This is a genomic window from Nostoc sp. (assembly GCF_036917935.1).
In the GTDB taxonomy this organism is placed as follows: Bacteria; Cyanobacteriota; Cyanobacteriia; order Cyanobacteriales; family Nostocaceae; genus Nostoc.
In genome coordinates this window covers 115,343-173,013 of record NZ_JBALEL010000039.1, presented here as the reverse complement: position 1 = coordinate 173,013, position 57,671 = coordinate 115,343, and the positions used below count along the sequence as shown (strand labels likewise).

Annotated in this window: 48 protein-coding genes and 3 tRNA genes (2 of these 51 running past the window's edge); 27 read left to right on the top strand and 24 right to left on the bottom strand. The window is 41.9% G+C overall.

The features are described 5' to 3' along the window. Positions 1 to 402 carry the beginning of a DUF262 domain-containing protein gene (locus V7K62_RS18085; RefSeq protein ID WP_334866315.1) on the bottom strand. The gene continues 768 nt to the left of window position 1, outside the view, so the window shows 402 of its 1,170 coding nt (coding positions 1–402); the start codon lies at positions 400 to 402; its stop codon lies beyond the left edge, outside the window. A gap of 290 nt (positions 403 to 692) precedes the next feature. On the opposite strand from V7K62_RS18085, the gene V7K62_RS18080 reads away from it, so the two are divergent. Together V7K62_RS18080 and V7K62_RS18075 are read left to right on the top strand one after the other, a co-directional pair. Then, positions 693 to 1,523 (top strand): metallophosphoesterase, encoded by an 831-nt coding sequence (locus V7K62_RS18080; protein WP_334866314.1) that lies wholly within the window; start codon positions 693 to 695, stop codon positions 1,521 to 1,523. A gap of 219 nt (positions 1,524 to 1,742) precedes the next feature. After that, on the top strand, positions 1,743 to 2,576 hold the full coding sequence (locus tag V7K62_RS18075; protein ID WP_334866312.1) for a metallophosphoesterase: 834 nt from the start codon (positions 1,743 to 1,745) through the stop codon (positions 2,574 to 2,576). A 542-nt stretch (positions 2,577 to 3,118) separates the two neighbouring features. Here the strand turns inward: V7K62_RS18075 and V7K62_RS18070 are convergent. From V7K62_RS18070 to V7K62_RS18060, 3 genes are all read right to left on the bottom strand, one after another. Then, entirely contained in the window at positions 3,119 to 3,895 is a 777-nt protein-coding gene (locus tag V7K62_RS18070) for a hypothetical protein (protein ID WP_334866310.1), read from the bottom strand. A 315-nt stretch (positions 3,896 to 4,210) separates the two neighbouring features. After that, positions 4,211 to 4,417, bottom strand: a complete 207-nt coding sequence (locus tag V7K62_RS18065) for a WD40 repeat domain-containing protein (protein ID WP_334866405.1) — start codon at positions 4,415 to 4,417, stop codon at positions 4,211 to 4,213. 117 nt (positions 4,418 to 4,534) lie between these two features. Then, entirely contained in the window at positions 4,535 to 5,146 is a 612-nt protein-coding gene (locus V7K62_RS18060) for a DnaJ domain-containing protein (RefSeq protein ID WP_334866308.1), read from the bottom strand. 29 nt (positions 5,147 to 5,175) lie between these two features. On the opposite strand from V7K62_RS18060, the gene V7K62_RS18055 reads away from it, so the two are divergent. The 6 genes from V7K62_RS18055 to V7K62_RS18030 all read left to right on the top strand — a co-directional run bounded on the left by V7K62_RS18055 (position 5,176) and on the right by V7K62_RS18030 (position 11,132). Further along, entirely contained in the window at positions 5,176 to 6,273 is a 1,098-nt protein-coding gene (locus V7K62_RS18055) for a tocopherol cyclase family protein (RefSeq protein ID WP_334866306.1), read from the top strand. A gap of 33 nt (positions 6,274 to 6,306) precedes the next feature. Beyond that, positions 6,307 to 6,380: transfer RNA gene (locus V7K62_RS18050), tRNA-Arg, on the top strand. Between the two features lie 508 nt (positions 6,381 to 6,888). Further along, positions 6,889 to 7,434: a YdcF family protein gene (locus V7K62_RS18045; protein WP_334866403.1), complete on the top strand. Its 546-nt coding sequence runs from the start codon at positions 6,889 to 6,891 to the stop codon at positions 7,432 to 7,434. 416 nt (positions 7,435 to 7,850) lie between these two features. After that, positions 7,851 to 9,014, top strand: a complete 1,164-nt coding sequence (locus V7K62_RS18040) for a GuaB3 family IMP dehydrogenase-related protein (protein ID WP_334866304.1) — start codon at positions 7,851 to 7,853, stop codon at positions 9,012 to 9,014. A 327-nt stretch (positions 9,015 to 9,341) separates the two neighbouring features. After that, positions 9,342 to 9,665, top strand: coding sequence for a thioredoxin (gene trxA, locus V7K62_RS18035; RefSeq protein WP_104909616.1), 324 nt, complete (start codon positions 9,342 to 9,344; stop codon positions 9,663 to 9,665). Between the two features lie 654 nt (positions 9,666 to 10,319). Then, positions 10,320 to 11,132: a carbon-nitrogen hydrolase family protein gene (locus tag V7K62_RS18030; protein WP_334866302.1), complete on the top strand. Its 813-nt coding sequence runs from the start codon at positions 10,320 to 10,322 to the stop codon at positions 11,130 to 11,132. 207 nt (positions 11,133 to 11,339) lie between these two features. Here V7K62_RS18030 and fba read toward each other — a convergent pair whose 3' ends face one another. From fba to pdhA, 4 genes are all read right to left on the bottom strand, one after another. Continuing rightward, complete coding sequence (fba, locus tag V7K62_RS18025) at positions 11,340 to 12,419, bottom strand: class II fructose-bisphosphate aldolase (protein WP_194004712.1); 1,080 nt, start codon at positions 12,417 to 12,419, stop codon at positions 11,340 to 11,342. A 291-nt stretch (positions 12,420 to 12,710) separates the two neighbouring features. Next, positions 12,711 to 12,782, bottom strand: a tRNA-Lys gene (locus V7K62_RS18020). Positions 12,783 to 12,843: 61 nt separating this feature from the next. Then, entirely contained in the window at positions 12,844 to 13,713 is an 870-nt protein-coding gene (locus V7K62_RS18015; protein WP_334866401.1) for an aldose epimerase family protein, read from the bottom strand. A gap of 86 nt (positions 13,714 to 13,799) precedes the next feature. Further along, positions 13,800 to 14,834, bottom strand: a complete 1,035-nt coding sequence (gene pdhA, locus V7K62_RS18010; RefSeq protein ID WP_334866300.1) for a pyruvate dehydrogenase (acetyl-transferring) E1 component subunit alpha — start codon at positions 14,832 to 14,834, stop codon at positions 13,800 to 13,802. A gap of 766 nt (positions 14,835 to 15,600) precedes the next feature. On the opposite strand from pdhA, the gene V7K62_RS18005 reads away from it, so the two are divergent. After that, positions 15,601 to 17,898 carry an IMS domain-containing protein gene (locus V7K62_RS18005; RefSeq protein WP_334866298.1) on the top strand — a complete coding sequence of 766 codons (2,298 nt, stop codon included), beginning with the start codon at positions 15,601 to 15,603 and terminating at the stop codon, positions 17,896 to 17,898. Between the two features lie 486 nt (positions 17,899 to 18,384). On the opposite strand, the gene dhaL is transcribed toward V7K62_RS18005, so the two are convergent. The 3 genes from dhaL to V7K62_RS17990 form a co-directional block, all read right to left on the bottom strand. Further along, entirely contained in the window at positions 18,385 to 19,020 is a 636-nt protein-coding gene (gene dhaL, locus V7K62_RS18000) for a dihydroxyacetone kinase subunit DhaL (protein ID WP_334866296.1), read from the bottom strand. A gap of 54 nt (positions 19,021 to 19,074) precedes the next feature. Then, on the bottom strand, positions 19,075 to 20,151 hold the full coding sequence (dhaK, locus tag V7K62_RS17995; RefSeq protein ID WP_334866294.1) for a dihydroxyacetone kinase subunit DhaK: 1,077 nt from the start codon (positions 20,149 to 20,151) through the stop codon (positions 19,075 to 19,077). 187 nt (positions 20,152 to 20,338) lie between these two features. Then, on the bottom strand, positions 20,339 to 21,214 hold the full coding sequence (locus V7K62_RS17990) for an MBL fold metallo-hydrolase (RefSeq protein WP_334866292.1): 876 nt from the start codon (positions 21,212 to 21,214) through the stop codon (positions 20,339 to 20,341). 190 nt (positions 21,215 to 21,404) lie between these two features. On the opposite strand from V7K62_RS17990, the gene V7K62_RS17985 reads away from it, so the two are divergent. Beyond that, positions 21,405 to 22,769, top strand: coding sequence for a serine/threonine-protein kinase (locus V7K62_RS17985; protein ID WP_334866290.1), 1,365 nt, complete (start codon positions 21,405 to 21,407; stop codon positions 22,767 to 22,769). A gap of 122 nt (positions 22,770 to 22,891) precedes the next feature. Here V7K62_RS17985 and V7K62_RS17980 read toward each other — a convergent pair whose 3' ends face one another. The 4 genes from V7K62_RS17980 to V7K62_RS17965 form a co-directional block, all read right to left on the bottom strand. Beyond that, complete coding sequence (locus tag V7K62_RS17980) at positions 22,892 to 23,110, bottom strand: type II toxin-antitoxin system HicA family toxin (RefSeq protein WP_251957958.1); 219 nt, start codon at positions 23,108 to 23,110, stop codon at positions 22,892 to 22,894. Beyond that, positions 23,110 to 23,352 carry a type II toxin-antitoxin system HicB family antitoxin gene (locus V7K62_RS17975; RefSeq protein WP_292760790.1) on the bottom strand — a complete coding sequence of 81 codons (243 nt, stop codon included), beginning with the start codon at positions 23,350 to 23,352 and terminating at the stop codon, positions 23,110 to 23,112. Before V7K62_RS17975 ends, V7K62_RS17980 begins: the two co-directional genes overlap by 1 nt. Positions 23,353 to 23,496: 144 nt before the next feature. Continuing rightward, positions 23,497 to 24,450 carry a heme o synthase gene (locus V7K62_RS17970; protein ID WP_334866287.1) on the bottom strand — a complete coding sequence of 318 codons (954 nt, stop codon included), beginning with the start codon at positions 24,448 to 24,450 and terminating at the stop codon, positions 23,497 to 23,499. 234 nt (positions 24,451 to 24,684) lie between these two features. Further along, the gene (locus tag V7K62_RS17965) at positions 24,685 to 25,602 is read right to left on the bottom strand and encodes a COX15/CtaA family protein (RefSeq protein WP_334866285.1); all 918 of its coding nucleotides are present in this window, start codon (positions 25,600 to 25,602) and stop codon (positions 24,685 to 24,687) included. A gap of 404 nt (positions 25,603 to 26,006) precedes the next feature. Between V7K62_RS17965 and V7K62_RS17960 the strand changes: the two genes are divergently transcribed. From V7K62_RS17960 to V7K62_RS17930, 7 genes are all read left to right on the top strand, one after another. Further along, positions 26,007 to 27,098: a cytochrome c oxidase subunit II gene (locus V7K62_RS17960; RefSeq protein WP_334866283.1), complete on the top strand. Its 1,092-nt coding sequence runs from the start codon at positions 26,007 to 26,009 to the stop codon at positions 27,096 to 27,098. Between the two features lie 66 nt (positions 27,099 to 27,164). Next, positions 27,165 to 28,901, top strand: coding sequence for a cytochrome c oxidase subunit I (gene ctaD / locus V7K62_RS17955; protein ID WP_334866399.1), 1,737 nt, complete (start codon positions 27,165 to 27,167; stop codon positions 28,899 to 28,901). Between the two features lie 105 nt (positions 28,902 to 29,006). Next, complete coding sequence (locus tag V7K62_RS17950) at positions 29,007 to 29,633, top strand: cytochrome c oxidase subunit 3 (RefSeq protein ID WP_334866281.1); 627 nt, start codon at positions 29,007 to 29,009, stop codon at positions 29,631 to 29,633. Positions 29,634 to 30,751: 1,118 nt separating this feature from the next. Continuing rightward, positions 30,752 to 31,993, top strand: a complete 1,242-nt coding sequence (locus V7K62_RS17945; protein ID WP_334866279.1) for a serine/threonine-protein kinase — start codon at positions 30,752 to 30,754, stop codon at positions 31,991 to 31,993. Between the two features lie 170 nt (positions 31,994 to 32,163). After that, positions 32,164 to 33,240 (top strand): PstS family phosphate ABC transporter substrate-binding protein, encoded by a 1,077-nt coding sequence (locus V7K62_RS17940; RefSeq protein WP_334866277.1) that lies wholly within the window; start codon positions 32,164 to 32,166, stop codon positions 33,238 to 33,240. Beyond that, on the top strand, positions 33,209 to 33,337 hold the full coding sequence (locus tag V7K62_RS17935) for a hypothetical protein (protein ID WP_334866275.1): 129 nt from the start codon (positions 33,209 to 33,211) through the stop codon (positions 33,335 to 33,337). The genes V7K62_RS17940 and V7K62_RS17935 overlap by 32 nt, the downstream gene beginning before the upstream one ends. A 379-nt stretch (positions 33,338 to 33,716) precedes the next feature. After that, positions 33,717 to 34,487 carry a transposase gene (locus V7K62_RS17930; RefSeq protein WP_334866273.1) on the top strand — a complete coding sequence of 257 codons (771 nt, stop codon included), beginning with the start codon at positions 33,717 to 33,719 and terminating at the stop codon, positions 34,485 to 34,487. A 59-nt stretch (positions 34,488 to 34,546) separates the two neighbouring features. On the opposite strand, the gene V7K62_RS17925 is transcribed toward V7K62_RS17930, so the two are convergent. The 3 genes from V7K62_RS17925 to V7K62_RS17915 all read right to left on the bottom strand — a co-directional run bounded on the left by V7K62_RS17925 (position 34,547) and on the right by V7K62_RS17915 (position 40,650). Then, positions 34,547 to 37,435 carry a GUN4 domain-containing protein gene (locus V7K62_RS17925; protein WP_334866271.1) on the bottom strand — a complete coding sequence of 963 codons (2,889 nt, stop codon included), beginning with the start codon at positions 37,433 to 37,435 and terminating at the stop codon, positions 34,547 to 34,549. A gap of 169 nt (positions 37,436 to 37,604) precedes the next feature. Continuing rightward, positions 37,605 to 39,368, bottom strand: a complete 1,764-nt coding sequence (locus V7K62_RS17920) for a tetratricopeptide repeat protein (protein WP_334866269.1) — start codon at positions 39,366 to 39,368, stop codon at positions 37,605 to 37,607. Beyond that, entirely contained in the window at positions 39,358 to 40,650 is a 1,293-nt protein-coding gene (locus V7K62_RS17915) for an ATP-binding protein (RefSeq protein WP_334866267.1), read from the bottom strand. Before V7K62_RS17915 ends, V7K62_RS17920 begins: the two co-directional genes overlap by 11 nt. Before the next feature lie 531 nt (positions 40,651 to 41,181). On the opposite strand from V7K62_RS17915, the gene recQ reads away from it, so the two are divergent. The 4 genes from recQ to V7K62_RS17895 all read left to right on the top strand — a co-directional run bounded on the left by recQ (position 41,182) and on the right by V7K62_RS17895 (position 45,782). Further along, entirely contained in the window at positions 41,182 to 43,344 is a 2,163-nt protein-coding gene (gene recQ, locus V7K62_RS17910; RefSeq protein WP_334866265.1) for a DNA helicase RecQ, read from the top strand. Continuing rightward, positions 43,277 to 43,939, top strand: a complete 663-nt coding sequence (locus tag V7K62_RS17905) for a hypothetical protein (RefSeq protein ID WP_334866409.1) — start codon at positions 43,277 to 43,279, stop codon at positions 43,937 to 43,939. The genes recQ and V7K62_RS17905 overlap by 68 nt, the downstream gene beginning before the upstream one ends. 67 nt (positions 43,940 to 44,006) lie before the next feature. Beyond that, positions 44,007 to 44,579 carry a Uma2 family endonuclease gene (locus V7K62_RS17900; protein ID WP_334866263.1) on the top strand — a complete coding sequence of 191 codons (573 nt, stop codon included), beginning with the start codon at positions 44,007 to 44,009 and terminating at the stop codon, positions 44,577 to 44,579. Positions 44,580 to 44,591: 12 nt separating this feature from the next. Then, the gene (locus tag V7K62_RS17895; RefSeq protein ID WP_334866261.1) at positions 44,592 to 45,782 is read left to right on the top strand and encodes an MFS transporter; all 1,191 of its coding nucleotides are present in this window, start codon (positions 44,592 to 44,594) and stop codon (positions 45,780 to 45,782) included. 396 nt (positions 45,783 to 46,178) lie between these two features. Here V7K62_RS17895 and V7K62_RS17890 read toward each other — a convergent pair whose 3' ends face one another. Beyond that, positions 46,179 to 46,424, bottom strand: coding sequence for a hypothetical protein (locus tag V7K62_RS17890; RefSeq protein WP_334866259.1), 246 nt, complete (start codon positions 46,422 to 46,424; stop codon positions 46,179 to 46,181). A 244-nt stretch (positions 46,425 to 46,668) separates the two neighbouring features. Here V7K62_RS17890 and V7K62_RS17885 point away from each other — a divergent pair, with 244 nt between their 5' ends. After that, positions 46,669 to 48,645, top strand: coding sequence for an AMP-dependent synthetase/ligase (locus V7K62_RS17885; RefSeq protein WP_334866257.1), 1,977 nt, complete (start codon positions 46,669 to 46,671; stop codon positions 48,643 to 48,645). Positions 48,646 to 48,687: 42 nt separating this feature from the next. After that, a complete protein-coding gene (locus V7K62_RS17880; RefSeq protein WP_012412623.1) occupies positions 48,688 to 49,137 on the top strand; it encodes a YlqD family protein in 450 nt (149 codons plus the stop codon). Positions 49,138 to 49,178: 41 nt separating this feature from the next. Here V7K62_RS17880 and V7K62_RS17875 read toward each other — a convergent pair whose 3' ends face one another. Beyond that, positions 49,179 to 49,700 (bottom strand): hypothetical protein, encoded by a 522-nt coding sequence (locus tag V7K62_RS17875; RefSeq protein WP_334866255.1) that lies wholly within the window; start codon positions 49,698 to 49,700, stop codon positions 49,179 to 49,181. A gap of 407 nt (positions 49,701 to 50,107) precedes the next feature. Here V7K62_RS17875 and V7K62_RS17870 point away from each other — a divergent pair, with 407 nt between their 5' ends. Next, on the top strand, positions 50,108 to 51,412 hold the full coding sequence (locus V7K62_RS17870) for a dihydrolipoamide acetyltransferase family protein (protein ID WP_334866253.1): 1,305 nt from the start codon (positions 50,108 to 50,110) through the stop codon (positions 51,410 to 51,412). 148 nt (positions 51,413 to 51,560) lie between these two features. On the opposite strand, the gene V7K62_RS17865 is transcribed toward V7K62_RS17870, so the two are convergent. Both V7K62_RS17865 and V7K62_RS17860 read right to left on the bottom strand, forming a co-directional pair. Beyond that, positions 51,561 to 52,139, bottom strand: a complete 579-nt coding sequence (locus tag V7K62_RS17865; protein WP_334866251.1) for a hypothetical protein — start codon at positions 52,137 to 52,139, stop codon at positions 51,561 to 51,563. Between the two features lie 639 nt (positions 52,140 to 52,778). Further along, complete coding sequence (locus tag V7K62_RS17860) at positions 52,779 to 53,960, bottom strand: RtcB family protein (protein ID WP_334866249.1); 1,182 nt, start codon at positions 53,958 to 53,960, stop codon at positions 52,779 to 52,781. Between the two features lie 388 nt (positions 53,961 to 54,348). Between V7K62_RS17860 and V7K62_RS17855 the strand changes: the two genes are divergently transcribed. The 3 genes from V7K62_RS17855 (at position 54,349) to V7K62_RS17845 (ending at position 56,099) form a co-directional block, all read left to right on the top strand. After that, positions 54,349 to 55,236 carry a class I SAM-dependent methyltransferase gene (locus tag V7K62_RS17855; RefSeq protein WP_334866247.1) on the top strand — a complete coding sequence of 296 codons (888 nt, stop codon included), beginning with the start codon at positions 54,349 to 54,351 and terminating at the stop codon, positions 55,234 to 55,236. After that, positions 55,233 to 55,961 carry an HAD family hydrolase gene (locus tag V7K62_RS17850; protein WP_334866245.1) on the top strand — a complete coding sequence of 243 codons (729 nt, stop codon included), beginning with the start codon at positions 55,233 to 55,235 and terminating at the stop codon, positions 55,959 to 55,961. The genes V7K62_RS17855 and V7K62_RS17850 overlap by 4 nt, the downstream gene beginning before the upstream one ends. Before the next feature lie 65 nt (positions 55,962 to 56,026). Next, positions 56,027 to 56,099, top strand: a tRNA-Ala gene (locus tag V7K62_RS17845). 3 nt (positions 56,100 to 56,102) lie between these two features. On the opposite strand, the gene V7K62_RS17840 is transcribed toward V7K62_RS17845, so the two are convergent. Further along, positions 56,103 to 56,795: a M48 family metallopeptidase gene (locus V7K62_RS17840; protein WP_334866243.1), complete on the bottom strand. Its 693-nt coding sequence runs from the start codon at positions 56,793 to 56,795 to the stop codon at positions 56,103 to 56,105. Further along, on the bottom strand, positions 56,792 to 57,671 hold the 3' end of the coding sequence (locus V7K62_RS17835) for a type I restriction endonuclease subunit R (RefSeq protein WP_334866241.1). 2,585 nt of this gene lie beyond the right edge of the window; the window shows 880 of its 3,465 coding nt (coding positions 2,586–3,465); its start codon lies beyond the right edge, outside the window; it ends in the stop codon at positions 56,792 to 56,794. Before V7K62_RS17835 ends, V7K62_RS17840 begins: the two co-directional genes overlap by 4 nt.

The window sequence follows — 57,671 nt, the reverse complement described above, 5'->3', positions numbered from 1 at the left end:
GAGTTCTGGCCAAAGTTCTAATCCAGTTAATATGAGACGATTTTCATAAAAATCCCGAAGGGCTGTAATTCTCTGTTGACCATCCATTACCTCATAAAAGTTAAACTCCTTTTCATAAAGAACAATTGGAGGAACAGGAATGTTGATCAAAAACGACTCGATAAGTCGTGATTGCATCTTTTCATCCCACCGATCCCTTCTTTGGTAAAAAGGGCGCACATCCATATATCCAGGCTTCTTTAGTGCTTCAACAAAACTTGGAAGCTTTTCACGGTTCATTTCAGTGAGTATTCTTTGGTCTCCAGACTCATACTTATCGTTAATTTCACTATCAGACATTTGGATGCGGTTCTGGAAAGCTGATGCTTCCCACATCTGTTCTTCAGTTGGTGCAAGTTGCATTGACTACATCCTCTACAAGGACAGCGTGATAATATATTAAACTAGCTGAATATAGCCTAGCGCTTTCTTATGCAACAAAATTTTATTATAATTGGATGTTATGAGCAGCTTTAGGGACACTAGTATTTCTTCATATACATTGAATTTTTCTCGCCGACTTACTTAAGTATAAATACGCTAGAATCTACAGGTTTCATAAAATTTTCAATAATTTGCACTGGCCGCTACACACAAACCGACAATGTTTCGTTAAGCTGTAAGCGCTATGATTGAAGTTTATTGAACGTCTTATGCATTGGTTGTTATCTGGGCCGTTGAGTACAGAAGAATTGACGGTTAACATTGCAGGATTGCCTGCATCGTTACAAGGTAAGAAGCTAGTGCAGTTGTCAGATTTTCATTACGATGGTTTGCGGCTGTCGGAAGATATGTTAGAAAAAGCGATCGCAGTTACTAACGAAGCTGAACCAGATTTAATTTTATTAACTGGTGACTATGTAACTGACGATCCCACACCAATTCACCAATTCGTACTTCGACTCAAACATCTGCAAAGTAGGAGTGGTATCTATGCTGTTCTTGGCAATCACGATATACAGTACAAACAAGCAAAAGTAGAAGTTACAAAAGCCCTTACTAGCATTGGAATTCACGTTCTTTGGAACGAAATTGCCTATCCACTAGGAAAAGAATTACCACTCGTTGGACTAGCTGATTATTGGTCACAGGAATTCAATCCTGTACCAGTTATGAACCAGCTAAACCCCGACACACCCTGCATCGTTTTATCTCACAACCCAGATACTGCGGAGATATTACAAGCATGGCGAGTCGATTTACAATTATCTGGTCATACTCACGGTGGTCAAATCGTGATTCCCGGAATTGGCCCTATGGCGTTGTTTTATGAAAAGCTTGTAGAAAAAATACCCAGAACAGTGCGGCGTCGAGTCCCATTTTTGGAAATAAATGTTTCTGTAGTCAAACATTGGGAATGGGCGCAGGGTTTGCATCGGCTAGGTAAAAATCAGCTATATGTCAATCGTGGTTTGGGAACTTACCTCCCAGGACGCTTATTTTGCCGCCCAGAAGTTACTATAATCACCCTACAAGGTGAGTAGGTAAATTAAAAATTAAAAATAAAAGAACGCAATCACGGCAGGTATTCTGGCTAATGAGTGCCTACAAACTAAGGCAATACCTGCTTAGTTTCATCGCAAAATTGAAATCAATGAATTAATTGTATCTGGAGTAGATGACATAAATTATTGCATTTTATCAAGTTGCATTTTGATTTTTGGTAAGCTGTAAGCGCTGGTATGAGGAGTATCGGTTGTCTTATGCATTGGTTGTTTACGGGACATTTAAGAGTAGATAAAATAACGGTTAAGATTGCGGAACTTCCTGCATCTTTACAAGGTACAAGGTTAGTGCAGTTGTCAGATTTTCACTACGATGGTTTGCGACTGTCGGAAGATATGTTAGAAAAAGCGATCGCACTTACTAACGAAGCTGAACCAGATTTAATTCTATTAACTGGTGACTACGTAACTGACGATCCCACACCAATTCACCAATTGGTGCTTCGACTCAAACATCTGCAAAGTCGCTGTGGTATCTACGCCGTACTTGGGAACCACGATATCTATTACAGCCACTCCAAAGCAGAAGTTACACAGGCGTTAACTAGCATTGGGGTTCACGTACTTTGGAATGAAATCGCCTATCCATTAGGAAAAGAATTACCATTGGTAGGATTAGCTGATTATTGGTCACAGGAATTTTACCCCGCACCAGTCATGAATCAACTAGACTCAGTTACACCCCGCATCGTTTTATCTCATAACCCAGATACAGCCAAGATATTGCAACAATGGCGCGTAGATTTGCAACTATCTGGTCATACCCACGGTGGTCACATCGTAATTCCGGGTATTGGCCCTGTAGTACTCTATTATAAAAAACTACTCAAACAAATTCCCAAAAAATTACGGCGTTGGGTAACATTTTTCCTGGGAGACTGTTCTAAAGTAGTGCGATATTGGGAGTGGGCGCAAGGGTTTCACAAGGTGGAGAAAAATCAACTATATGTCAATCGGGGTTTAGGAACTTACCGCCCAGGACGCCTATTTTGTCCGCCAGAAGTAACTGTAATTACCTTAATTAGTCATTAATAATTCTGAACTTTTTAATTAACTCAACGCAGAAACCGCCTGAAGCTGCGATGGATAAATCTCAGCAGCTTGCGGCGGTTTCTTGAAGATTGGAGAATTCAGAAATAACTAACTCAACTATCTAAGGTGGACAGCATTGGCGCTCGCTCTACTCAGAATTGCACATCCTTATATTCTAACTAGGCAGGCATTTTCGGGCTGTGCGTTCTCAAACCTCCCAAACAACTCATTGAACTCAATGTAAAAATACATTCAATGGATGCCACAACTTCAGAGCGATGTCTACGACGGGCTATGCCTACGCAAGAACATTAGAGCAGGAGGCACAGGCTCTAACTTGAAAGTTTTTATTTAACTTTTAACCTGTTTGTACCTTGCTCTTAATCTAGCATTGTGTTTGTTTAGCTACAAGACACCTTTACTAAACTTGAACACCATTAACTTATCGCAACAATTCAGAAATATTGCTTAAAAATTGTCCCACTTGTTATATGTTGGCATTAATACCAGCATTACCAAGTGGGCTGAAAATTCAGAAGCCGTTATTGACCAGAACCCCCTGTAGTACTGTCACCTGCGCTAGAAGAACCGCTATTAGATGTACTGTTTGACTTGTCTACTCCTTGGGGTGGAGTGGTTTTAGAGGTGTCACTTTTCGTACTTGGAGCGACAGTATTAGTAGAACTATCGTTTTGCGAAGTCGGAGTATTAGTAGTTGGACTCGTCGCCGGACTTTGTGTCGCTTTAGGTGCTGGCTGGGTTACAGAAGGTGCTTTTTCTGCCGCAGGCTGCTGGGGTGGAATAGTAATGTTAATATTCGGTTGGCGAGGTACAGAGGGAGGTGTAACCTGCTGTTGTGGAACAGGAACAGGAACAGCAACCGGTACAGGTACTTCCCTAGTTCTTTCGATTATTGTCGTTTGTGGTTGAGGAGATGCACTGGGAGTTGGACTACTCTTACTCGGTACAGGAACCACGACCGGCACAGTATTGTTAACCGCTGCGTTATTCTGCTGGTTGAAGTACCAGACTCCACCTACAACCAAACCAAGCAGGGAAGTAATGATAATACCCAGCAGCAAACCACCACTAGCATTGTTATTGTCACGCTCGGCTAAATCAGCTTGCTGATTGCTACGCTCAGTATTTCGACCTTGTACGTAACCGTTAGTGTAAGAGTTGGGATTAGCTGCCCTGTTCTTGACTGTTTCAGTGGTTCGTGTCAAGTCAGTGTGAGTATTACCATTAATATCAGTGTAAGATTCTTGCTTGACTTCACTGTTTTTGCTTTCGCTTTCGCGTTCATTGGGAATAGACATAGCTGTTGATTTCACTCCTCAAACAAGATATTGACAAACTAAAGCTTTGTAAAAACAAGAGGTTTTAATGAACTGAAAAATATATGTTGCTGATTAGTATTGAGTTTCATTTGCTACTCAACTGTTGGTAATTATCAGGATAACCTCTGCGATCGGCAAGTGGCTCTATCTCCAGGCAGTCAATACTTAATCTTTAGGGAGTTAATACTTAATCAAAAGAAAGAGTATCCCAAAGATAGATGTTATTAAACTGTCAGATGATAATTTGATAAAAATCTCGTAATTTACTGAAATCATCTAAATTTTAATTTGTGGTTAGATATCGCATCGCCAAAGCTTGATTGTCATATCTCGACTACCACTAACCAAAGTTTTCCCATCAGGATAGAAAGCGACAGAGTTAACCCAATCTGAATGGTTATCCAAAGTGTAAAGATTTTGTCCCGTGTTAATATCCCATAGCTTCACAGTATGATCTGCACTACCACTAGCAATATGCTGACCATCGGGACTAAAAGCGATCGCTCATACTAAGAAATCAGCAGCAAATCTTACTACACTTAGTATTCCCCAGTATAAGTAGTATCTAACTCCTGGTCTGGTATCGCCGTCTGAAGTGTTTTAAACTATATTCGCTCCTTATCTCCAACGCCGATTTAGCCGCAGTAAGCTTTTTATTCTCTGACAAAATCTTTCTACCAGAGGTCTAGGTTTTGATACATATCTAGGTGAGCGTGATGTACGTGCAGCGCCCGGATTTCTTAATTCTTCTTCTATTTGTACAGCTTTATTTAAATCGGAAGCGGCTCTATATTCATATCCAAGTTGAGAGCAAACTAGTCCACGATATTTATATGCGTCAATGTAGTAAGGATTGAGACGAATTGCGTGGGTAAAATCTGCGATCGCATCCTCATATCTTCCTTGTGTAGCATTTTCTACCCCTAAAGTATAGAAAGTTTCTGCATCCCAACGATTGACAGATATTTTTGGGGGATTTTTAGGCGAAGATGAAGATGGATTTTCAGGAATGGGAGGCTCAGATGGAATTTCAGATTTGAGCCTGTTGTAAGCTGCGTTGATTGATTTGATTTTTTCCTCCGCTTCCTGTTTTTGCCTTTGATCAACAAAGCGATCGGGATGCCAAATTTTCACCAGTTTACGGTAAGCTCGTTTCACCTGTACTTGAGAGACACCAGGTTCCAACCCAAGAATTTCATAAGCATCATTGATATCGAAGCGATCGCGCATACTGAAAAAATCGGCAACTATATAGATATATGTTAACTATTCCCATAAATCTCCTCCAATCAACCCAAACGCCCCATTCTGGTTATCACTGGGATGGCAGTAGTCGCCGCTTCTTTGAAGGCTGGTATTACCGCATCACCTTACCGGAAATTGGGCAAACATTCGCCTTTATGTACTCCATTGAAGACCCCATCGGCGGTAAACCTTACAGTGGCGGTGCAGCCCAAATCCTCGGCCCGGATGATGAGTATTTATGCCGTACTTTTCCTGATGTCAACAAATTTTGGGGTAGTCGGGATGTTTTGGGTTTAGGTCATTGGGGTAAAAATAATTTGCAAGTTTCTCCCCTATACCTCCTGCCAGAAGAGTTTGAGTATCATGTCCAAGAAGGCTATCAAGCTACAGCCACCTTGAATCAGGGAATAATTCGCGATCGCGCCACTAATAATTATTGCCGTTGGCAGTATGAAATTCAACCACTATACGGTTGGGGCAATCAAAATAGTATTCAGCAATCAACCGCAGGCTGGCTATCATTCTTGCAGATTTTTGAACCTGGATGGCAAATTTTGATGGCTCACGGTCTAGCCACCGGTAAGATTGACTGGAATGGCAAAATCTACGAATTCACCAACGCCCCAGCCTACGGCGAGAAAAATTGGGGTGGTGCTTTTCCGCAAAAATGGTTTTGGATAAACTGTAATTTATTTGAAGGCGAACCCGACTTAGCATTAACTGCTGGCGGTGGACGGCGGGGTGTGCTGTGGTGGATGGAATCTGTAGGGATGATTGGACTGCACTATCAAGGCAAGTTTTATGAATTCGTTCCCTGGAATTCCCAAGTAGACTGGGAAATTCAGCCTTGGGGTAGATGGCAAATGAAAGCTAGTAACTCCAATTACGAAATTGAATTGACAGGAACCAGCCTTTTACCTGGTACACCTTTACGTGCGCCCACAGCAGAAGGTTTAAGATACTGTTGCCGAGACACCATGCAAGGAAAACTAAATTTAGAGTTACGAGAACTAAATGGGAGAAAATCTCAAATAATCCTAAAAGCAGAAAGTTTTCTTTGTGGTTTAGAAGTAGGCGGGGGCCCTTGGGATAATTGTTGGCAGTCTCGCTAAAATTACTGCTATAATTATATATGCTTCGTAGTTGGGGTTGTAGCTCAGTTGGATAGAGCGGACGCCTCCTAAGCGTCAGGTCGTGCGTTCAAGTCGCACCAGTCCCGTTATATTGTGACAATTCATATATATATGACAATTTATAGGGTAACAGCATTGCTGTGCCCCTACCAGTGGTACGCCAGTTCGCACCAATACAGTTTGGTTAAGCCCAAAAAATAAAAATGTGTCGGTTGGGTTGAGGCAATGCGTTACCCAACCGACAAATATTCTTAACCGAAGCGTATTGCAGTTCGCCCAAGTCGAAATACCCGCCCACACGACTGGCTCCTGTATTCCATACAATTGAGAACTGCTATATAAAGTGGTTAGAACCCTTTGATGAATCGTCCGATAAAGGTTAGGATAATCCATCAATTAGAGGAAAAACTCCAGGCACGCTTAATCGCGCTGTTACACAAAAATCAACCAATTTTATATTTGGGCAGATTCTTTGGAAGTTTGCTAATCTACTATCAATTGTTTTTTCTTCTAGTCAGAGAAAATTTTGGACTAAGTAAATTAAGTTATTGAGCCTTGAATAAGCTACTCTTTACAGGTAAATCTTTTCGTTTTATGGCTTTGGTCTTACCCCTAATCATCTGGTGGGGATACAAAGAAGTACAAAACCAATTTGTGCAGCCGCAAGCAGTTGTAGTGTTGGGTGGTTCAACGAGACATTTAGAGCGGGAGAAGTTTACAGCAAAATTCGTTCGCGAGCATCCAAATATACCGATTTGGATTACGGGCGGTAGTCCACGTACATTCACCCAACGAGTGTTTACCAAAGCTGGTGTTGATCCTCAACGTTTACACTTGGATTATGAAGCAGTAGATACAGTTACTAATTTTACTACGTTGGTAGATGATTTGCAAGCTCGCGGCATCAAGAGCGTTTATTTGATTACTTCAGACTTCCACATGCGCCGGGCTTGTGTCATCGGCGAAATTATTTTGGGTAGTCGGGGTATTTATTTAAAGCCAGTGCCAGTTCCTTCAGAAAAACCCCCTGAATCTATCGAAAAATCTGTTCGTGATGGAGCTAGAGCCATAATTTGGTTGGCAACTGGTTACACTGGTGTGGATGCCGCTAAAAATAAACGTAAATCAAATCAATTTTAGATTTTGGATTTTGGAATTGAAAATCTTCAAATTCAGAAGGTTTATTGATTTGAAACGATACAAACTATTCCAAGTTGGTATCATTTATGAGAAATTGCCTGATCTTGACCTAAATCAATCCAGGCAAATTAAGAGAACGAAATGTCAATAATCTTGATATTAACTCAGTAAGAATAAACACATCAAAGTACAATTGCCGAAAAACTAGCGCAACACTAACCTGCAAATAACACAGTATAAAAACCAGTCAACAGTTTTTGCTCATTTGGTTACTTGGTGAATACTTTGCGTCTACCCAAGCTTTAAGCGGCGGCTTGGGTTACTCAAATTTATCTGTGTAATTCAGGGAAAAAAACGCCCCAATCCCGCCCACAATTTGATACCCTAGCTTAAACAGATTTGAGAAAAGTTAAAGCGTGGAAATTCAACTTGGGCGGGGAAAAACAGCTCGCAGAGCTTACGGAATAGATGAAATTGCTCTAGTCCCCGGTAACAGAACACTAGACCCCAGTTTGGCTGATACTAAGTGGCGTATTGGCAATATTGAGCGAGAAATCCCGATAATTGCTAGTGCTATGGATGGCGTAGTAGATGTTCGCATGGCTGTACGTTTGTCACAGTTAGGAGCATTAGGTGTCCTTAATTTAGAGGGTATTCAAACTCGCTATGCCGACCCAGAACCAATATTAGATCGGATTGCCTCTGTGGGGAAAGATGAATTTGTTGCCCTAATGCAAGAACTCTATGCCGAACCAATAAAGCCGGAATTAATTGAACAACGTATTCAGGAAATTAAACAACAAGGTGGCATTGCGGCGGTGAGTGCGACTCCAGCCGGTGCAAGTAAATACGGTGAGGCGGTGGCAAAAGCTGGGGCAGATTTATTTTTTGTCCAGGCTACGGTAGTTTCTACTGCACATCTGTCACCAGAGTCTTTAGTACCACTTGATTTAGCAGAATTTTGTCGTTCCATGCCCATCCCCGTGGTGTTGGGGAATTGCGTGACTTACGAAGTTACTTTAAATTTGTTGAAAGCTGGGGCGGCTGGGGTACTGGTGGGAATTGGGCCTGGTGCGGCTTGTACTTCTCGTGGGGTGTTGGGTGTGGGTGTACCACAGGCGACTGCGATCGCAGATTGTGCCGCAGCACGAGATGATTACTACAACGAAACTGGCAATTATATCCCCATTATTGCTGATGGCGGTTTAATCACCGGTGGCGACATTTGCAAATGTATCGCCTGTGGTGCTGATGGTGTGATGATTGGCTCCCCCTTTGCCAGAGCCACAGAAGCCCCAGGACGAGGTTATCATTGGGGTATGGCGACTCCTAGCCCAGTCTTGCCCCGTGGCACCCGCATTCGCGTTGCCACCACTGGAAGCCTAGAGCAAATACTCATTGGCCCAGCAGGACTAGATGATGGCACTCACAATCTTTTAGGAGCCTTAAAAACCAGCATGGGCACTTTAGGAGTGAAAAATATTAAAGAAATGCAGCAGGTGCAAGTTGTGATTGCACCTTCTTTATTAACTGAGGGCAAAGTTTACCAAAAAGCTCAACAATTAGGTATGGGGAAATAGAATTGGGCATCGGGCATGGGGATAAGGGAGACAAGGACAATAACCAATGCCCAATTCCCAATCCCCATTCTTGAATAAATTTTTCTAGCCCCTAAACAATTGCTGGAAAAATCCGATATGTCGCTTACAATAGAGATAGCGGAGACGCATGTTTCCGTTCACTCCTCACACCACACTCCGCCCGGACTACTGTTCGGGCGGTTCCTTATGTTTATAAATAAATTCTAGAGCTTCTTTGCAAATGTACATCCTCGCACTCCCAAGCTCAGGTTTTTGCTATGGTAGAATTTTCACCAAGTTCAGATATTATTGGCGAAGGTTTTAGGCATGTCAACAGCCGCACAAGTTACCGATTCTAGTTTCAAGCAAGAAGTACTCGACAGCGATGTACCTGTTTTAGTTGACTTTTGGGCACCCTGGTGCGGACCATGCCGTATGGTAGCTCCTGTTGTCGATGAAATCTCCGAACAGTACAAAGGTCAAATTAAGGTCGTAAAAGTCAATACAGATGAAAATCCGAATGTTGCTAGTCAGTATGGCATCCGCAGCATTCCCACATTAATGATTTTTAAGGGTGGACAAAAAGTGGATATGGTGGTCGGCGCCGTGCCTAAAACTACATTAGCTTCCACCCTCGAAAAGCATCTTTGAAACTCAATCGGCAATAAAATCCTCTTGAGTTATCCATTTTGTTCTAACTTTAAGTTAATTTTTATAAACAAGTTTGAGAGGCACGAATTTCTTGTCTCTCAAGCTTGTTTACATTTGTATACAGTTTCAGAATATTTTTAGGAGTTTTCTACCTCAAAAATAATTTCCTAATTCCCGCACTACCAATTTATACTGCTCGTGCCGCCAACAGAAAACCCAAAAGCTCAGTCTAAATCGTTTTTCTAGAATACGCTGTGCGTAGCTTGCTTAAGAAAAGGGGTAACTCTGAATTCAACATTTAAATTAACAATCCCCATAAATAAATTTATACCAATTTGAAAAATGATTGCAACAGATGAATTCACACCAAGCCAGATGCACCAATACGATTTCCAATCAAAAATCAAAAATAGTATAGTTACTCTGTAAGAGAGAAATATTCCCACCAGACAGCTTTTATCAGGGTTTGCTCACAACCTAATTGTCATCTTGCTCAGTTTCGTAGAACCCAGAGGCAGATTAAAATCAGCAATAAAACAAGTCTTTTAAACAAAAGCAACGCTGATGCATTTCTAATTAAGTTCCACAGATGTTGAAGTAGCGATATATTTTGATAATCTATCTTCCATAAATCAACTGTTCGTTGTTGAATCTATGAAGTCTTATTTAGCCGCCGCTATTCAATTGACCAGTGTGCCCGATCTAGACAAAAATTTGGCACAGGCAGAAGAATTAATAGAGCTTGCCGTGCGTCAAGGTGCTGAATTGGTAGGTTTGCCAGAAAACTTTTCCTATATGGGAGAAGAAAAAGATAAACTCGCACAAGGGGATGCGATCGCTCTTGAAAGTGAAAAATTTCTTAAAAAAATGGCTCAACGCTTTCAAATTACCATTTTGGGCGGCAGCTTTCCAGTTCCGGTAGACAATACAGGCAAAGTTTATAACACTACTCTACTCATCGATCCCAGCGGTGAAGAACTTGCCCGCTACTACAAAGTACACCTATTTGATGTTGATGTCCCCGACGGCAACACCTATCGCGAATCCAGCACAGTTGTGGCTGGTACGCAACTACCCCCCGTCTATTTTTCAGAAAAACTCGGTAATTTAGGGCTTTCTATTTGTTATGATGTCCGCTTCCCGGAACTGTATCGTCATCTGGCAGATAAGGGAGCCGATGTGATCTTTATTCCCGCCGCCTTTACCGCCTTTACAGGCAAAGACCACTGGCAAGTACTACTACAAGCCAGAGCCATCGAAAATACCGCCTACGTCATCGCTCCTGCCCAAACAGGCAATAACTACGCCCGCCGTCTAACCCACGGCCACGCCGTTATTATCGACCCTTGGGGTGTAATTTTAGCCGATGCTGGGGAAAAACCGGGAATTGCGATCGCAGAAATCAAGCCCACCAGACTCGAACAAGTCCGCCGTCAAATGCCCTCTTTACAGCATCGGGTGTTCTAGGGATTGGGGATTGGGGACTGGGGAAGAAGCAAGGCAGAAGAGTTTTCTAGTTTTCCCCTGTGCCTCTTTTCAATGCCCAATGCCCCATTCCCAATCCTTATGAATAAAACAAAAAACCGGGTGTTTACCCGGTTTTTGACAAGATTAAAATCTTCAGTTTTTTAGGAGCATAGCAGCACTGTGCCCCTATTTATTTAGTTGTCAAAATTAAACTTTAGCCGCTGCTTTAGTAACAACGTTAAGTTCACCTTTAGCATACTTAGCAGCAAAATCTTCCAAAGAAATTTGCTTAATCTTGCTTGCGTTGCCAGCTGTGCCAAATTGCTGATAGCGTTCAGCACAGACCTTCTGCATGTATGTAATAGAAGGCTTGAGGAAGTGACGGGGGTCAAACTCCTCTGGTTTTTTAGCCAAAGCTTCACGTACAGCAGCAGTAATAGCTAAACGGTTGTCGGTGTCAATGTTTACTTTACGTACACCGCTCTTGATGCCTTTTTGAATTTCTTCTACAGGTACACCGTAGGTTTCAGGAATTGCACCACCATACTGGTTAATCAGTGCAAGCAAATCTTCAGGTACAGAAGAAGAACCGTGCATTACCAAGTGGGTGTTAGGCAGACGGCGGTGAATTTCTTCAATGCGGCTGATGGCTAAAATTTCACCAGTCGGCTTCCGGGTAAACTTGTAAGCACCGTGGCTTGTGCCAATGGCAACAGCCAAAGCATCTACTTGGGTTGCTTCTACGAAGTCAACAGCTTCATCGGGGTCGGTTAGCAGTTGTGAGTGGTCGAGTGTACCCTCAAAACCGTGACCATCTTCAGCTTCGCCAGCACCAGTTTCTAGAGAACCCAAACAACCGAGTTCACCTTCAACGCTGACACCCAAAGCATGAGCTACATTTACAACTTCGCGGGTAACGTTGACGTTGTACTCGAAGCTAGCGGGAGTCTTAGCATCAGCTTCTAAAGAACCATCCATCATCACGCTGGTGAAGTTGTTCTTAATTGCTGAGTAGCAGGTAGCAGGGGCATTCCCATGATCTTGGTGCATGACAATGGGAATCTGAGGATAGGTTTCTACCGCTGCCAAAATTAGGTGGCGTAGGAAGTTTTCTCCAGCATAAGCACGAGCGCCACGAGAAGCTTGCAAAATTACCGGGCTATCTGTCTCCACAGCAGCCTTCAGGATCGCCTGAATCTGCTCCAAATTGTTAACGTTGAAAGCTGGGATGCCGTAACCGTTTTCAGCTGCGTGATCCAACAGCAGCCGCAGTGGTACAAGCGCCATAGATAGTCCTCCTAATGTGGTTGTCAGCTAGTCGGTGTGAGAGAAGCGTAATTATTACGCTAAATCTTAAGAGTTTTTTCAACTTATAGGAAATTATAACTAGTGTCGCGTGTCTATGTTGAAAAAGTTTACGCCATAGTTACTATAAATATGTTCTATAGTTGCTCTCTACTACTGTACATTTAGCTACCCTACAATTAGTAGCTCTGGTAGCCAAGTATTCAAAATGTTCCTTCCTACAATTACAAAGAGCTGCGATCGCGCCTTTACATCATTTAATAAACTTCTATATGGGTCGCCCGGGATTCGAACCCGGAACTAATCGGTTAAAAGCCGAGTACTCTACCGTTGAGTTAGCGACCCTTTCGCTGCATTTCGCAACTTTGCCATCATAGCATATACATCTGTAGATTTGTAAAGGGGTTTAGAAAAAATTAGCAGTCAACCTTATAGATGCTGTGTGGCTAGCTCCTGGTGCTAACACAGTCAGGTTATCACCAGTATTGAGAGAGTTACGGGTGGCACTCCACGGTTCTAGACAGTAGAATTCTTTGCCTTTGACTGTCCAAAAGACCACGTAGGTAGAGAAATCATCATAATCCAAGGTGAGTTTTAACTTCCGCCTGCGATCTATCGCAGTGGCCGATTGACTCGTTAATTGTCCAAAGGCAAAATCAATTTCATCACGGCTAAAGTCAAAATTGCCGTCAAAAGAGTGAATTTCCTTAGTTTGATTGTCTTGATACTGCTGAGAGGGAATTTCAAGCTCTAGCTGAGTTTTATCACCACACAGAAAGTAGGGATGGAAACCAGCCGAAAAGGGCATTGGTGTGGATGACAAGTTTTTATACTGCTGGCGGACTTCTAGGGTATTACCTTGAAGTTCGTAGGTGAAAGCTAGCTGAAAATCAAAAGGATAAACTGTCTTGGTTTGCTCATTGCTATCCAGAACGACAGTCAGACTAGCTTTATCTTCAGTTTTTTGTTCTGTTGCTGACCACGGCAATTCACGGGCAAAACCGTGTTGTTTGAGAGTATATTTTTGCCCGTTGTGAGTATAAGTATTATCTGGTAGATTGCCACAAATAGGAAACAAAATTGGATTCCCACCTCTGACACTCAAATCAGGATGAGTAAAGCGTTCAGTATCCAGATAGAAAATTTCATGCCCTTGAATCCGCCACCGGGTGATGATACCACCGCGTTCGGGTACGACTTCCAATTGAGAACCAGCGGCTTCGTCAGAAAGAATGTAGGTCTTGTACTGTTGCTGTTGAACTGCAATGGTAAACACAAATTTTAGTCCTGGGTAAGGTGGAGTGCCGAGTGCTGAGTCCTGAGCAGAATAAAAAGTACTCAGCACTCATAACTCAGCACTGTTTATTCGTCTTCTGCAAAAACGAAACGATATAACTCGCTGGGGTCTGGTTCAGGGCTGCTTTCGGCGAATTTAACCGCTTCGTCGATTACATCCTGAATTTTACGATCAATTGCTTTGATTTCTCCCTCATCTGCAAGATTTTGCTCCAGCAAATAAGCTGCCAACTTCTTAATTGGGTCACGGGCGAACCAAAATTCTTTTTCCGCTTTGCTTCGCATTTCATCTGGGTCAGCCAAGGAGTGACCGCGGAAGCGGTAGGTAAGTGCTTCAATTAATGTTGGGCCTTCACCTGCACGGGCACGGGCTACAGCTTCTTGGGCCACGGCTCTGACTGCTAGTACATCCATACCATCTACTTCCACGCCCACCATGTTAAACACACTGGCTTTTTTATAAATCTCTGGCTGGGAAGTCGCTCGTTCGTGAGACATCCCAATGGCCCACTTATTATTTTCGACCACAAACAGAATTGGCAGTTTCCATAAAGCTGCCATATTTAGTGTCTCGAAAAACTGACCGTTGTTCGCTGCACCGTCACCGAAAAAGCAAGCTGTCACTTGGTCAGCACTTTTATCTCCCAGCACTTCGCGGCGGTATTTGCTTTGAAAAGCCGCTCCAGCTGCTACAGGAATTCCCTCAGCCACAAAAGCATAGCCACCCAGCAAACGATGTTCAGCAGAAAACATGTGCATGGAACCACCGCGCCCTTTGCTGCAACCTGTGGCTTTGCCAAATAATTCTGCCATTACCTCTCTTGCTGGTACACCCGCACTCAGAGCATGAACGTGGTCGCGGTATGTACTACAAACGTAATCTTCACCCGGTCGCATTGACTGTACAACACCACTGCAAACGGCTTCTTGACCGTTGTACAAATGGACAAAACCAAACATCTTGCCTCTGTAGTACATTTCAGCGCACTTGTCTTCAAACAAGCGCCCTAATACCATATCCTCATACAGCCGTAACCCTTCTTCCTTAGTGATATGCGTAGTAGCAGGATTAAAAGTGGGTAAAGTACGCTCTTGAACCATTATTTTTGAGTATCCCTGTTGTACAACTTAAAGTTACGGTCTTAAATAAGTTGGTCTGATAACACCTCGGCTTTTAACAGGCTAGCGTTTGTAAGACTCAACAATCAAACTTTATTTATGCACCAAAAAAGGGTCTTAGGGAATAGCTGAATTTTTAATTTTTTATTTTTAATTTCTCAGCCCATGCCCCATGAGGATTTGACTCTAACGACAATATCTGCCGCTTTGGGTTTTTATCTCTCACTATTCCCCTTCATAGACTAGCAATCAAGATAGATTGCTTTCTGCATATCCATTAACAATTTAAAAAAAAGGAAGCAAAAGTTTATATACCCAAATAGGTAATTGTAATTAAAGGTTAATTATGATATGATTTTTTTCTCCAGTTATCAGGGTAAATCCCCAATAGTAGTATTTTTGTTACCACCTACTGGGAAAATCCCGAAAAAATCAATCATCAATAGATTCTTGCAGCCACAACATTTATGCCGTTACTAAAAGCGGTAGTTGTGGTTTATGCTATCGAAGGCTGATAATAGTTGTGTTAAACAAAAATACTAAGAATTAAGACAGAAAATTGAGGCTTTCTAGGCGAAAACAAAAAATTAGTACTAGAATGTGACTCAAAATTTCGGGAAGATACAAAACAAGTTGTTGCAATATACACTTGTAGAGTAAATTCTATACGGCACTGTTATGGCACGGTTTTACAGGCCTGGAACGCTCTAGGTGAATTATGTTGATCACGGTGCAGGGGAAGTAGGCTGTGCGAATTCCGCTAGATTACTACCGAATTTTAGGACTACCGTTAGCGGCAAGTGAAGAACAATTGCGACAGGCATATAGCGATCGCATTGTACAATTGCCACGACGTGAGTATTCTCAGGCTGCAATTTCTTCTCGCAAACAACTCATAGAAGAAGCTTACGTGGTTTTATCAGATCCAAAACAACGCAGTACCTACGATCAGCTTTATCTTGCCCACGCCTATGACCCTGATAACCTTGCTGCTGCCGCAGTAGCACTGGAAAATCGTCCAGAAAGCACCAAAAGGGGTACTAGTACCCAGAGTCTGGGTATCGAAATTACTCAAGACGAATTGGTTGGCGCTTTATTAATTTTGCAAGAGTTGGGAGAATACGAACTTGTACTAAAACTAGGTCGTCCGTACCTGGTAAATAAAAATGGTGCTACAAGTGCAAGAAAAGGCAATAATTTAGCAGACGAAGAAATACACGAAAGTGCTGAACATCCAAATGTTGTTCTCACTGTTGCCCTTGCCTGTTTAGAATTAGGTCGCGAACAGTGGCAGCAAGGTCACTACGAAAATGCCGCCATATCCCTAGAAACCGGTCAAGAACTGCTAGTACGCGAAGGGTTGTTCTCTAGTGTCCAGGCGGAAATTCAGGCGGATCTTTACAAATTGCGACCATATCGAATTTTGGAGTTGTTGGCACTACCTCAAGAAAAGACTGCCGAACGAAGCCAAGGCTTGGAATTATTACAAAACCTTTTAGAAGATCGTGGCGGGATTGATGGCACGAACAATGATGACTCTGGTTTAAATATAGATGACTTTCTGCGGTTTATTCAGCAGTTACGCAACCACTTAACAGTTGCAGAACAGCACAAGTTATTTGAAGCCCAAAGCAAACGTCCTTCTGCTGTTGCCACTTACTTGGCTGTTTATGCCTTGATAGCGCGGGGATTTGCTCAACGGCAACCTGCTTTAATTCGTCAAGCAAGGCAAATGCTTATACGTCTGGGCAAGCGCCAAGATGTACATTTAGAACAGTCGCTATGTGCGTTACTCTTGGGACAAACTGAAGAAGCAACTCGTGTTTTAGAACTTAGTCAGGAGTACGAAGCTTTAGCTTTTATTCGGGAAAAATCTCAAGACTCTCCAGATTTGTTACCGGGGCTGTGTCTATATGCAGAACAGTGGTTGCAACACGAAGTATTTCCCCATTTTCGAGATTTAGCAAACCAGCAAGCTTTCCTAAAAGATTACTTTGCGAACCAACAGGTACAAGCTTATTTAGAAGCACTGCCAACTGATGCAGAAACAACTAATGAATGGGCTGTAATTAACCCCCAGTATTTTCCCCACCCGCAGACAAATAATTCGTCTTTCCCTAACAATTCAACTAGAAATTCCGGGCAATTTAAGCACAGCAGAACACCAACACCTGACCTAGATTTGCCAGAAACACCCGAATATTCAAACTTCTCACCACATATATGGAATTCATCTGGGAGTGTAAAATCAGAGGTTCCTGCTGCTGAACGGACGAGCAGAGGCACTAATCAGCATTTGAACGGTTCAGCTAAAAGTGTTACACCCAGTCATAACCAAAAGCGTCGGCGGAGAAAACCGACTCCATCTGCTAGCCGAGGGCGTGTACCAGATAATCGTCCTCATGCTCGTCGTCCCCGGCGGCGGCGAACTTTTGCTAACACCATAGAAGGGAAAACACGGCTGGTATGGAGAGTGTTTATTTCTTTAGTGAGTATATTAGTTTTCTGGGTGTTAGCCACAACAACTTTTGGATGGTTAAAAAATCTGTTTTTTCCTACACGATCTGTACCTGTTTTCCAGTTGTTTGTACAGATAAATCAACCACCAATATCTATTCCTGATCCCAATAGTAAACCACAATCACTAGATGGCCCTTTGGCAGATGCAACAGCAGAAGAAGTCATTCTGACTTGGCTATCTACGAAGGCCGAAGCTTTAGGGCCGAATCATGAGATTAATAATTTAGAGCAGATTTTAACTGGTTCAGCTTTATCTCAATGGCGGCTGGTTGCTCAACAGGATAGGTTAGACAACCGCTACCGCAAGTACGAGCATAGCGTAAAGGTGGAATCTGTAGAGAAAATTGAGTTATTTGCAGATCGTGCCGCAGTGGTAGCTACGGTGAAGGAAGTGACGCAGTTATATGAAAATGGTCAGTTTAAAAACTCTTCTAACGAGAATTTGCGAGTTCGGTATGATTTGATTCGACAACGAGGTAAATGGCGTATTCAGAGTACATCTGTTGTCAATCAGATAATTAGATAAGGAATAAGAATTAAATAACATACAATTTATGTCTCTGGCTTACCTCACCCTCAATCCCTCTCCTTATAAAGGAGAGGGAAGCTAGATACAGGATGAAGTTTTGCATTTTATTTAATCCACGTTCCTAAGTTTGGATTTTTAGGCGATGTTTACAACGGGCTGTGGGTTCACAAAATCTTCAGAAAATAGTAAATTAATTTGGTCGGATGTTAGTACTTCTGCCTTGCCCAAACGCTTGATTATCATAGGCTTCGGGCTACTTTATCAAATAGTACTTTGTAAAGAATGTGTAAATTATAACTTTGTCTCTAGTGCTTACTGGCTTTGGAGAAGGTTTATGGATTAAAAGGCTCAACAATATATCAACTATTAAAATCAAAAGGGTGGTAGAAGCCACCCTTTTTACTAGCTTATTAATTATACAATAGGTAATATATAGCACTTTAGACTACTTTCTGCGCGACTCCTAATTACCCGAACTTGATATTACCTAGAACTTTCCAACACCCCTAACAAACTCTTCAACATCAAATAAGCAGAAGTCCCTCCTGGATCTGGATGTCCAATACTCCGTTCCCCCAGGTAGCTAGCCCGTCCCTTTTTCGCCTGCATTGGTATAGTTTCCTGCAACCCTTTTTGGGCTGCTGCTACAGCTTGTTGCATAGCTTCCAGCGTTCCCTTACTTTCTCCTACAGCTTGCCCAAAAGCGGCTACAGCCGGAGATAGCACATCCACCATTGTTTTGTCTCCCAGTTGCGCTTTGCCACGTTGCAGCACGCCGTCTAAGCCTGCTTGGAGTAGCCCTAAAACATCTTGTGCTGTTAATTCTTGCTTAAGAGCTACTGCTGTACTGGCTCGTAAAAACCAAGTGCCATAAAGAGGGCCACTAGCACCGCCAATAGAAGAAATTAAGGTCATACTCACAGCTTTGAGAATACTGCTGATGTCCTTGTCTGTAAGAGTTGGTAACTGAACGCTTACCTTTTTGAAGGCGCGATCCATATTGATCCCGTGGTCTGCATCTCCGATCGCAGCATCTAATTCTGTCAAATATGCTTTATTCTGCTCTATCTCGGTTGCATAAGCCTGCAACCATTGTAATATCTGCGCTTGACTTACCATATCAACATAATTCGTAATGACGCTCAAAGACTCGCTAACGCTACGCTAACGTAATTATGAAATTCCCCAGCGCCAACTTGGTGTTTTTAGTGGTGCATCCCATAGCCTGATCATCTCATCATCTAATTTCAGCAGGGTAATGGAGCAACCTTGCATTTCTAGAGATGTGATATAAGGGCCGATCAAGTTTCGCACAATTTGCAATCCTTGCTGTTCGCAGATTTGGGCGAGTTTGCGGTAAACAATATACAGTTCGGAAATCGGGGTTCCACCCATACTATTGACGAAAGCTAATAGGCGATCGCCTTTGGCAAATGGGAGATTTATTAGTTCTACATCTACCCATTCTCCTTTGTCTTCATCCCACTCGCGCAGTGTGCGGCTATATGCTGCATCCTCAATGAGCGATCGCGTCAAAATTTCGGTGATTTCATCTACTGATTTGATGGCTGTACGTTCTATTCCTGGCTCACCGTGGATACCGATACCTAATTCGATTTCGCGATCGCTCAATTCAAATGTCGGCGTTCCATTAGCGGGGACTGTACAAGATGTTAGAGCAATTCCCATACTCCGCCCATTCAGATTTACTCGGCGACATAAATTTGCTATTTGTGGCAAATCATACCCAACCTCAGCCGCAGCACCACAAATTTTTTCCGCTAGTATTGTTGTTCCCACACCCCGGCGTCCTTGGGTATAGAGACTATCTTTCACAGCCACATCGTCATCAATCAAAATATTTAGCACTCGAATGCCCTCACCACGGGCTAACTCCGTTGCCATCTCAAAGTTCATCACATCGCCACTGTAATTTTTGACGATATAAAGGATACCAGAGCTTCCATCTACTTGCTTGGCTGCTTCTAGCATTTGGTCAGGAGTCGGTGAAGTAAAAACCTCGCCAGGACAAGCTGCATCCAGCATTCCTCTGCCCACGAAGCCAGCGTGCATTGGTTCATGTCCACTGCCACCACCAGAAATAATTGCTACTTTACCCTGTATAGGTGCATCGGCTCGATAGACAAAAGCAGGATCGTAGTTCAGTTTAATTAAATCGGAATGAGCCGCCGCCATACCTTCTAGACTTTCCCGCACAAAGTCTTCCGGCTTGTTGATCAGCTTTTTCATAATCCGTGTTTGGTTAAAAGGGTGCTAAAACCCAGGTTATAGCGCTTCTGGTTTGTATGCAATACAGTCACCTCTCTCTAAATCTCTCTCCTAAAAAAAAGGAGAGAGACTTTGAATTTTCCCCCTTAGAGCGTCGGGAAGGGGGTTAGGGTTTTTCCACATGACGTGAAAAGTCAGTTATTTAATGTCAATCCAAAGATTCCATCAACTCAATACACTTGTGCATCTGCTGGCGCATGGTTTCTCTATCAGCATGAAACCTTCGCCCGTGACCTGGTAACACCCACTCAAAAGAGTAATTAGCCAAATTACGCATTGATTTAGTCTGTTCTGACCAAGAATACCAGCAGGCACCGTGGAATGCAGTCAGTTGGTGTAAGCTTTCTGACCAAGCGAGATGATCGCCAGTGAAGAGAAACTTATTTTTGTAGAGTAAAACAGTTTGTCCTTTAGTGTGACCGGGAACTGGGATAATTAATAAATCTGGTGTCAAAGCAAATGGTTCGGAACCAGTTAGCTGTATTTCTACATTGCGAGTATCCGCAGTAATATCATCAACGTGGAGGATGCGATCGCACTGGAAATGCTCGGCAAACTTTTGATGATCTGCCACATCATCTTTATGAGTTAGGTACATATAACGAATTGGCCCCAGTTCTTCTAAACGCTTGACTAAAGGCGGCGTAAACCGGGGAGAATCCACTAAAATGTTACCTTCTGGAAGTTGAATTAAATAGCTAGCAGCACCGTAAGATTTTTCAGAATGATAGCCGCAGTGGTAAACATTTTCCGCTACTAATATGGGAAACTGTTGTTGAGCAACTTTGATATCTTTTGGCTTTTCAACTGTGCCAATAGAACTAGTAGGACAAGCTAAAAGTGCTTCAAGTGCTGCTAATCTTTCTGCATCATTAGTTGGTTGATGATAAACAGCCGATTGATCATCTACATCATAAAATACTTCAGGAGCCATCCAGCGACAGGTATCACAATCAATACAGGTAGTATCTACATAAAAATCGCCGTTGACATTTTGGGGACGACGCTGATTTAAATTAGCCATATTAATCCTTTTGCTTCCAGGCGCTTACTGGGGAGCGATAAACTCTATATCACTACGTTAGCAAAAGTAACTTGAGACTGTAGCCGTCACTAGAAATAAATCTGCTGAAAAATATTAAGACTCGTGAAACCCAGTAAGCAGAAATTGGGAAAACTGAACATAGACACTATCTGCTGATATATTCCCAAATATGCTTTACTGTTCTAATTTCAGTTGTTCAAATCCCTTTAACCCTGATGAGAATAAGTTTTGCATTAAGTGTGGACAAACACTCACACCATTATTCAGAAACCGTTTCCGAGTAATACGACTTTTGGGTGAGGGTGGATTTAGCAGAACTTATCAGGCCAAGGATGTAGATAAGATAGATGAACCTTGCGTAATTAAGCAATTTGTCCCGCAAGTTCAAGGAACGGCTGCACTTGAGAAAGCAACGGAGTTATTTAAGCAAGAGGCGAAGCGGCTCTATGACTTGGGAGAACACCCGCAAATTCCCCGTTTGATTGCTTATTTTGAACAGGATAAGCGGCTTTATTTGGTACAAGAGTTGATTCAGGGGCAGAATTTATTACAAGAATTGCAGCAGCAGGGAGCCTTTAGTGAAGAAAAGATAAAACAGCTTTTAACTGATTTATTGCCTATCCTGAAGTTTATCCATGAACGCGGTGTGATTCATCGAGACATCAAGCCAGAAAATATCATGCGCCGTCTGGATGGCAAGTTAATATTAATTGATTTTGGGGTTTCTAAACAGATGAAAACAACTGTTTTAGGTGTTGGCACAACAGTAGGAACACCTGGATATACACCAATAGAACAAATGCGTGGTCAAGTTTTCCCTGCAAGTGACCTTTATAGTTTGGGTGTAACTTGTATTCGGCTGTTAACTCAATGTTTACCAAATGCAGATGGTTCTGATGAACTTTATGATGCGCTCAGGGGTTGCTGGGTATGGAGAAAATACTTACCACAATGTAGAAGTGTTACTCCTGAATGTGGGCAACTTTTAGATAAGTTAATTCAGGATTATGTGAAGGAACGCTATCAATCTGTTGATGAGGTAATACAATATCTTAATGCTGAAAATTTCAATTCAGCAGTAGGCATAGATTATACAATTTTGCAAAAGCTACTAGCATCTGATAAATGGCGAGAAGCTGATCAAGAAACTTGGAAGCTTATGCTTAGAATATCTCATCGAGAAAAAGAACGTTACCTCAGAGTAGAAGATATCATAAATTTTCGCTGTCAAGACCTCTTAACTATTGATCGCTTGTGGGTTAAATATAGTAATGGGCGCTTTGGTTTGAGTATCCAGAAGCGAATATGGGATAGGGTTGGGGGAAAACCTGACTTAGATTTTAAAACTTGGAAATATTTTGGAGAGTGTCTAGGTTGGCGAATTAAAAATAATTGGAAGCTTTATGATTCTCTATCATTTACATTAACTGCTCCTGCTGGACAACTACCCAGAGCAGTATGGAGTATGAGAATAGTTGGAAGAAGAAAAAGACTATCTGCTCTTACATCAAAGCTTGAGAATTGTAAAATTTAGTAGTTAAAGAAAGATTTGCTATGACTGTAATAAGGTATTGAAAATTTTCAGTTTTGGATTTTCAGTTTTAGAGATGCGATCGCACGAGAGATTATTGTATCATCAGCGATCGCGCATATAATTTATAACGCCTCCCATTCATCTCTGCTGATATTAGCTTGACGTAATATTCTATTTAGTAAGCTTGGGCTGATGTCTCCCTGATGTGGATTGGGAATTGTCAGCTTTAATTCATCTTTTACCATGTATTGATGCTTACCACCTGGGTAAGGGCCATCAAAACCTGCATCTTTCAGATAACGGATCAAATCCCGCCGATTAATCGATCCAAAGGGTGGCATTAGGCGACCTCTTTGGTAAAATTCAGGTCAACACCATCGAGTATCGGTAGAGTATGACCTAAACGCAATCCTAAAATAATCCATCCTTCAAGAGTATCTTGCAAATCCTCCCGGCAAGCTTCTAGTGTTGCAGCGTTTGCCCACACTCCTTGACATTCTGGAATTTCGCTATAAAAAGTTCCATCCTCAAGCAACTCGTAGGTTGCTTTGTGCAATGCTGTACGAATGTAATTTGTCAACATTTAGATTTTTGATCAATTTGGTCATGACTAAAATTTTACTTTTAATCGCAAATCCGCCAAACTCTAATTATTATGTATAATTTTTAATTTCTGAAAATGCGATCGCGCCCCTTTCCCAAACGCGATCGCTAAATTTTCCATCCCCTAGCTGATAAAATGCAGTTGATTAATCGCTGCACTAATTAGATTATGGGTAACAGGAAGGCTATCCACTACCATCCCCAGACACAACAGCATCATGTAGGAGATGGAAAAGAGAAACAACTCTTTAGCGATAGTGCGATCCTCTGGATTTTGCAACAAACGCCAAGATTTCTGGATAAATAATCCTCCCAGAATTACGGCGATCGCAGCATAAAGAATTCCACTCGCGCCCAAGGGATAAACCAATAACACGGTTGCAAATACTGTTACCAGCGTGTAGTACCAAATCTGCTTCACGGTTGCGGTATCACCTTCAATCACAGGTAGCATTGGTATCCCCACCTTTGCGTAATCATCCCGAATCATCAGAGCTAAAGCCCAGAAATGGGGTGGTGTCCACAAGAAGACGATGGCAAAAATTAACCATGCTGACCAGCTTAATGTACCTGTGACAGCAGCCCAACCCACTAACGCCGGAATTGCCCCAGCCGCCCCACCAACAACGATATTCTGGGTGGTGTGGCGTTTCAGCCAGTGGGTATAGACCAAAATGTAGAAGACGATACCAGAGAAGGCTAACAGCGCCGCTAACAGGTTGGCAAATACTGCTAGGAGTGTAAAGGAAATCGTCGCCAGTGCGATCGCAAAAATTAGAGCATCGCGTGGCTGCACCTTACCCGAAGGTATCGGACGATGGCGCGTCCGCTCCATGTCATAATCAATATCCCGGTCATACACACAGTTAATCGTCTGGGCGCTTGCAGCTGCCATTGTGCCACCAGTGAGAGTTACTAGCAACAGCAATGGATCTACTTCTCCCTTAGCAGCAATCCACATACTCCCAGCCGTAGTAATCAAAAGCAACGGAATAATCCGAGGCTTCGTTAGCTGGTAGTAACTTTGAATTACCTGTAAAAATGTTTCGTGGTGGCGAGAGACATTAGTCTCAATCATTTTGGCTCTGGTTCCTTATTTTTCAACAACTTACATGCAGCCCTCGCTCAAGCTGGCTCTTTCAGGCAAATGAAAACACAGATTTTCTGCACCTGCGTGGGTCGCATCATCAGTGCTGAGTGCTGAGTTAGAAGTTAGGAGTTGGAAGTTGGGAGTTAGGAATTCTTTCCCTGCTCCCCCATTACCCCATCTCCCCCACTCTCTACTCAGCACGGGCTAAACCTGAGCTATCCGCTAACGTGACTCAGCACTAACTGAGTCACGTAGTGATAAAACTGTGAAAGCCACCAAAGTACCCAGCAAAGTAGCTCCTATAGCTTGGTGAGAGACGGTAAGAGGCTCTACTTGGAGATGTAATTTGAAGGTGGCGAATCCCAACAAGATTTGTAATGTCAACAACCCACCAGCCATATTTGCCAGTCGCCGTAAGGCTGGATGTAGTGCTGGTGTACGCCAACAGATAAATACCATTGCCAAGGTTGCCACTGTTGGCGGCACGAAACCAGCAATATGACTGTACATTACAGTACAAAGTTGAGAACCACCGAGGCATTGGTGTAGCGCCCAGCGAGAGCCTACCAAAGCACCTAGAAGACTTTGTAGGTAAACCAGAACAGCGGCAGTTAAACCGACCCAAGGCAACTTACCAACGGTTCCATTCCCCTGATAGGGTGTGAGTGCTGTGCCGATAATTAGGAGGGTGGTAAAAAACAACAGCGCCGTTCCTAAATGAGCGGTAACGATATCAAACCGCAACAGTTCGGTAACGGTGAGTCCCCCCAAAATACCTTGGAAGACGATTAAAAACAGGGCGAATGTGGATGCCCAAGGCAGCCAAGAGGGTAAGAACCGACGACGCCACCAGGACAAACCGAAAAGTGCGATCGCGCTTAAACCAATTAAAGCTGCATCCAATCTGTGAAACCACTCCAAAAACACTTGGAGATTCATTTGCTTGGCTGGCACGAGTTCGCCATAGCATAAGGGCCAGTCTGGGCAAGCAAGTCCAGCATTCATGACGCGGGTGGCACTGCCTATGGCCATCAAAATTAAGGTGGCTATGCACATTTTCCACACCAAGCGCCGAATCATTTCCTTGGGCTTTTGCTGCTGAAGCGCCGCTTCATTTTGTTGTAGGACAAATTCGCTCATGAACGATACCTTCTGCCCGCTCTTGGTGGATCTCTTAAAATTTTCAATTTTCTTTTAGTGTCCCATCTCCACCCTAGCGTATAGGCTATGGGTTTATAGATTAGCACTCACTTATACTTTGAATCACTCCAGCAAAGTTTTGCCTGAAGCTTTAGGTATTTTTCAAGATGTCAGAAATGGATTAATCACAATTAATTTAAACATCCTAAATTTTTACTTAAATTTTTTCACTGATTTGCATCTATTTTTGGCGTTGTATAATATTAGACTCATACTCAAAATTACTAAAATAGCCAAAAAAATTAATAAAAATTTCAGACCTTTGTCCCCCATGTCTGACAGCCTAGACTACCTTAGTAAGTGAGTAGCTTTGAGATAACATAGTAAATTCAATTAAGTAAGCCGTGAAGATTCCAAGTTCCATCTGGACATTACTCATTGGCATCGTGCTAACGCTAGCCAGCTTTTGGTACGGTCAAAATCACGGTCTGTTGCCAGCGGCCGCCACTGATGAAGCCGTCTTGGTGGATGGTCTATTCAACACGATGATGATCGTTTCCACAGGGATATTTCTGCTCGTTGAAGGTATTTTAATTTACTCTGCATTTAAATATCGTCGGCGTGCAGGTGACAATGAAGACGGCCCACCAGTTGAAGGTAATGTACCTCTAGAAATTCTCTGGACTGCGATCCCAGCAATTATCGTTATTGGTATTTCTGTTTACAGCTTTGATGTCTACAACGAAATCGGTGGCTTTGATCCCCATGCTATCCATGAAGCACCGATGATGAATCAGGAATCGATGAAAATGCCAGGTCATGGGAGTGCCATGGCCGCAACTTTAAACGATACTCCTCCTGGCAGGGAACCCAACCTCAATCAAGAAAAATCTGATGAGGCAATGCAAGACCCAGCTACCGCAGAAGTCCGCAATGCTGACCAAATTCCCCAACTGCGGAATGCCCCAGGTGTAGGTAGTGTTGCCCCGACAATTGGCGGCAGTCCTGAAAAAGCAGGCAAACCAGCAGAATTACTGGTCAACGTCACTGGTCTACAATATGCCTGGATTTTCACCTATCCTGAAACTGGTATAACTACAGGTGAAATGCACGTTCCCATCGGGCGAGAAGTGCAAATCAGTATGACCGCCAATGATGTCATTCATGCCTTCTGGGTGCCAGAGTTCCGCCTAAAACAAGATGCGATCCCCGGTAGGCAAAGCGAGATTCGCTTCACCCCCAAAAAAGCAGGAGATTATGTCCTGATCTGTGCTGAACTTTGTGGCCCCTACCACGGTGCAATGAGAGCGCCAGTAGTTGTTGAGTCAGAAGAAGCCTTTGACAAATGGCTACAAGAACAGCTAGTTGCTAGCAAAGAAACACTAAATCAAGCGATCGCTATTAACCCTGCTGATCTATCCCCAAATGAATTTCTCGCGCCTTACACCAAGGACATGGGAATTAAGCCAGAAATCCTCCATCAAGTTCACCATTAGTCAATTGTTATTTAGTCAAAATCCAATGACTAATGACTAATGACTAATGACCAATGATTAATGACTATGACACAAGCTCAGTTGCAAGAAACTGCCAATATCCCCGCCCTTCTTGAGGAACCAGGGGTCAGAAAATGGCAAGACTTCTTTGGCTTTCAAACCGACCATAAGGTGATTGGGATTCAATACCTAGTCACTTCGTTTATTTTTTACTGCATTGGCGGCGTAATGGCTGAATTGGTTCGCACAGAACTGCGAACCCCAGAAGTAGATTTTGTTACCCCAGAAGTCTACAATAGTCTGTTCACGCTGCACGCCACGATCATGATTTTCCTTTGGATCGTGCCAACAGGGGCAGGGTTTGCTAATTATCTAATTCCCCTGATGATTGGGGCAAAAGATATGGCATTTCCGCGGCTGAATGCTGTTGCCTTTTGGATGATTCCACCTGCGGGTGTGTTACTGATCGCCAGTTTAGTGGTGGGCGATGCCCCAGATGCCGGTTGGACTTCCTACCCTCCCCTGAGTTTGGTAACAGGACAAGTGGGCGAAGGCATTTGGATTATGAGTGTCCTGCTGCTGGGTACGTCCTCAATTTTGGGGTCGATAAATTTTCTGGTAACATTGATCAAGATGCGTATCCCCAGCATGGACATACACAAAATGCCCTTGTTCTGCTGGGCAATGTTTGCCACTTCGTCACTGGTTTTGGTATCAACCCCAGTCTTAGCAGCAGGTCTGATTCTGCTTTCCTTTGACTTAATTGCCGGGACAACATTTTTTAACCCAAGTGGTGGTGGCGACCCAGTAGTATACCAACACATGTTTTGGTTTTACTCCCACCCAGCGGTTTACATCATGATTTTGCCCTTCTTTGGCGCAATTTCAGAAATTATCCCCATCCATTCCCGCAAGCCGATTTTTGGCTATAAAGCGATCGCTTATTCCTCTCTTGCTATTAGCTTTCTGGGGCTAATTGTTTGGGCGCACCACATGTTTACCAGCGGTATCCCCGGCTGGTTGCGGATGTTCTTTATGATCACCACCATGATCATTGCCGTACCCACGGGAATTAAAATATTTAGCTGGTTAGCAACCATGTGGGGTGGAAAAATCCAGCTGAACAGTGCCATGCTATTTGCCATCGGCTTTGTTGGCACCTTTGTAATTGGTGGGATTAGTGGCGTGATGTTGGCAGCAGTGCCCTTTGATATTCACGTTCACGACACTTATTTTGTGGTGGCACACTTGCACTACGTCCTATTTGGCGGTAGCGTGTTAGGTATTTTTGCTGGCATTTACCACTGGTTCCCGAAAATTACGGGACGAATGATAAACGAATTTTGGGGTAAGGTTCACTTTGCCTTGACTATTGTCGGTCTAAACATGACCTTCTTACCTATGCACAAGCTAGGTTTAATGGGCATGAATCGCCGTATCGCCCAATATGACCCCAAATTCACCACACTGAACGAAATCTGCACGTATGGTTCTTATATACTGGCAGTCTCGACATTGCCCTTCATCATCAATGCGATTTGGAGTTGGTTGTACGGCGAGAAAGCTGGGAATAATCCTTGGAGGGCACTTACCTTAGAGTGGATGACTACCTCACCGCCAGCGATCGAAAATTTTGATCAAACTCCAGTACTGGCTACGGGCCCCTACGACTACGGTTTGGAAAGGGCTAAAGAAGATGTACCTTTATATGATCCCAATCCATTATTATCTGGTGGCCCAAACTCAGTATTAAGAGCAGAACCCGACCCAGAGGTTGCTGCAAATCCCGAAGACCGGAAATAAATGATCTGGGGAATTGGGCATTAATCAATAGTTCTTCTGCCTCTGCTTCCTCTGCCTCCCCTACTCCCTCATCTCCCCACTCCCCAATTTATCCTTTAAAAATTCATGCAAAGTCAAACTATTGACCCAGCTAAAACCGAACTGAATCATCACCACGCGGCGGAAGCGTCCGTCGGTCATCACGAAGAACATCCAGATCATCGCCTGTTTGGGCTAATTGTCTTTCTGATTGCTGAAGGGATGATTTTTATGGGACTGTTCGGAGCCTACTTAGCTTTCCGTGCTACCTTACCTGTGTGGCCGCCAGCAGGTACCCCAGAATTAGAACTATTGCTGCCTGGAGTCAACACCATCAATCTAATTTCTAGTAGTTTTGTCATGCACAATGCCGACACTGCGATCAAAAAGAACGATACAAGAGGTGCGCGAATCTGGTTAGCAATTACGGCGGCGATGGGTGCTATTTTCTTGATAGGTCAAGTATATGAATATACCCATTTGGAATTTGGTTTAACTACCAATTTATTTGCTAGTTCATTTTACGTTTTGACTGGTTTCCACGGATTGCACGTTACCATCGGCGTTTTAGCGATTGTTTCTGTGTTATGGCGATCGCGCGTTCCGGGTCACTACAGTAACGAAAAGCACTTTGGCATTGAAGCCGCCGAAATCTACTGGCACTTCGTTGACGTGATTTGGATTATTTTGTTCGGATTACTGTATCTACTGTAAGTATTAATTATTAGTTGTTCACTCCACGCGGACAACTTAATAAGCTCCCACTAGGGGGCTTTTTTAATTAACAGAATAAAAATATGAGGGAAAAAGAATGTAGAGACGTAGCATTGCTACATCTCTACAAGGGTTCTGGATAACGCATATTTATCCTTTACCTAAGATAGAGTTACAAAAAATATATTAAAACAAGCGCAGACTATTCCCACTATTACTATTGCTAGATGCAACTGAGTTATTGCAAGTGATACAGACGCAAGTAAAAAGTAGGAAAAGTAGGAAAAGTAGGATATTTTGTATAAACTATTGAATAACCAGTTAATATGCTGTAAATTGATATTCCAAGGACGAAATAAACCAATCAATAAAAGAAGTTCGCAAATTTACGCGGATTTAATTTCAGGAAAGGCAGTCCTAATATTTTTTCTAGTCATGAAAGTAGAAACTTGAAGGTCTTTGAGAGATCGCAAACATTGTAATTCGCCATTTTGCTTTCTCATTTGAGTAGTTCACATATTCATTGCGTTATCGCAAGCAAATACGCATTACCGATTTGCCAGAATTATAAGTAGAGCGAAATAATAAAATGTGAGTGATTGACAAGTTACACCTATGTATCTCAAAAACCATCACTCAGTATTTACCTCAAGACTGACCTGCTCTTTTTTAGTTTTGCTGTCGAACTCACATTCATATTACAATGCGATCGCAGTTAGTAATGACTAAAATCCGATCGCCAAATTGTGGCAAACACTGTAAGGGTATTTGTGCCTTTAAATTCTACGGCTGAAAGTTTTGTCAGTAATCAGACTTAACAGTTAAAATAAATAAACATCCTGACTCATAAATATTGTCCTCTGCCCACAGTTTAAATACTGTGGACTACTGTTAAATTAATTTACTTAAGTGATAATATTACAGAAGTACTTCATACAATTAATTTTGTATTAAGATACCTATATAGGTATTAAATAAAGCAATAAAGCACCAAACGTATCCAAAGCATAGGTCGCCCGATGGCTAACTGCCTCAAATACCAGTAAATTTAGCGGCAGCTATTCATAATCTCACCCAAGCTCTGAATGGTCAGTAAATTAAGAAATAGTATACGCCACATGAGCCAGAACCCTCTAGTCAGAAAAACCCTCCGGAGTCGCTTTGAGACTGTCAAACTGACGGGAAGCGGAGAATCTGGTAATACTTACTTGCTAGGAGGTGCTATACGTAACAGATATCGATACTCTATTGCCAGAAAAACACTTCGGAATCGCTTTGAGATTGTCAAACACTTAGGAAGCGGAGGATCTGGTGATACCTACTTAGCCGTTGACTTGGATTTACCAGGACAACCCCATTGTGTCGTCAAACATTTTCACCCAAAAGATTCCAATCCTGCTATTCTACCGATCGCTAAAAAGCTATTTGATCGGGAAGCGGAAGTTTTATACCAGCTAGGCAACGACCACGATCAAATACCGAGACTATTTGCCCATTTTAATGAAGATGGGGATTTCTATTTAGTCCAGGAATTTATTGACGGTCACGCCTTGACTCAAGAAATTGTACCAGGTCAGCGTCTTAACGAGAATACAGTCTTAAATTTATTAAAAGACATCCTAGAAGTGCTGGCCTTTGTCCACCAACACGATATTATTCACCGAGATATTAAGCCCCAAAACTTAATGCGGCGCTACTCCGATCAGAAGATTGTGCTAATTGACTTTGGCAGTATTAAGAAAATTGGTGCTTTGGGAGCAGGCTTAACAATTGCTGTTGGGACTCCTGGCTATATGCCAAGCGAACAGGCTAAGGGAAAGCCAAAACTTTGCAGCGATATCTATGCAGTAGGTATGATTGGCATTCAAGCTTTGACAGGTTTAATACCTGAGCAACTACCAGAAGATCCCAGTACTGGAGAAGTTATCTGGCGCGATCGCGCACAGGTAAGTGACGCTCTGGCAAATGTTTTAGATACAATGGTTCGCGATCGCTACAACCAGCGTTATCAGTCTGCCACAGAAGCTTTGCAAGCGCTTAATTCCGATCTGGCGTTGTCACAGTCCTCACCTGCTGGCATCAACCAAAACGCTGATGATAGCTATTTGGTAACTTATAAAAACTTTATTTTACTGCTAGGCATAGGTCTTGGTGCTACCACTAGTTTGATAGTAATAGTTTTAATCTATACATTCATTAATACGGGGACATCGCTTCCAAACCAACCTACTCCACTAAAGAGTTTTCTAGAAAAATTTGTTGAGTTCTCTCTAACTAATACGAATAGTCTACTAGCTAAATCAGCACCTAATAGAAGAATCTGTCAAAGCAATTGCACCATTATAAAAACTATCAAATAGCAAATTTAATTTCACTACATTAGAAAGAGTTAATTATCTAGCAGCAATCATAAAGCTGGCTATTAACTAGCTATTACAGATTTACTTTGAATTTAAAGATTTAAAGATTACTGGAGGAGAAATACTTAGATATTCCTGTAAGATAAATACAATAAACAAAATTTCAAGATATGGACAATACAAATCAAAGAAAAGCTTTAATTAACAGCGAAATAGCCCTCTTTCTCAGAGGTTTGATTATTGGTAAAGTTCTTACACTTATGGTTATTGGCGGATTACTTTGGTGGTTATTGAAGCCAAATTTATTGTCCCGCAACAGCGTTAACTCTCCCTCTAATCAAAATTTCAACAGCGTCTCTAATAATACATCAACTTTTCAGACAGTTGCTGACGTTCCCCCTGCCTCATTCAACTACGGAGGTAGTACGGCTTGGGCATCTATCCGGCAATTGGTAGATTCTCAGATCCAGAGCGATCGCCCGGAACTACAATTACGCTATGTCAACCCTGTTAATGGTAGCCCTGGTTCTAGCTCCGGCATTCGGATGTTGCTTGATGGGAAACTAGACTTTGCTCAGTCTTCCCGACCCCTCACAGATGAAGAAAAGGCTATGGCAAGAGAGCGAGGCTTTACCCTTGAGCAACGTCAGGTGGGTATGGATGGCATAGCAGTGGTAGTCAACCCATCACTCAATGTGTCAGGTTTAACTGTTGAACAATTGCAGCAGATTTATTTGGGGCAAATTACTAATTGGAATCAAGTAGGTGGGCCAAATCTACCCATCACAGCTTTTTCCCAACGACCAGAGGATGCAGATACAGTAATATTCCCTAGTAACAGCGACTTAAAGGGGCAAGCACTTGGCTCTAATGTGCAGTATGTCTACTCTGCTACAGAAGCAGTGCGCCAACTCAGTAAAACCCCTGGTGGTGTGTATTACGCTTCTGCCCGTTCAGTAGTCTTTCAATGTAGTGTGAAGGCTTTGCCATTGGGCCGGACTTCTGGTCAGGCAATTCCCGCTTATCGCGAACCGATGGTGTCGCCTGAACAGTGTCCACGTCGGCGCAACCAGCTAAATACTCAGGCGATCAAAAATGGCAGCTATCCGATGATTGCTAATTTGTTTGTGATTATTAAGCAGAATAAAGGTCGGGAACAGCAGATTGGAAATGCATACACCAATCTTTTATTAACTGACCAAGGGCAAAGAGCAATTGAACAAGCTGGTTTCGTTGGGATTCGCTAGTAGATTTGATGATGTTAGCGATCGCCATGAGAACCAATTTACAGTAACACCAGTAAAAGCGATCGCACATCATTCCCCCACCAACGCCAGTGCTTGATTAGATTACACGGTCAGAGAGATAGATTCCCAAAGAGCGCAAAGCAGAGAAAATTTCTTCAGGTAGCTCTAAGAGGATGTTTTAAAAGTAGTCGGCTGTAATTTTAGGCACTTGTTGATCCCCCCAACCCCCCGATAAATTGGGGGGAAAGTCTCTAAAAGTCCCCCAATTTATCGGGGGATTTAGGGGGATCTAAAACGTTTTGCTACCGACTGGAGGACTTTTAAAACATCCTCTTAGGTGACAGTAGTCATAAAAAAATCTATTGTAAAAGCCAAATCTAGACCAATACGGTTCAGTTAGCCATAAAAACCTTAACCTACGATTATCCTTAACTGAACCGTATTGAAATATAGACTTAACTTTAGCAATTTTACCAATGTCTCGCCCTCGTCGTAACTTTCAACCAGGTTTCTGCTACCACATCACTACACGTTGCAATAATCGAGAATTTCGTCTCACGCGGTTGGAATGCCGTGAAGTTTTCCTTTATGCCATCAAAAAGGCACAGCAAAAGTATGGATTTAAACTCTATGCACTCTGCATTATGAGTAATCATGTACATTACTTGCTGGAACCCAAACAGCCTGAAGAATTGCCCAAAATCATGCACTGGCTCAACTGGTACACTGCTATGTGCTTTAACCGAATGTTGAACCGAACAGGTCATTTTTGGGAGAAGCGATACCACAGTACAGGTTTTGCCAATACCGATAAACGACGAGCTTTAAATACCCTGAGATATATTCACGCTAACCCTAAAGCAGCTAGCATACAGCAGGGCTTTTTCTATGACTTTAGCAATTATGGCACTCATGACCGTTTGAGTAATGACGGTATCACTCAATGGCATCCAGCATTTTTGCAGTTGGGCAGAACTTTGGATGAATGCGCGGCGAAGTATCGCAGGTTTTGTCAGAAATATAGATCGCAAGCAAAGCCTGAGAAGAGAAATTATTGGGGTAGTCGCTTTTTACCGTCGATGATTAAGGCTGGTAAGGCTAAAAAGTCATCGCCTGGGCAAATGAGTTTACCTTGGAATAACCAAAAAGTAACCGAAAGTACGGAGGTGCATGAGGTAGCAGAAAAATTTATGAAGGCAAACTGCTATCTGTCCACAGTGCCAGGTATCGGATCTTTGAAATGTTGATTATTGGGTGAGAAAGTGGGCTGTGATAAATGTTTACAAACTTGTGAAAGCTTTATCTGTTACAGTTTACAAGTCTCGATGCGAGAGAAGAGATTGGGTAGGTAAACCCCTCTTAGAGGCATTACAACGACGTAATAAAGGGGTAAGTGTCCTTTAGAGGCACTAGTATTAAAAATTAATTGTTCAAACCACTTTTCATCCACTTTCCATCCCACGCGATCGCTAAATCGGATATAGGCTTCAACGCTTTTGGCATTTGTATTCATCACTCTACCACCTAAACGAACATAGATCCATCTAACAGGAGGGAGAAGCAGAACCTTGTTAAAGGGCGAATTTGTTTGATTTCCTTCCAACATTCCACCGACACTGAGATAAATTTCTTTTTGAACACTAAAACCAAAGTGTCCATTGCTGTACTTTACCCAGAGTTGGTCAATTGTTCTCAGGTCTTTACAAGGAAATTGCCGAATGTCATCCAAGTCTAAATAGCCTTGTTTTTCTCGCCCTGCTACCTGAAGCATAAGCCTATCAGTTTCATTATCAGCCTCTTTCCACATACCTGCTGCTAGGTAGTAGGCTAGTTGTTCATAAAGAGTAGGTACTTGAAACCGAACGAGCCGAATTCCTTCTTTATCTGCGTACTCTTTATCTTCCTCGCAGGGATGCTGTTGTCGGTCTTTGTGTGTCACTTGTCTATAACAGATTCCCGGTTCACCCAAATCTTTGCGACTTCTTAAACTCAGCCAAGCACAAAAACCATTAGCATCCCAAAAACTAATATTAATTACAGGTTCGCTAGCTTGTTTTTTATTTGCAAGAATACTAGGGGAACTTGTTTCATTTAAAAACAGTTGATATTCTGCATAAGTTATATAACTGCTATCATAAGCTTGGCTTTCTTGTTCAGAATAGCTGTCTAAACTCTGCAAATCTTGATTCAACTGACTGAGGCGGTAAGCCAGCTTCACCTCAGCCGCCAACGTAAATTCATCAAGCTGATCAGATTCTAATCCCTGCTCTAACTTAGCTTTTAGCTGATCTTGAACTGCTCGATCAATTTGTTGGGCTTCTTTGCCTTGCCAACATTGGTAGACAAGGGTTAGCACTGGTATTGTTGCATGATTCAGAGCAATTTGAATTAAGTGAGTTGCATCAGTTTGCGCGACATAAAAGCGAATTGTTTCTCTCCACCAAGCAAATTTTTTATCGTCAGCTAATGCTTCTAACAATATATTTTCTTGCTTTGTTTTCTCAATTTCAACAGCCGCTAAATATTCTTGAAAAGTTTTGTGAGCCAACTCATATATTCCCTCTTGTTCTCTCTCACTCATTAACTCCCGCACACCCAGATCATCTTTTTTGATAAAGTCCTCTGGGGAAAGCGTTTGATTAGGAAATCTGTCTAACTTTTCTTTAATGAGTGATTTAGCTTCCTTGAATGTCTTTTCATGAGTAGAAGTTTCATCTAAAGTAAATGCCTGGGTATTCTCTTGCATTAATTCCAGCGCTAGGGACTTTAAAACGACTTGTTTTTGCTCGGCTGAAAGGGATGTAGACAATCCTTTGGCTCGCTGTCGTCCCTCTAACAATACCCGACAAATATCTTTGTATAAATCTACTCGCTTTGTAGACAGAGTAACTTCACTGTCATGGGTGATGGCAATCATATTGAGTAATAGGGGATTCCTTGCCATCACCTTTAGAGACTGAGATGTATCAATTTGAGCAATCAGATTATTTGCCGATTTGATAGCACTATCTCGAATTCCTAAGTCTACTTTGTTGTTATTTCCCTCTTTTTTGCGGCACTTATACCAGTCTTGAATAAATTTATTGCGTTGCTCACGAGTAAATGGCCGTACTTCTAATTCCAGGAAATTACCTTGCAATGGTGCTTTTTTATAACCTTCTGGGCGTGAAGTCAAAATAAAAGGAGTATTACGGTATTCATTGATTTGTTGACTCACCCATTGGCTCACCTGTTGTCGTTGAGTATCATCAGCAATTTCATCTAATCCATCAAGCATAACCAAACACTTATTTTGACGAAGACGTTTGGCAAACCAACCTTGACGCGGTTCTAGAGGTTGGCTAGATTGCAGTTTTTTAACGGCATTCTCAATCACTAATGCTAGAGATGGCTGTGGTTCTTGGATAATATCTTGGTAGACATTTCGCAGTTGCAGCAAAATGGGAATTAGCTTCGGAATTTTTCGATGTAATCGGCGTTGTTTACGTGTGGCATATAACAAAGTGATATGTCTGAGGAGTGTTGATTTTCCCGAACCAGGCGCACCCAAAATTACCAGACGTTGCTTAATATCCCCCGTCATCAGTACAAGAATGTCCCCAATTTCTTGCTGTTTGAGTGGATCAAATACCTGTTGAGCCTGAATAATATTTTGAGAAACCTTTTCGGCAGATGTCTGTGCCATTTTCAGAGGAACAAAAAGATTTTCCAGTTGCAAAGTTCCTCGATTGATTCCCCGAATTTCATACTCCCGACAATCAAACTTTAGTCGTTCATAGTATTTGCCTTCAAAGTCGGAGGTTAGTTTTGCCCACAAATCCAAAAATATTTTTTCAGCATTATTCAACATCCAGTCCAGCAATTTATCAATGCGTGGAGCCAGCTTATTAGCAAACTGAATCAGTAGCCACAGAGCAAACCCTCCTACCACACAAAGTCCGGCTTCTTTCCATTGAGATTTGCGTGCAAAATCAAGTGCAACCGCAATCAAAGCCGCAGGTGTTCCTAAATTGACGAGCTTTGAATCTAGGATTTTCCAAAACCCTTCTAGCGTCAAGGGTGCGTTTTGGTCTTTTGGGTCTTCTGCCATTTTGGGTTTGTAGACGAAAGTCTGTTCATAGGATTGAGTATAAGCGATCGCACTGTTGCAAATAAAGAAAGGTGCGTAGACGCCGAGCGGCTTGTCGTCAGACATCGCGTTTCTTCTTAAACTCCAATGGCTGACGAGCCGATTTCCGATAACGCGATTATATAGTAGAAACCTGGCTTGAGAAAAAGGCGATCGCTAACCAAATCGAAAACATCTCATATTTTTGACATCGCTCAATTTACTCCTTGTATCTGCATCTCTGCGTAATTTATTATTAACTTTTCCCCATCGCCGCCGCCAGTTTTTCTAAATTATCCCGCACAGCCAGACAACGAAGATGCTCAACACCCCAAACTCGCTCACAAATTTCTAAAGCTTGCAAATAAAGTGGCTCCGCTTCACCATAACGCCCCGTTGCCCGATAAATTTCTGCCAAATTATTCAGACTTTCCGCAACATTAGGATGATTTTCTCCCAACAAAAGCTTATCAAGTTCTAACGCTTTTATACATAAGGGTTCCGCCTCATTGTAACGTCCCTGTTCTCTATACATATAACCCAAAGCATAGATAGTATCTGCTAAAAGCGGATGCGCTTTTTGTAATACATGCTGCTTGAGTTCTAATGATTGCAAAAACAAAGATTCCGCTTCACTGTAGCGTCCTTGAGCGCGGTATATTAAACCTAAATTGTGCAAATCTGTTGCAACATCAGGATTCTCTTCTCCTAAAAATCGCTTATCTAATTCTATTGCTTGTTGTGACAACGGTTCAGCTTCACTGTAACGTCCTTGATGATAATAAAGTAGCGCTAAATTATTTAATACAAGAGCGAAAGAAGGATGATTTTCACCCAGCAGACGTTTTTCGAGTTCTAATGATTGCAGATACAAAGGTTCTGCTTCCTCATAACGTCCTTGTTCATCATATAGTAGTGCCAAATTGTTCAGACTGGCGACAACATCGGCATGGTTTTCTCCCCACAGGCGTTTTCTCAGTTCTAAAGCTTCTTGGTATAGGAGTTCCGCTTTACTATATTGTCCAGTAGATTTGTAGAGTCCTGCCAAATTATTCAGGCTAGTAGCAAAAGAAGGATGGTTATCTCCTAGCAGGCGTTTCCTCAATTCTAAAGCTTGTTTATATAAAGGTTCGGCTTCGCTGTAGTGTCCTGTTGCCCGATATATTCCTGCTAAATTGTTGAGGCTAGTAGCTAAATCTATCTGCAAACCTAATTCATTTTGTAGTTCACTCGCCTGACGCCAATATTTAATTGCTAATTCCTGTTCTTCTTGATAATTTTGAGATTCACCCCGCTCTAATCTGCTGCGATAAATATCACCTAATCTTGAATATAAGGTAGCCAAGGTAGGATCTTTAGTTCCTTGTTCCTGTTCGACTTTCTCGATTAGCCTTTGTAAATCTTGGATAGGTAAGAAAAAAGGGTTATTTTCATTAGTATCTGTGCTGGCTAATTCTGTATCTCTAAAAACAAAGCGTATATGTTCTAATTCTTTACCAGGAATAGCATTTGTCTTTTTAGATTCAAACCGAAATACACCATTTCGCCAACTCCAAAAATCAGGGGCTTTTTTAATCAGGTTGACTAAAATTTGGTTAGTTACCCAAAGCACGATCGCAAAAGGAAATTCGCGCAATCCTTCCCTTGTCCACTGTAAGTAACCAAAAAATTTCTCCTGTTCCGATTGCTCATTTCCCAACCTGAGAAAATAAAGTTGTTCAGCACCCGTTACAGTAATTACCGCCGGGTTCTGCTGACGGAAATATTCTTCTTGTTGTACCAGTTGGTTAAGAGTAGCTTTGAGACTTGGTTCCTGACGTGCTAAAGTTACTCGATATGGACGCAAGGCGGGTTGTAGTTCAGCTTCATATTGAGCAATAATCTGATCGCGAAAGCTAGCATCATCGCAAACCGCAATCAGTAAATTTAATCCCCGCTTTTGAGCTTCAATAGAAACAATTAAATCATCATACGCATCTAGATTTTCTCCTTCATCATCTAATAATTCTTCATTTAACATTAATAGCTCCCTGTCTTTTCAAGCTTTCGATAATAATTGGATGAACATCGTACCAAGTTTCATCAGTGCGATATTCTAGAACATACAGCCCATGTAGCAAATCCAAAAACTCTGCTTGTTTGGGGTCATTGGGCATAAATTGTTCATAAACACTCTGCAAAATATCTATATCAAGTTTTCCTAAACGTATAGAAAAATCATTGCGAATTTTATTGATTGCTTGAAGAAGAATTTTATCATCAATGATAACTTCGGCTGAGGGATTTCGCCGGATCATTCGCAAACAAATGCGGCAACATTCCTTAGAGATCCGAATTAACTCTCGCAATACGCCACCACTGTAAATCACGATTTTTTCAGCAGTTTCTGCCGCGATTAGTTCACTAGGAATCCGCTTTTGTAAAACTTCACCGAGAATCTTTGTTGCTTCCGGGCGAGGTGGGGCATTAGGAAAGCGATTTTTACCTTTATCAAATATTTTTAAGACAGGCATTGCCACAACCTGATCGTTAGTTTCAGTGGCAATTATTGTGCTGATAAATGTTTCCCGAAGGACTGCGATCGGGATAGTGTAGATAATTTGAAAGTTAGGTTGGCAGAGAGCTTTAATATTATCTCGATAAATTTCGTTAACTCTTCCTAAGTCAAGTTTATCTAAATCATCAATAATTACTAAAACATTTTGTTTAGTTGCAGCTTGAATTAGAGCAGCAATTTCGTTAATTCTGGCAACTAAATCTGATAACTTGCGTTCAAACTCTTGCTTAATTTCATCTCGAACGCTAGCATCAGCTTTTAATTTAGAGCTAATCAATTTTAAAAGGTCAAAACCTATACTAGCTTCTGCTTGCAAATTTAATTCTTCAGTGCGAGTGCGGGTAGCAAACCACTTATAAAGAGCTTCTTTAGTAGATTGGGGAATATCAACTTTGCGTGCTTCTGCCTCTGTCATTAAATTAACTGCGATCGCAAACAGTATATTAATATGATTAACAGCCGACATTTCAATTTTGTCAGCAATAGAAAAGAGAACTACAAAATATTTATCTTGAATTTGTCTGCTAAACTCAGCTAACAAAGTAGACTTACCACATCCTCGATGTCCTGTAAAGACAATTTTGCCATCTCTATTAGGACTATCTTCCACTAATTGGTTCAGGTCTGCAATCAAATCATCACCATATTCGACTCTAAATCTTTCCATTTCGTTCCGTTCCATTAACGGAAACAGTTCGAGATTGCTGTATGCTTCTTGAAAGGAGTTTAATAAGTCTTGAGACATTAGATAGTGCCGTAAACGTGCTAACTATCCATATAATGGCTCATGATTTTTCAAGTAGAAGTTAAGGTAATTACAATTTTCCTAGCTTTGTAAATAAATGACTACTAAGTGATACTGTCCGATCTTTTCAAAGAGGATACTTTACCTTTCACAATTCCAACCAATAAATAAGTAATAGAGCTGAATATAAATAATAGTGAATGATAGATTATACATTCAATAAATATAAATAAATAATAGATTATACATTTGAAATAGTGAAAGCTACCTAACAAATCAAGAAAATTAAATTTTCATTTACAAAATAAAATTTTTAGCGTCTTTTGCTTCTGTATCCTCTTCCTATTTCTTCTCTACAAAATTTACGCGACCGCTCATTGTATGATGATTGATGAGCGTGCCGCAGCTACGCCCGTCGTAGACATCGCTGTAGAGAAAGCATGGTCTGACCAAAGCTGCCGATGATGTGAGTTAAAATCCTGATATCTTTAATAACTACTCACGCAGACAGCCCCCGAAAAAGCGATCGCTATGCTTCAGTATCCTCATCTCGAACAAGCGCTAAAATATCACTTCGGTTACGACAGATTCCGCCCCGGACAACGGCAAATTATCGAAGATGCGCTGCAAAATCGAGATTTAATGGTTGTGATGCCGACTGGTGGGGGAAAATCTCTGTGTTTTCAGCTACCAGCATTGTTAAAAAATGGACTAACGGTGGTGGTGTCGCCGTTAATTGCTTTGATGCAAGACCAAGTAGAAGCACTGCGAAATAATAATATTAATGCGACATTTCTCAATAGTAGTTTGAATGCTTACAAAGTGCGATCGCGGGAAGAAGCCATCCTTAGCGGTAAAGTAAAATTACTCTACGTCGCCCCTGAACGCCTCCTCAGTGAAAGGTTTCTACCGTTCCTCGATTTAGTTAAAGAAAAAATCGGTATTTCTAGCTTTGCTATTGATGAAGCGCACTGCGTTTCGGAATGGGGACACGATTTTCGTCCAGAATATCGCCAGTTAAAATCTCTGAGAAAACGCTATCCTGATGTTCCTACCGTCGCCCTCACCGCCACAGCAACCGATCGCGTCCGTGCTGATATCATTCAACAATTGGGGCTAAAGCAACCTAGCATCCATCTCGCCAGTTTTAACCGTGAAAATCTTTATTACGAAGTTCGTCCTAAAACTAAATATGCTTACGCTGAATTGTTGGAACTAATTCGAGAAACTGAAGGTTCGACAATTATTTATTCTTTGACTCGGAAAAAAGTTGATGAACTCACTTTTAAACTGCAAAATGATAAAGTTGTTGTTCTGCCTTATCACGCCGGATTAACTGATGAGGAACGTAGTAGTAATCAAACACGATTTATTCGAGATGATGTCCGGGTGATGGTGGCAACAGTCGCCTTTGGGATGGGAATTAATAAACCTGATGTGCGGTTAGTAGTTCACTTTGATATGCCCAGAAATATCGAAAGTTATTATCAAGAATCGGGTCGGGCAGGTAGAGATGGAGAAGCATCTCGGTGTACAATATTTTTCAGTTTTGGTGATGTTAAAACAATTGAATGGAGTATCGATCAAAAAACTGACCCTCAAGAACAGTTGATTGCTAAACAACAACTGCGGCAGATGATCGATTACGCTGAAGGCACTGATTGTCGGCGAACGATTCAACTGGGTTATTTTGGCGAAAGATTTCCTGGAAATTGCGGTAACTGTGACAATTGTCGTCATCCCAAACCGATGCAAGATTGGACAATTGAAGCCATGAAGTTTTTGTCTTGTGTGGCGCGTTGCAAAGAAAGATTTGGGATGCTACACATAATTGATGTGTTGCGGGGGGCAAAAAAAGATAAAATTATCCAGTACGAACACGATAAACTTTCTACCTACGGTATTGGTAAAGATAGAACTCTAGATGAATGGCGAATGTTGGGGCGATCGCTTTTACATCAAGGGTTAATAGAACAAACTAGCGATGGTTACTCAGTTTTAAAACTAAACCCCCTGAGTTGGGAAGTAATGCGAAAACAACGCACAGTTTCGCTAGCTGTAACCACAGTCCAAAAGATTACCTGGGAACAGGGGAGTGAAAAAGCTGAAGAGGCAGAAGTATTATTACAGAAATTGCGATCGCTACGTAAACAATTAGCTGATGAACAATCTGTACCACCTTATGTAATCTTCCACGATTCCACTTTAAAAGTGATGGTGCAGGTGCAACCCCAAACGTTAGCTGAATTTGCCAAACTTTCTGGTGTAGGTAGTCACAAACTCGCTCAATATGGCGAAAAGTTTATTACAGAAATTCGCGCCTACCGCCAAGAAAAAGGTTTGCAAAATAAATCTGTTACTTCCACTTCCGTATCATCTCCCAACTCATCTTCTTACACTGAATTACAGACATTACAATTACATCAACAAGGTTTAAATATTGCTCAAATCGCCCAAAAACGCAACCTTAGTCCGGCAACAGTTAGCAATCATCTAGAAAAACTAATTGAGAAAAATCAGCCAGTTGATTTAAATCAATTAATACCTCTAGAACATCAACAAAAAATTTGGCAAGTTTTAGAAGTACTCGGCGATATTTCCCTCACTCCTATCAAAGAGCAACTAGGTGAAAGCTATACTTTTGATGAAATTCGTTTATTACGGAGTAAGTGGCGGCGCGAAAATCGCAAGTGATGATTTGCTTAGGACGAGTAATACAAACCAAAACAATCATTGGTTCGTTATGAATGACAATAAAATGAACGTGAGAGAGAAATCAAAACTCTCAAATATGCCAAAATCAATGCATTGCTTTAACTTTATATATTTGCTTTTTTGTGTTTCGCTTATTGCATTTGGAGTCAAGTTAATATCTGCACCAGAGAAGATGACAACTTTCTCGTGTGAGCGAACACCAAAACACATCAATTGTCAGTTGGCTAATCGAGATTGGTGGGAGTCCTCTGTAAAAATCTATTCTGAATTAGATTTGTGGATGGGCGTAGAAGTTAAGGCAATTCATGATGGTGGAGAGAACCAATATTATGTCAACCCTGTTATTAAGGATGGAGAAGACTATCGCATTTCTCAACCCTCATACTGGCAACCATCAGCACAAAAACTTGCTGACAAAATTAATGCCTTTCTAAACGATTCTCAACAGAAATTTCTGACGCTCACTCAAGACAATTCTAACCCACTTATATTAGGTGGCTGGTTTTGCATTCTATTTGGTGTATTTTGTTTAAGTCTTACTATTTGCTCATATATTTATTTTTTGAAAAACTAGATAGATAAGGAAGCTAAACTTAAATCTTATGATTAAAATACAAGAGCGAGATTAAAGGAGTTAGCCGATGAGTCAGATGCTTAATACAGGAGTACGCTGGACAATTCACGATGTGGAACTTTTACCAGAAAATGAAGGGACGCGCTACGAGATAGTTGATGGAGAATTATTTATGACCAGGGCACCTCACTTTAAACATCAGCAAACTTGTGGCAGAATTTTCCAACAGCTTAACATTTGGTCGGATTTTAGTGGTTTAGGGGAAGCTGTAATCAACCCCGGCGTTTTGTTTTCGGAATCAGATAATGTGATTCCTGATGTAGTTTGGGCTACTAAAGAAACCTTGGCGCTAACATTGGATGAAGCGGGACATTTAACTGGCGCACCAGATTTAGTAGTCGAAGTTTTGTCTGAAAGCAAATCAGACGAAAGACGGGATAAGGAAGCTAAACTTAAGCTTTATTCGTCCAGAGGAGTAAAAGAATATTGGATTGCTGATTGGCGATCGCGTAAACTAGAGGTCTATCGACGCGAACAAAATCAACTTAAGTTGGTAGAAACCCTATTTAGTAGTGATAATATAATTTCTCCTTTATTGCCTGGTTTTAGCTGTACTGTAAACCAGTTTTTTCCTGTATAAATTTTAGGTTGAATGGAAAAACAAATCTCAAGTAACCCATTAACTAAAGTCCAAGTACTGATTATGGCGATCGCAGCTGGTGTCTGTGTTGCTAACGTTTATTATAATCAGCCAATCCTCAAAGATATTGCATCATCTTTTGGAGTCAGTGAAGGCGAAGCGGGTAGCATATCTGTGCTGACGCAAGTTGGTTACGGTTTTGGGCTTTTCTTTTTAATCCCCTTGGGCGATAAAATCAACAAGAAAAAATTAATTCTTTGCTTACTGATATGTTTGTTCTGTTTGTTGATAGCCATGACGTTTTCACAAAACATCATTGAAGTTTGGATATTGAGCATAGCAATTGGGATTGCGACAGTCTCGGCTCAGATTATTCTTCCTTTAGCAGCAAGTATAGATAGAGTAACTACAGGCCAAACCGTAGGCAACATTTTTACTGGTATATTGATTGGAGTTTTAGGAGCAAGGGTTTTTAGTGGATATATTGCTGAATGGTTGAATTGGCGTTATGTATATGGATTTTCGGCAATAATGATTTTAATTGTTATTCTCTTACTCCAGATATATTTGCCGAATGTCGAAAATGAATTTAATGGTTATTATTTGGAATTATTAAAATCAACAATTCAACAATTACAACGTTTTTCATTATTAAGAGAAGCGTCTTTAATTGGCGGGTTATTGTTTGGTGTATTTTGCTCATTTTGGACAACGCTAACTTTCCATTTAAGCGGGCCGCCTTTTAATTTTGAATCTGACACAATTGGGATGTATGGCTTTGTAGCGATCGCAGGTGCATTGATGGCACCAGTTTTTGGTAAACTAGCCGATCAAGGTAACTCCCAACGTTCCTTGACTATTGCTGTATCGCTCGTGATTGCAAGTTTAGTAATTGCTAAAATTGCTTCTAATTCAGCGATCGCGATCGGTGTTGCTGTATTGTTAGTAGATGTAGGCGTACAGGCAGTCCAAGTCACCAATGTCGCAAGGATATACACTCTCGATGCTCAATCGAATAGTCGCATCAACACAGTTTACATGACGAGCTATTTTATTGGCGGTGCTATAGGTACTAGCATTGGTCTATTATGCTGGCATCTTGGTGGCTGGAATTTGGTAACTTGGCAAATGTTAGTTTTTACTTTGCTGGCATTTTTTATTATCGTCAGACCTAAAAGAACTAAAGCAATAACAAATAAATAATCAAACTCTCGTTTTTCATTAAAACAACAACAAGTAGAAGGTCACAGTTAAGTAGCTAGACACAAATAAACCTAACTATGTAACGAAAAGTAAAAACGCTGAAAACCTTGTGATTGCTTATCTACGACACGCTACGCGAACACTCCACTTCGTTACGTACCCTGCGGGAACGCCAAGGGCGAACGCAATGACATAGTTGTAAATTTTCTCACCCAGGTACTTAGCACACTCATTATTTTCCCAAATCCGTGCAGGAGTTACGAAGAAAAATATCCCCGACTTCTTCAAGAAATCGGGGATCTTAGCCTGTCGAAATTAGAATGAATTTGTGTTGAAGAGTTAATTGAATAGCTGGTTGTCGGAAGTACTGAGGAATTTTTACTTGCAAACAGTCCATTAATTCGGAGAACACTTGGCACAGAAATCAGGACTAAATTTACAGTATTGGCTACCTGTCAGCACGTAAGCTGTACAATAAGGAAAACTGGTAAGTTTGACTCTGGCTGCTTGTAATTTGGAACCATTCGGTAACAGTTCAGTAAGTTTGGTTTTATCAGCCAGAAGAATAGCTAAAAGCTTAGGCAACACCATGCAAGCAACAATATTGAGCAACGTTAGCATTATGCCGTCGATAAAATTCATAGGTAATCATCTCCTGTGAAATATAGGCGTAGCCAGTCGTAGACATCGCAGTTCTGAGATGCAAACACAATCATTGCTTGCACTCTATGTAAATCAACTTTAACATAAATTTTTGTAAATATAAACGTGGAATTCCTGGAATGATCATACACACAAGGGAATGTGGATAATAAGGATGGTTATTGTAGCGGAATAACAAAATAAGCTGGAAAATAATCAGTTTAAAATCTTTAGGTAAGGTGTTATGTCAAAAACCCAAACCGCGTCTTCTTTTTTATCTAACATCAGTGAGCGAGAACGCCAGGCATTAAAGCGGTTGGTAGATTACACAAATGTGGAATCACTGCCAGAAATTTGGCCTTTAGCAGCTCAACAATTTGGTGATGTTGTCGCCCTCCGTAGCCCTCACAGTAAACCAGAGGTAGTAATTACTTATACCCAGCTAGCAGAGCAAATGCAATTATTTGCTGCTGGGTTACAGGGGTTGGGAGTAAAAGTAGGCGATCGCATTTCCCTGATTGCTGACAATAGTCCTCGCTGGTTTATTGCCGATCAAGGCATAATGACGGCTGGAGCAGTTGATGCCGTGCGTAGCGCCCAAGCTGATAAAGAAGAACTGCTGTTTATCATCGCAAATAGCGGCAGTACAGCGATCGTAGTTGAGGATTTAAAGACACTTAAAAAACTACAAGACCGCCTCAAAGATTTACCAATTCAGGTGGTAATCTTACTTTCCGATGAAGCACCACCAACAGACGAAATCCTAAAGGTGCTGAACTTTACACAGTTACTCGAAATTGGGGTAAATCATCATTTTGTGCCAGTCAAGCAAAATCGTGACGCTCTGGCAACTCTAATTTACACCTCTGGCACTACAGGCAAACCCAAGGGTGTAATGCTGTCTTATAACAACTTGATGCACCAAGTGATCAGTTTTGGCACAGTATTGCAACCAAACGTGGGCGATATGGTTCTCAGCATCCTACCTTCGTGGCACAGCTACGAACGAACTGTTGAATATTACCTACTATCTCAAGGTTGTACACAAGTTTATACTAATTTGCGCTCCGTAAAAGGGGATTTGAGACAATTTAAACCCAACTACATGGTGGGTGTACCCCGCCTGTGGGAATCGATTTATGAAGGAGTGCAAAAGCAGTTTCGTGAACAACCAGCGAACAAGCAACGCCTAGTTAACTTTTTATTGGGCATTAGCGAAAAATATATCAAAGCGCGGCGAACTGCTCAGGGATTGGATTTAAATAATCTTCATGCTTCAGCCATCGAACAATTAGCAGCTAGGATACAAACATCAGCTTTATTACCCCTCCATGCCTTGGGAGAACGACTGGTTTATGCCAAAGTTCGGGAAGCCACAGGAGGACAAGTTAAGCAAATGATTAGCGGCGGCGGTGCGCTTCCCAGACACATAGATAACTTCTTTGAAATTATTGGTGTGCAGATTTTGCAAGGCTATGGCTTGACAGAAACTTCTCCTGTTACCCACGTTCGGCGTCCTTGGCGAAATTTGATTGGTGCATCAGGGCTACCACTACCCGCTACAGAAGCTAAAATCGTCGATCCTGAGACAAAAGCGCCTTTACCAATAGAGAAGCGAGGCTTAGTATTGTTGAGGGGGCCGCAGATTATGCAAGGCTATTACCAAAATCCCGAAGCGACAGCGAAAGCAATTGACGCCGAAGGTTGGTTTGATAGCGGCGATTTGGGTTGGCTGACACCACAAGACGATTTGGTGCTGACTGGCAGGGCGAAGGATACGATTGTATTGACCAACGGGGAAAACATCGAGCCACAGCCGATCGAAGATGCGTGTTTGCGATCGCCATACATCGATCAAATTATGCTCGTCGGCCAAGATCAGCGCAGCCTGGGAGCCTTGATTGTCCCCAATGTCGAAGCCATAGAAAAATGGGCAGCCAGCCAGAATCAGATACTGGATACGCCCAATGATCGCGTGACTTCCTCAGATAGTCAAAAAATTGACTTCGAGAGTAAAATAATCCAGGATTTATTTCGCCAAGAATTAAATCGGGAAGTACAAAATCGTCCAGGTTATCGACCGGATGACCGCATCGGAACGTTCAAACTCATTCTAGAACCGTTTTCCATAGAAAATGGTTTGATGACACAAACACTGAAAGTTCGACGACACATCGTCACGGAACGCTATCGCGATATTATTGACGGCATGTTTGCCTGATGATTCCACCTGCTAACTGTAAAGAGTGAACGTGAAATATTTATGGATGTCTCCAAATCTAATTTGCTCCTGAAACGCGTCGTTAACGTCAAAGTTATTGTTACTCCCCTCTGGAAAGAGGAAGTACAACAGCAGCTGCAAACGCAAATCAATCAACTTGACCAGCAACTGCAACAGCTAGACGTTGAAGGACAAAGAGCGATCGCAGCAATTCAAAAGCAGAGTCTGCAACCACCTGGCCCCCAGACCCTCCAACAAATTGACAATATCCAACTCCAAGTCAATCAAAAGAAAAGTGAATTTTTAGAGCAGAAAAATCAGTTGCTGCAAAACCTCCAGCAAGTTCAGTTTCTCCAGCAAGATCAGGAAGTCAACCAATTTCAAATGGAAGGCTTTTTCCGGGTAGAAATCGGTGATAACCTGATTAGCAAAATGCAGGTCGAAATCGTTCTGCGCGATGGCGTTGTCGAAGAAATTCGTGGCGACATTTAAATTTTTCATTTGTCCTTTGTCATTTGTTTTATGACCAATGACTAATGACAGATGTGATTTAACTTGAGTTTGGAGCGGCTCCCAGCCCAACATTCTGCCTGGGAGCCAGCCCAAACAATTTGCCACACTGGAGGTGAGCTAATAAAAAGCGATCGCCCAAAGCTTGTCATCTCAGCTCGATATTTAACCGTCCCAACTGAATTATCACCCTGCTTGATTTGCGTAATCGTCACCAACGCCTGGTTTTGTTGCGGATAAGCTACCTCTATCTTTCGCGTTCCTCCCACTGCTATGTCCTCAAAGGCATTCAGGGCGAGGGTAGTAGGATTACTACCTTGGAGAGATGAGTTGAGCTTTTCTAAAGGTATAGTTTGATAATCGGAACGTTCTGAGAATGCTGCAACTTCCTGAGACTGATGTATTGCTCCCACCTGCTGGGTTTGCTCATCACTAGTCTCAACAATCGGTGCAGATTGCTGGTGCTGAATAATATAAACTCCAGCACCAGCCGTGGCAGAGATACTTAATATCACAATCAAAAAGAATTTCAGCTTTGCTGACATAAAAGTAAACAGGAATTTCAAATAGGTTTATTACCAATTTTGAATTCTAGATTGAACTGCATCCCATATCCTCTATCCGTGAGAAGCTCTTGTATCTTAAGTAGTGGTTATGAGGAATATAAATAGTAATTCCATTTAATCTGTGAGAAAGTCATGGTGGTTTTTGCAAGTCAATGACTAAAACGAGATCGAGATATTGGCTAACCATTGAGTATAGGTCTGTATTATAGACCTCTAAGCCATATTTAGGTTCCGAAAGTCAATCGATTAGTCATTAGTCAAAAGCTAATGCCCAACGCCCAATGCCCAACCTAAAATATAAACTGTCTAAAACTCTCCCACCAAGATACAATTCGATCTGACAAAAGCTGTTAAAGTCCATAAACCATTGATTCCCAAACCACCCTATGAGCATTCACGAAGTATTTATGCCGGCGCTGAGTTCCACCATGACGGAAGGCAAAATTGTCTCCTGGGTGAAATCGCCAGGGGACAAAGTGGAAAAAGGCGAAACAGTGGTGGTTGTAGAGTCAGATAAGGCAGATATGGATGTAGAAACCTTCTATGAGGGATTTCTGGCACATATCATAGTTGAAGCTGGTGAAACTGCCCCGGTAGGATCTGCGATCGCCTTCATCGCCGAAACGGAAGCTGAAATTGAACAGGCGAAATCTCTGGCCAATTCCGGTGGTGCGGCTGCTACTACTACCTCTTCCCCGGAACCAATCCCCGCCGGTACAGCCTCAGCTGCAACACCTGCCTTAGCGTCTCAAAACGGGTCTAACCACAAAGAAGGAAGGCTGGTAGCTTCACCCCGTGCCCGCAAGTTAGCTAAAGAACTGAAAGTTGATTTAACTACACTCCAAGGTAGTGGCCCCCACGGCCGCATTGTCGCCGAGGATGTAGAAGCATTGTCCAATCAGGGCAAGCAACCCGCTCCTGCCCCAGTTGCCCCAGCAGCACCCGTACCAACCAGCGCCCCAGTTGCACCCCCAGCACCTCGGACACCAGCACCCACGCCAACAGTAGCGGCTGTTCCTGGTCAAATCGTACCTCTAACTACCTTCCAAAATGCCGTAGTGCGGAACATGGTAGCTACCATATCCGTGCCCGTCTTCCGTGTCGGTTATACAATTACTACTGATGGGTTAGACAAACTTTATAAACAAATTAAATCCAAAGGCGTGACAATGACAGCGCTACTGGCGAAAGCTGTAGCGGTGACATTGCAAAAACACCCATTGTTAAATGCTAGCTACTCAGAGCAGGGCATTGTTTATCATTCTGATATCAACATTTCCGTAGCAGTAGCGATGGATGATGGCGGATTGATTACGCCTGTGCTGCAAAATGCCGACGCAGTGGATATATATTCTCTATCGCGTACTTGGAAGTCTTTGGTAGAACGTGCCAGGGCAAAACAACTACAGCCCCAAGAATATAACAGTGGTACTTTTACCCTGTCCAATTTGGGGATGTTTGGCGTAGATAGATTTGATGCGATTTTACCGCCTGGACAAGGTTCAATTTTAGCGATCGGGGCATCTCGTCCGCAAGTGGTAGCAACAGCAGATGGTTTGTTTGGCGTGCGGCAACAAATGCAGGTGAATATTACTTCTGACCACCGGATTATTTACGGTGCCCATGCTGCGGCGTTCTTGCAAGATTTAGCGAAATTGATTGAGACAAATCCTCAATCTTTGACAATGTAATTTTGAAAAGACACCAAATTTAAATGTTAGCGCTATTAGCAAGCAGCAGTTTGTCGTAGAATAGCGCTAACAATAAATAATACCTACACTTAAATTTTTGATGGACAAACTATAATAATTTTGGAATGCTATATATTCCTTGCTCGGTTTATGGGTTGTACTCACACCAAAACCGATGCTTAAATCCAAGCCAATCGCCAGTTTGAGTATAACCGAGATCGTATGCATATCCACTCTCCCAAAAACTGATGGTATAACGTCTACAACCTTCAAGTGTCTCTTGCATAAGTTGTCTGACTTGCTCACCTTTGGGATAACTAATCATTTCTGAGAGCGACTTATCAACCGCAAACATTCCACTAGCTTTCAATCCTAATTTAATAGCTTTTATTTGATTGGATGAAGTAGTACAAAGAATTCGATGCTTATAAGTATAATTGTAGCCGCCATAATAGTAGCCATAAATTATGATAGGTTCTAGCCTTGCAAGAATTTTGTTTATCTTTTCAAACAAGTCCTGTGTATTTGAATTCTTAGATTTGCAAGAGGTTAGAGCTTCAACGTTTACATCCAACGAACCAGTATCCTGGAACTCAACCTGGACAGGAACAGTGGGTATCAGACAGAGCCAGTCTCGGTCTAAAGTCTGACCCAAAATAATATAAACTTCAAAATTGTAGTCAGTATAACTAGTATCATAAAGTACGTAAACTTCAGGGTTTTGCAAATTCTGTTTAACGAAATAGGCTAGAGCTTGGTAGACATTTGCACGCTGCTCTAGTACGTAAGAAGGGACTCTATCTTTGCGCTCTCTCCAATATGGAGCGTACTCACAGTCTTTTACTTGAGCAGTTGGTGTTCCTCTAGATTCAATATCCTGCTAATGTTGAATTGCTCGATCTATCTTAGTAGATTGAACAGTAGAATAAACAAAGCCCTCGGAAACTAAAAACTTCCAAATGTTGAATTTTCCTTGCTCTTCACTATTCCAGAGAAAAAGATTGTTCCAGAATTTCTGAACGTCAGGAAGATTTGCATTGTAACTTTCTAGAACCCTAAAAATTCTTTCCGTTTCTGAATGCATTTGTTACCCTCAATTGAGAATCCGCTTCTGCTACTATATTACCCAACAGAATTCTGAACTGTTGCTCTTATTCCACAATTCAAGTGCAAGAATATGACTTATACCAGTAAATTGGGCAGCCTCAGTCATTAGCTTATTTTCACTAGCGCTGACAGATGCCTCTATTTATTCAGTCGATTCACTTAAAACAATCATTTATTCCTCAGCGTACCTCTGCGCTTAACTCAGCGTGCCTTTGCGTTTAAAAAAATAAAAAAGGTGGGCATTACCCACCCGATAAAATTATCCTTTAACACAAAGAACTTGCTTAAGTGTTGCTACAACCTCAACCAAATCCGCTTGATTCCTCATAACTTCCTCTATCGGTTTATAAGCACCAGGAATTTCATCTAATACCCCTTCATCTTTGCGGCATTCTACGCCATTTGTTTGCTCTATTAAATCATCAAGTGTGTAGACGTTTTTGGCCTTATTTCTAGACATCAAACGTCCTGCACCGTGAGAACAAGAACAAAAACTCTGAGCATTACCTTTACCTTTGACGATGAAAGACTTTGCGCCCATCGAACCAGGAATAATCCCATAGTCTTCAGTCTGGGCGCGGACTGCACCTTTACGAGTAACGTATACATCCTCGTCAAAATGGACTTCTTTTTCAGCGTAATTGTGATGACAATTAACTTGCAATAAAGCTTTAGTTGCCTTCCCACCGACTAAATGCTTTTCAACTATGTGCTTAAAACGCGCCATCATCACATCGCGGTTGACACGCGCATAGTTTTGTGACCATTGCAAATCGTGCCAGTATGCTTGGAATTCTGGCGTACCAGCGACAAAGTGAGCCAAATCAGGGTCAGGCAATTTATTACCTGCCATTTTTGCTAATTCTCTGGCTGTATGAATATGACATTGGGCTAGTTTATTGCCGATGTTGCGCGAACCAGAATGCAGCATTAGCCAAACTTGATTCTCTGTATCGAGGCACACTTCAATAAAGTGATTTCCTCCACCGAGAGAACCCATCTGTTTCATTGCTTTACTTTGTAGGTCTTGCACGCCGCGATGCAAGTCTTTAAAATCATCCCAGTGTTGCCAGTTGGTAACAGATTTTTCAACGTCTTTATTTTCGTTGAATCCAGTCGGAATTGCTGCTTCAATATCCAAGCGGATTTTCTTGAGTTTACCTTCTAGTTGTTCGGCGGTAAATACTGTTTTGATAGCGCTCATACCACAACCAATATCCACACCTACAGCAGCTGGTATAATTGCCTCTTTCGTCGCAATTACAGAACCAACTAAGGCACCTTTTCCTAAGTGAACATCTGGCATTAATGCCACGTGCTTAAATACAAATGGTAATGATGCTACATTCTTGGCCATCTTGGTTTCTTCTGACCCCAAAGAGTGATTTGCCCAAGATAAAACGGGTGCTGGTGCGGTAATTTCTAACTTTTCGTAGGGCATAATTGTTTCTATTTTGGATTTTTAATTTTAGATTGGGCAGATGATACTGATAATTGTCGCTATGGTTTATAACCTATTATTTAGTACTTCTCAAGCTATTTTTTGGGTTTGTAGTAAGGACTTTAGTGCTTAGAATATAAAAAATAAAGTCCTTACTACGAACTTGCTTACCCTACTTAGTTGTAGCAATTTAAATGTTGTATTGTCTTTCATTTGGCTCGCTCAATTTTCGTAAAGCTAAATAACTACTTTTAGCGAGTACCACCTTTATGCTACAAATGTAACAATATGAATTACAAACGTCAAGCCGATCGCTCCGAGAAAGCAGATGTTTCCCAAATGTATTAAAATTTGTAAAGAAAATCACTCAAGTTCAAATACAATACTCATGGCAGTGCGTCAAGATACAATCTGGGAACGTTTTTTATCGCCTGTAGTGCGTCTTTTGATTGATGAGGAAGGCTTGAAGCGTTACGCTGATAGTATTGATTGGGAGAAAGAGAGCGATCGCTATCGACGAGATGATGTGATAATTCCGCCATACTACAGTAATCAAAACTTTCACGGGATTACTGGCGGATATCTCAATTACGGTGCAGCAGTTACTTACGATCCGATTACGCAATACGTTCTACCACCGACTGAAAGTATTGTCCGTCAAGCTTTAGTTGATGCTGTGAAGGTGAAACCACGACGCATACTCGATTTAGGCTGCGGCACAGGTTCCACTACTTTAATGTTAAAACAGGCTTTCCCAGAAGCAGAAGTTATTGGTTTGGACTTATCACCCTATATGCTGGTAAGGGCAGAAGATAAAGCGAGAAATGCTGGTTTAGAGATAGTCTGGCGACACGGGAATGCTGAAAAAACTGGTTTGAGTGATGCAACATTTGACTTAGTGACAGCTTCTTTGCTATTCCACGAAACACCAGACGCGGTTTCCTTAGCAATTCTGCGGGAAAGCTTCCGGTTGCTGGTAACTGGAGGGCAAGTATTAATTCTGGATGGGAATCAAAAAACTCTGCGTCAGTTAGAATGGCTTAATGATGTTTTTGAGGAGCCATATATTCGTGAGTATGCTGCTGGTAGTATAGACGCGAATATGGGGGCAGTCGGATTTGAAGCTGTGCGATCGCAGGATGTATGGTGGATAAATCAGGTAACTAGCGGCGTTAAACCAATAGCAACCGAAAATATCCGTCAGTACGCTCCCACATCAATAGATAATAATGATTTGGAGGGACTTGGTTCTCCAGCATTTGGCATAATGGCATGAGTTTAAAGGCAGTTCTCTTTGATTTTAATGGTGTGATCATTAACGATGAGCCAATCCACCTGCAACTGATAGATGAGATTCTCATTGAAGAAAATCTCCAACCCCAAAAGGTGAGTGAGCGTCAAGCAACTCTTGGACGCAGCGATCGCGCTTGTTTTCAGCAACTACTCGCTAATCGTGGTAGAGTAGCTAACGAAAACTATTTAACTCAGTTGCTATACCGCAAAGCTCAAGCCTATGTGGTGGAACTAGAAAAAATAAAGAAACTGCCTTTATATCCAGGTGTAGAAGACTTAATATTTCAGGTGCGATCGCAGAATCTGAAACTAGGATTAGTCAGTGGGGCTATTCGCGAAGAAATAGAACTGATACTCAATCGTGCTAAACTGGCTGAACATTTTAAAATTATCGTCGCGGGTGATGACATCACTACTAGTAAACCAGAACCTGATGGTTATCTACTGGCAGTGAAACGCCTGAATAAAGAATATCCTCAATTGAATCTTCAACCATACGAGTGTCTGGCAATTGAAGATACCCCAGCAGGTATTGAAGCGGCGAAGCGATCGCTTATGCAAGTTGTGGGAGTAGCGAATACTTACCCATTCCATATACTCCAGCGCTGCTGTAACTGGACTGTTGATTATCTCAGTGAGTTGGAACTGGAACGGGTGCAGAAGGTTTATTCTCAAAAACAGCCTCAGCAATCGGTAACTGAATGTTAGAATAGTCTATGGTGATAATGTATTGAGTTAATGAGTGATATTACTCTTGACTTGGCGCAGATTTTGGGGAATTAGCTCAGTTGGTAGAGTGCTGCGATCGCACCGCAGAGGCCATCGGTTCGAATCCGTTATTCTCCACTTTTATAAACTAAAAATTGCGCCGTTTTTCGCTAACCATTCTTTTCTATCTACGCAGTCAGGTAAGATTCGCTCTACCCTGTCCCAAAAATCTCTATTGTGGTTGGGTTGAATTAAGTGAATCATTTCATAAACGACGACATATTGTATCATGGAACTAGGAAGCAAAGCAATACGCCAATGGAAATAAATATCACCTTTGGGATTACATGAACCCCAACGATTACCGAGTTCGCGCACTTGTATAGAAGTCGGTTCTTTGCCGATTCTGCTAGAAGTTGATGTAATAATTGATTCTAAATGCTCTGGAATATGTCCGCGATACCACTGAATAAATAAATCTCGACCTTGCAGTTGATGCGATCGCAAAAGTTCAAAGCGTCCGTGGTAAAGTCTAAGGGGGTTGTCTGCGCTGTCTACTAATTTCAGGCGATAGCTGCGTCCTAAATAGTGGAAGCCTTCGCCAGGTAAATAAGTTTTTTGGGCGGCTGGCTGTTTGATAGCTGATTTTTTCAGCAGTTTGCTGTAAATCCAGAAGCGGCGTTGTTCAATAATTTCCCCTAGTTTTTCGAGAGGGACTTGAGGTGGTGTTGTTAAGACTAATTTACCGTCGCGTTCGATGGTAATTTCAACTGTGCGACGACGGGGACTTTCGCGCAGTTCAAAAGAGAGTTCTCCAACATTAATGGTTTTCATCGCTCTCGATTTGCATCGTGTCGTTCGGCTAATTGGGTAATTTGGTCTGCTAAGTCATCTAGTTTACGATCTGGGAAGAGATTTAAATCTTCTAATTTTAACCAGATTTGTTTGCGGAGATTATCTCTAGCTACTAAGTCGTTCCAGAAGCCGATTACATAACTTTGATTGTAGATAAAGTCTACCAGTTCGGTGGTAAAGTTTTGTAGTTGGGTGAAAATTTCGGGTGTTGGTGACTCTAGCGTATCGATGAGAAGATTGAAGAAAGGACGAATTCGGGCTGATGGTTGATTTTCGCTGACTTCGGTTTGTTCGGCTCGGACTTTTTGGGCTAAGGTTAAAAATTCTGTAGCGATCGCATTCCAATCTGCACCCAAACGTTGTAAAATTTCTTCTAGCTTGTCGCTGAGGTTGCGATAATAAACTGGGTCATCGTCTAAATGGGTGCGGATGTGGTAACGGATAGCGTGTTCCATTTCGGCCGCACGAGTTTGCACGGAATGTCTTTGTTGTACCCGTTGCTCAAAGTCCAAGTCTAAAATATTTACTGGTGGAATTTTGAGGTTAATCCCCTGAGATTGGATGTGTTGGTCTATCAGCGCTTGAACTTTTTCTTTCGCGTCTTCTGGGCGTTCATCTCGGAAAATATCATCGACTAATTTCTTTAATTCTCCCAATTTTTTCGCATCCTTCAGGTAGCGCAAAGCTTGGGGACGAGGTAAAAAGGCATCCATTGCTTGCAGAAACTCGCGCAGAAGTTGATAAAATTCTGCGCGCCCTCGCTCGTCATGATTTAGGATATTTACACAAGCTTCTTTGTCATCGTCAATATTTAAGTTGCGTTCTTGCCAAAAATTCATTACCCGTTGATGGGCT

Bases quoted from the DNA above. Each gene is read 5' to 3' on its own strand.
- V7K62_RS18080 (WP_334866314.1), top strand. From the start codon at position 693: ATGCATTGGTTGTTATCTGGGCCGTTGAGTACAGAAGAATTGACGGTT.
- V7K62_RS18075 (WP_334866312.1), top strand. From the start codon at position 1,743: ATGCATTGGTTGTTTACGGGACATTTAAGAGTAGATAAAATAACGGTT.
- V7K62_RS18070 (WP_334866310.1), bottom strand. From the start codon at position 3,895: ATGTCTATTCCCAATGAACGCGAAAGCGAAAGCAAAAACAGTGAAGTC.
- V7K62_RS18060 (WP_334866308.1), bottom strand. From the start codon at position 5,146: ATGCGCGATCGCTTCGATATCAATGATGCTTATGAAATTCTTGGGTTG.
- V7K62_RS18055 (WP_334866306.1), top strand. From the start codon at position 5,176: ATGTTAACTATTCCCATAAATCTCCTCCAATCAACCCAAACGCCCCAT.
- V7K62_RS18045 (WP_334866403.1), top strand. From the start codon at position 6,889: ATGGCTTTGGTCTTACCCCTAATCATCTGGTGGGGATACAAAGAAGTA.
- trxA (WP_104909616.1), top strand. From the start codon at position 9,342: ATGTCAACAGCCGCACAAGTTACCGATTCTAGTTTCAAGCAAGAAGTA.
- V7K62_RS18030 (WP_334866302.1), top strand. From the start codon at position 10,320: ATGAAGTCTTATTTAGCCGCCGCTATTCAATTGACCAGTGTGCCCGAT.
- fba (WP_194004712.1), bottom strand. From the start codon at position 12,419: ATGGCGCTTGTACCACTGCGGCTGCTGTTGGATCACGCAGCTGAAAAC.
- pdhA (WP_334866300.1), bottom strand. From the start codon at position 14,834: ATGGTTCAAGAGCGTACTTTACCCACTTTTAATCCTGCTACTACGCAT.
- dhaL (WP_334866296.1), bottom strand. From the start codon at position 19,020: ATGGTAAGTCAAGCGCAGATATTACAATGGTTGCAGGCTTATGCAACC.
- dhaK (WP_334866294.1), bottom strand. From the start codon at position 20,151: ATGAAAAAGCTGATCAACAAGCCGGAAGACTTTGTGCGGGAAAGTCTA.
- V7K62_RS17990 (WP_334866292.1), bottom strand. From the start codon at position 21,214: ATGGCTAATTTAAATCAGCGTCGTCCCCAAAATGTCAACGGCGATTTT.
- V7K62_RS17985 (WP_334866290.1), top strand. From the start codon at position 21,405: ATGCTTTACTGTTCTAATTTCAGTTGTTCAAATCCCTTTAACCCTGAT.
- V7K62_RS17980 (WP_251957958.1), bottom strand. From the start codon at position 23,110: ATGCCACCCTTTGGATCGATTAATCGGCGGGATTTGATCCGTTATCTG.
- V7K62_RS17975 (WP_292760790.1), bottom strand. From the start codon at position 23,352: ATGTTGACAAATTACATTCGTACAGCATTGCACAAAGCAACCTACGAG.
- V7K62_RS17970 (WP_334866287.1), bottom strand. From the start codon at position 24,450: ATGATTGAGACTAATGTCTCTCGCCACCACGAAACATTTTTACAGGTA.
- V7K62_RS17965 (WP_334866285.1), bottom strand. From the start codon at position 25,602: ATGAGCGAATTTGTCCTACAACAAAATGAAGCGGCGCTTCAGCAGCAA.
- ctaD (WP_334866399.1), top strand. From the start codon at position 27,165: ATGACACAAGCTCAGTTGCAAGAAACTGCCAATATCCCCGCCCTTCTT.
- V7K62_RS17950 (WP_334866281.1), top strand. From the start codon at position 29,007: ATGCAAAGTCAAACTATTGACCCAGCTAAAACCGAACTGAATCATCAC.
- V7K62_RS17945 (WP_334866279.1), top strand. From the start codon at position 30,752: ATGAGCCAGAACCCTCTAGTCAGAAAAACCCTCCGGAGTCGCTTTGAG.
- V7K62_RS17940 (WP_334866277.1), top strand. From the start codon at position 32,164: ATGGACAATACAAATCAAAGAAAAGCTTTAATTAACAGCGAAATAGCC.
- V7K62_RS17930 (WP_334866273.1), top strand. From the start codon at position 33,717: ATGTCTCGCCCTCGTCGTAACTTTCAACCAGGTTTCTGCTACCACATC.
- V7K62_RS17925 (WP_334866271.1), bottom strand. From the start codon at position 37,435: ATGTCTGACGACAAGCCGCTCGGCGTCTACGCACCTTTCTTTATTTGC.
- V7K62_RS17920 (WP_334866269.1), bottom strand. From the start codon at position 39,368: ATGTTAAATGAAGAATTATTAGATGATGAAGGAGAAAATCTAGATGCG.
- V7K62_RS17915 (WP_334866267.1), bottom strand. From the start codon at position 40,650: ATGTCTCAAGACTTATTAAACTCCTTTCAAGAAGCATACAGCAATCTC.
- recQ (WP_334866265.1), top strand. From the start codon at position 41,182: ATGCTTCAGTATCCTCATCTCGAACAAGCGCTAAAATATCACTTCGGT.
- V7K62_RS17900 (WP_334866263.1), top strand. From the start codon at position 44,007: ATGAGTCAGATGCTTAATACAGGAGTACGCTGGACAATTCACGATGTG.
- V7K62_RS17895 (WP_334866261.1), top strand. From the start codon at position 44,592: ATGGAAAAACAAATCTCAAGTAACCCATTAACTAAAGTCCAAGTACTG.
- V7K62_RS17890 (WP_334866259.1), bottom strand. From the start codon at position 46,424: ATGAATTTTATCGACGGCATAATGCTAACGTTGCTCAATATTGTTGCT.
- V7K62_RS17885 (WP_334866257.1), top strand. From the start codon at position 46,669: ATGTCAAAAACCCAAACCGCGTCTTCTTTTTTATCTAACATCAGTGAG.
- V7K62_RS17880 (WP_012412623.1), top strand. From the start codon at position 48,688: ATGGATGTCTCCAAATCTAATTTGCTCCTGAAACGCGTCGTTAACGTC.
- V7K62_RS17875 (WP_334866255.1), bottom strand. From the start codon at position 49,700: ATGTCAGCAAAGCTGAAATTCTTTTTGATTGTGATATTAAGTATCTCT.
- V7K62_RS17870 (WP_334866253.1), top strand. From the start codon at position 50,108: ATGAGCATTCACGAAGTATTTATGCCGGCGCTGAGTTCCACCATGACG.
- V7K62_RS17860 (WP_334866249.1), bottom strand. From the start codon at position 53,960: ATGCCCTACGAAAAGTTAGAAATTACCGCACCAGCACCCGTTTTATCT.
- V7K62_RS17855 (WP_334866247.1), top strand. From the start codon at position 54,349: ATGGCAGTGCGTCAAGATACAATCTGGGAACGTTTTTTATCGCCTGTA.
- V7K62_RS17850 (WP_334866245.1), top strand. From the start codon at position 55,233: ATGAGTTTAAAGGCAGTTCTCTTTGATTTTAATGGTGTGATCATTAAC.
- V7K62_RS17840 (WP_334866243.1), bottom strand. From the start codon at position 56,795: ATGAAAACCATTAATGTTGGAGAACTCTCTTTTGAACTGCGCGAAAGT.